This window comes from Pararhodobacter marinus (genome assembly GCF_003122215.1).
Classification (GTDB): domain Bacteria; phylum Pseudomonadota; class Alphaproteobacteria; order Rhodobacterales; family Rhodobacteraceae; genus Pararhodobacter; species Pararhodobacter marinus.
In genome coordinates this window covers 1-51165 of sequence record NZ_QEYD01000017.1, presented here as the reverse complement: position 1 = coordinate 51165, position 51165 = coordinate 1, and the positions used below count along the sequence as shown (strand labels likewise).

The following is a 51165-nucleotide window of genomic DNA, read 5'->3' as shown; positions in this document are numbered from 1 at the left end:
ATCGCCTGCTGCCAGAGCGTGAAATCCTCGATATCGTCAGCGTCCGGGCGCTCGCGCTCGAGGTAATATTCGTCGCGGTAGCAGAAGATGATGCAGTCCGCGTCCTGCTCGAGCTGGCCGCTTTCGCGAAGGTCGGAAAGCTGGGGGCGCTTGTCTTCCCGGCTCTCGAGCGATCGAGACAACTGGGACAGCGCGATGACAGGGACATTCAGTTGACCCGCAAGGGCCTTCAGCGCGATGCTGATCTCGGTGATCTGCTCGTAGCGCGTGCTGGCCTTGGACCTGAGAAGCTGGGCATAATCGACCACCAACAGGCGGAGATTGTCGCCCATCATCCGCTTTGCCTGCTTCGCTCCGGCATAGAGCGCGCCAAGGTCGGAATGCTGGCGCGACAGGAACATGATCGGCAGATCGGCAACCGGGGTCGCGACCTTGCGCAGGGTGTCGACCTGATGCTCCGCCATTTCACCGCGGCGCATGCTCGAGTAGTTCACCCCGTTCCCGGCATTGGCCGTGGCCTCGGACAGCGCCCGCACGGCCATGGCTTCGGGGTTCATCTCGAGCGAGGCGATGCAGACGCCGTGACCGGCCCGGGCAACGTGCAGAGCGGCTTGCAGTGCGACGGCAGTTTTCCCCATCGACGGGCGGCCGCCAATCAGCGTCAATTCGCCGGGATAGAAGCCGGAAATCAACGTGTCGAGCGCGCCGATTCCCGACTTCACCGACCCGTCATCCTCACCGGCATAGGCGGCGCTGATCTGCTCCATGGCCTTCATGGTGGCGGACATCATCGAGACAGGGCCATTCTCGCCGACGGCAGGCTGGATGACCGCCAGAGCGGCCTCCAGCTGCGCCGCGACGGTGGCCGCGCTGCTTTCGACCATCGCCGCCCTCGCCTCGCTCAGCGCCGCCACGATGCGCCGCTTGTCGCGAAGGTCCGCCAGCTGGTCGATGTATGCCTTCGCAGCCGTGCGGCCCGCTGCGGCGCCAGCAAGGCGGGCGAGGTATCGCGAGCCGCCAAGCTCGGAAAGATGCTCTGCCAGCTGCGGCGCCAGCGTGACCGGCGATGCGAGTTCGCCTCGAGCGTCCTTGGCCCGTGCTGCCTCGAAAATGGCGGCGTGAACGGGGTCCGCGAAAAGGTCAGCCCCGCCCCGCGCCATGATGGACGGGATCAGATCCTGCCGGCACAGCATCGCGCCGAGGATCTGCTGTTCCGCCGGAACCGAGTGCGGGATCTGTTCTTCCTGCCGGAACTGCACGATTTGCGTCACTTTGTGCCTCCACGAGCCTGCGGGCGATCTGTCCGATGGATTGCCAGGTCACTGCATCCCCAGCGCGGCTTTGTAGAGGTCAACGACGGCCTCTTCCTCGGCCAGTTCGTCGGCGCGCTTCTTCCGGTCAGCGATGACCCGGCGCAGGGCCTTGACCGAGTAGCCCCGGCCCTTCGCTTCGGCCATCACTTCCTTCTGCTGGTCCGCGATGTCCTTTTTCTCGGCTTCGAGATGCTCGTAGCGCTCGACAAAAGCGCGCAGCTCGTCGGCGGTCACGTCATAGGCGGTTTCGGCGGGCATGGGGTCAGTCCTTCTGTTCGGTCATGGGCTCGACCCAGACCTGCGTGCATGCGGCGATCCCCCAGAGCTTCGCGACGTGAAGGTCCGCGACCTGGCTGTCATCGGCCCAGGCAATGCGGTTGAGGCCGTCCTTGATGGCCTTGGCCACGTTGTCCAAGTCGGGCTTCTGGGTGTGGGGGCGGTGAAGATGGGTGGCGCGCTTTTTCTTCGACCAGCTTGCGGCAGGCTCGAAGACGGCGATAATGCGCAGGCGCACCGGACCGGTGATGGGGCGGGCGAACAGCGGCGCGGCAATCGTGCCTACGCTGCGTTCAAAGGATACGGTTTCCTTGGGCGTGTACATGCGGGCGAAGCCGCCTCGGGCCGTGGCGCGGGCGCGCTGCTTGCCGAAGGGCTTGCCGGGAATGGTGAACTGCACGCTGGTCATAGCGTCAGGCTCCCCTGCTCAAGCACGCCATGGTCGCCTGTCTCAGCTTGTGCAGGTCCGTGTAGCTCTTGGTCTGGGCGTAGCGGGCTGCGAGGGCTTCCCGGGTTTCGAGCTTTCCGACTGTCGATCCAGCCTTGCCAGCGGGTTTCGACTTCGGCGCGATGCTCAGCGCAGGCCCATGCTGTGAAGGTGCTTCTGCGGTCTGCTGAGTGCCCCGGCTCGCGAAAGCCGAACGCGCCAAAGCGCTCGCAGCCTTCATGGGCGCAGACATGAACGACATGGACATGCCGGTCAGTCCTTCCAGCGATAGGTCTGTGCGGTTTCCGCGCCAAAGAGGCCATCCGGGATAGGTTCGAGGTTGTCGGTGAGCTTGAGGAATTGAGTCCGCGTGATAGACTTCCCGGCGGCGATAAGCTGGAACCGTTGGCGGTCGTCCGACTTCATCGGGTCAGGGTTGGTGACGAAGATCCGGTCGCCGCCCTTCAGAGCGTCAACGGCTTTCGCGTAGCTAAGCGGCATCGAGTTTCTCCGGGAAAAGCGCCGGGACCGCGCTGGCCCCGACGAGTGGACAAAGGGACAGACCGCCGTCGTTGCGCCAGTCCTGTTTCACCATCATGGTGGTTTGCCTGCGCCCGTCATGGGTCGCAGATCCGGCAACAGCGCCGGATGGAAAGAGCGCAGCACCGGCGCCGGGTGTGGCGCACTGGTAGCGCCGACCAATCAAACCGCCCGCGCCGACCAGTCCAGATGCGGTGGGGGGTTGATGGGGTGCCGCGCTCGGAAGGACAGCCCGCATATCGCGAGACCACGGCTGTGCACGGCCATGGCGAAGCTGCCCTTCGGAAAGCGGCGGAACTAGCCGGGGCGATGCGGTGCCCCGGCGCTGAATAACTATCCGCTCATACGCGGCCCCATACCGATCCCCAGAACCGGCGGTTGCGGCGAATGCCGGGGTGATCCATGCGGACCCCGCATCACGCGCGCCGGGCATGGGGGCCAGCGCACGGGGCGAAATTCGGGCGGTGGCATCGGCCACCAGAGAAAGGCTGCGATCAGAAGCATGGGGCTGGTCCTTGCTGGCTGCGCTCGTGCCAGCGCCCGAAAGGCGCTCGCAGGAAAGCGGCTGGGGAAAAGCTGAGGCGACCTGAGCCGCCCCAGAGTTGAACAGGGAGGATTGCGCGAAACCGCCCTCGCGCCGGGCATCCGAGGCTTCCCAACCCGTGGATTCACTCGTAGTCGTAGCAAAGCGCGATGGGGCCGAAGCACCACCACACGCCGACGACGCGCCCGTCATCTTCGAGCGCATCCTGTTTCCCGAGACGCCACGCGCGCGGGTTGAGGCTGAAGGCAATTCCCCACATGCAGAGGCCCTTTCGTGTAAAGCCGGGGCTTCAACGGCAGCGCCGCCCCGGATAGCGCACCACGAGCGCCCGTCGCGGGGACAACGCTCTGCCGTCGAATGGGGGGTCAGGCGTGCCCGAGCTTGCGCGCACGGCGCACAGCCCGGCGCTTGGCCGAGACGCGCTTTTGCTGCGCGACGGTCATCGATCGACCGGACCGCTTGCGCGCGGGCGCGGTCGGTTCGTGCTGCGGTCCGGATGGCGACCAGAGAATAGCCTGTTCCGGAGCCATGGCCTGAGCCGGGCCGAAGATGTACGAAAGCAATGCCGCGTAGTGCTTGAACATGTGGAGCCTCGTTGTTGAAGATGGCGCCAGCCCGGCTCCCCCTTTGGGGCGCTGCCGATGCCGGGCTGGCGTGGCCGTGCGCAGCGGCTGGACGGTTGCGCGCGGTATGGGTGGAATAGGCGCTCATGCCGCGTCTACCTCCCGAAACTCGATGTCGGTGGTGATCTTGCGGTAATGTGTGGTCCATCCGCGCGAGCCGGAAATGGCCCGGCAGGTTTGCCAGCTTTCGCCCGTCGCCTCGGCCATGTCGTGAAGCGTGCAATCGCCACCCGTGCGCTGGATCAGCGCCCAGATCTGATATGCGATGCGCTCTGCTTTGATGGATCGGGCGGTCATTGGGTGTCACCTTTCGACTCGACTCCACCGGGCCGTGCATCGCAGGATTGACCCGGTTCTGTGCCAGTGGGGGAGTTGCCATGACCGACGACGACGCGATCACCATCGCCATCAACGATGTGAGCTATCCGATCCTTTGCGGCTTCTGCGAGGCGCCGATAGCCCGCCGGGCTGAACCCGATGCGGATCGCGAGGAGGTCGGATGCGTTCTCTGCGGGAACTGGGCGAATGCTCAAGAGGCCGGCCAGCTCGCCGTCGAGTTCGCCAAGGCAGACGCCCAGCTGCAGCTCAATCGCCTCGCGCGAGACGCCACGAAGAGCAGCAGCCTCCTGACATTCAGCGGCGATACTGAGCATGATCGCGCGCACCGATTCATCGTTCACTTCAATATCTGAGACCCAAGCGTCTCTTTGGCGGGCGGTCATCGGCGCACCCCACCACGGAACGGAATGGTGGTCTGCGCAGGGCCTTCGGCCCGCAACAAGAGCGAGGCACGGAACTGCATCGAGACCGCGACCAGCTGGTCGATCTCGCGGATCTGCTTGCGGGCCTCGTGAGGCGTGTAATCGTTGGGGTCGCACGACGCGGCCGAGTGCGCCTGCGCATGCATCGTCAGGACGTCGGAAAACTCCTGCGTGATCCGGTGCACATCGGCAGCCAGCGCACCCTCTTCGATGATCGGCTGGAAGACACCGCCCGCGAGTGCGGCGAAATACTGAGCGATCGGCGCCGCGGCTTCCGGCTTCACGCGCCCCAGCCGGTCGAGATAGTTCACGCCGAGCCCTCCCGGGCGAACGTCCTGGATCTCGGTCCCGTAGGACACCGAGGACCCGGCGATGCCGAGATCCCCGGCGATCTTCTTTTGGTCGCCATAGGCGTCATAGCAGGCCTGAACAGCCTCTTGGATGGTTCCGGGGGTCGTGGCGCGGGTCATGGGGAGGGTCCTGTGAATTGCGCAGTGCTGGTTTCGCGTGACGGGCGCAGTCCTCGCGCCCATGCTTCACAGGCGAAAGGAGTTTGATATGAGGTTACGAGGCGGCGCGGATCGGGGGGTTGTCCCGCATGTAAGCGCGGATCCGGTCAGCGGTTTCGAGCCGGGGGCTGGCCTTGCCGTCTTTCCAGTCCTGCCACTGACGCCAGCTCGCGTTGATCGCCTCGCGGAGGAATGCCTGCGGGGTGATCTGGCGTTCAGCGCAGTGGCGCTCGATTTCTGAGATGAGCTGTTCCATGCAGAGCATGATGGGGGAACTCCCCCACTTTGGCAAGGGGAACTTCCCCATCGCGCGCAAAATTCGCGCGGGGTACTTTCCCCATATGACCGAACAGCACCGCGATGCCTTCGTGCGAGGCCTCAAAATCATCATGGATGCCGAGCAGTGGAAAATGAAACCGCTGTCCCTTGCTGCTGGCATGGGTGAATCGGGCGTGCGCGACCTGTTCAGGCACGAGTCGTCGCCGAAGGTTGCGAATGCAGTTGCGTTGGCAAAAGCGGTTGGTCGATCAGTCGATGAGATCGTTCAGATTGGCATCGAGGGGGTGATCGAGGCAGTTGCCGGTTCCGTGGCGGTCGCCGGGCGAGTTGGTGCGGGGGCCCAGGTAGATCTGGTAGACGCTTACGAGAAGGGTGACGGCCTATTCCGCGTGGCCGTTCCCGAAGGGGTCAGCCCGCGTGGGATTGTCGCGGTGGAGGTCGAGGGGGACAGCATGTCTCCGATCTACCAACCCGGCGAAATCCTCTTCTACAGCCGCGAAGCACTGGGCGTGCCATCCGAGGCGATCGGCCGGATCTGCGTTTGCGAGGATGAGGCCGGGAAGGCTTGGGTGAAGATCGTTCGCGTTGGCCGCGAGGAGGGCACCTTCAGCCTTATTTCACTGAACCCGGAAGCAGAGAATATGCACGGGGTCCGCCTCAGATGGGCCGCGCCGGTGCGCATCAATTTGCCGCCCGAGTACGTCAGGCGGATCGACTGATCGCCCGCGTCTACCGGACGATGCTGGATATGTGAGGGGGGGATGGTTGAGTTTTTCGAATGGGTTGGAGCCCCATCAGCATACAATTGGATTACGCTGGTCGGCTCTGTCGCCGCACTTCTCACGGCGATGTTCACCGGATATACCGCCTTAACAAACTGGCTGGACAGGCGCCAGAAGCTGACCGTCGAGTGGGAGCTTGAGATACATCATGGGTGCTTTCGCGTCATTTGCCACGTCTTAAATCAAACGAGCAAGACGATGATCGCCGACAGGGTTCGCGTCCGTGGTCCAATTCAACGTGTCGAGCGCTGGTTTGACGGGAGACCAGATACCAAGCACGAAAGCTGGGGCGCAGACACAGCGCCCCTCCAGGGGGTTATAGAGCCAATGAAGAGCGGAACCCTTGCGCTCGTTGTCTACCCAGACGCATCGGCGCTGCGCCGAGAAGCATCATCTTGGGGATCTTCGCTGAGGCTATGGCTGGCTAAGGTGTTCTGGCGATCCTTGGAGTGGCGGCTTTCTTCCGGTCCCAAGTTTTCAATCCGGCTCACGCTAACCCGGAGGGATGCGCCAATGCGGCCCATCCGCCGAACGCACGAGCTCAGAATCCACGCCGCAACCGCAATAAGAATGGCTGAAACCATAGAAGACAGCGCTGCCAAAACATAAGGCTCAGTCATACCACCCCCGCCTTGCTCGCCCCGCCCCGTGCGGGGCTTTTTCATGCGCGCCACCACGGCGCCGGTAGGGGCAAGATAGCAGCCCACAGTAACTGCGCAAAGACGAATATGGGGGAGTTCCCCCATTTCTGATTGACATGGGGAAGTTCCCCCATCATAGTCTCCCCATCACCCGCCGAAGACGCCACCGGCTGATCGCGGAACATGGGAGAGACCAGATGAACGCACCCGCCCGCTTCCCCGCCACGCATGCCGCCGTCGCCGCGATGGTGGCCGAGGCCTCGCTGTACCCGCTTGCTGCGCTCCGGACGCCCGCCCCTGACGGGACGACCCTGGCCAGCCACACCGACGCCGTGAACCGCAACGCGCTGGCCATCGCCCTGCATATCGCCATGGACGCAGCGCACGCAGCCCGGAACACGGCGGTCGAGAACCTGCTGAATGAACTGGCGCGGGGCGAGGGCTTGGCCATGTCGCTGGCCGTCACCCACCGCACCGAAGACCGCAACCAGCTGGACGACACCGCCATGGATTTCATGGCCTGCGCGGAAAGCCTCGTCGAAGAGTGGAACGCCGCATGACCCGCGCCATTCGCCACGGCATCGCCGCCCTTCTGTCGCCTGAGACCCGCGCCACCGTCGTCGCTCGCATGGTCGCCGGACAATCCGCCGTCATTGACCGCACCGGCATGGAGCCGTGGCAGCCCGACCACGACCCGCGCCCGAGCGCCATCGTCAAGGAGCGCGAGCCGGTGTTTCGCAGCACCCGCACCGGCCCCGCGCTCTATGGCCCTTCCGTGTCCCTGCCCCGGGTCGCGGCGATGATCCGCATGATGGGCGGGAATGACCCGGCGAAGGTCCGGTCCTTCGGGGATCTGGCCACGCAGGTTGCCGTGAACGGGTGCCGTGAATGACCACCTTCCGCCGCATCCTCAGCGGCTTCACCACCGGCCTCGCCACCGTCGCTGTCTTCGGCGGGATGCTCGTCCTCGCCAACGCCCTGCCCCGCGCTCTGGCTCAGGCCGAGCATGACGCCGCCAACATGGAGTATCCACAATGAACGCCGTGACCGAAACGAAGGCTGACCACGCCAGCATCGCTGCTGCCCTCGCCGCCGCGCAAGCAGAAATGGGCAAAGCGCTGAAGCAGGCGAACAATCCGCATTTCCGCAGCAAGTATGCGGACCTCGGGAACGTGATGGAAGCATGCCTTCCGGCCCTGAACCGGCATGGCATTGCCCTTATTCAGCCCGCCGGGGCCGAGGGCGACGAACGCTTTGTCGAAACGGTTCTGATCCACGTCAGCGGCGAACGGCTGACCTGCCGCGTCCCGCTGATCGTCTCGAAGAATGACATGCAGGGCTATGGCTCCGCCGTCACCTATGCACGGCGCTACGGCCTCATGTGCATGGCGGGGATCGCGCCGGAAGATGATGACGGCAATGCAGCCGCCAATGCTGCGCCGAAGCGTGACGAGCGGCGCGCTTCGACACGGGAGAACGATGGCTTCGATCCGGTCGCGGCTGCCGTTGCTGCCCTCTCTGGGGCCGAGACGCTGGAGCAGCTGGCCGAACGTTGGCGCGCGATTGGTGGCGACATGCAGCGGGTTCAGGCCTGCGCCGACGCCAAAGAGCGCCGCAAGGCCGCCCTGTCCCAGACCGCCATCGAAGATGACGAAATCCCCTACTGAGGAGCAAGCCCATGTTCGTTTCCGTAAAGTTCCAGCCGACCGACATTCGCACCTACACCTACACCTATGACGGCGATGAAGCGCTTACCCCCGGTCAGCGCGTTCTGGTCGATGCTCGCGAAGGGCGGAAAGCCGTCACCGTTCATGCCGTCGATGTCGAAGAACCGGATTTCGCCTGCAAGCCGATCCTCGGCCCCGCCCCGCTGGACGGCGCGGACCTTGCCGACTGGAAGACAGCGAACGAGGGCATGATCGCTGTCGCTGATCACTTCTCCAGAAGCCGGCACGGCATCGGCGGGAACAACCCGCCCGACCCCATCGACGAAATCAACGCCGCTCACGAAGCCATCCGCGAGGAGGCCGAGAACTGGCTCGACGGATCTCCCGTCGAGAGCGAAGACCAGATGAAGGCCGTCGACGAGCTGCGCAAAGGCGCCCGCGAGTGGCGCATGGCGCTGGAGGCGGGCGAAAAGTCCGCCGCCGCGCCGCTGCACGATGCCTGGAAGGCCGAGAAAGCCCGGTGGGCGCCGACCATCGAGGACGCCAAGCGTATCGAGAAAGGCCTCGTCGCCCTCGTGGACAGCTTCAAGCGCGCTCTGGCCGCGCAGAAGGCCGAGGCAGAGCGCAAGGCCCGCGAGGAAGCCGAAGCCAAGATGCGCGCCGCGCAGGAAGCCGCCCGCGCCGCCGATGCCGCGAACATCGAGGCGCAGCGTGAAGCCGACCGCCTGCAAGCCGAGGCCGAGGCCGCGCAAAAGGCCGCCGCCCGCGCCAGCAAGGACACTGTGAAGGGCCTGCGCACCGTCACTCTGTACGAGATCGAAGACCACCGCGCCGCCCTTCACTGGATCGCCCAGAATGACCGGGCCGCGATGACCGCCTTCATCGAGGAATACGTGCGCACCCACCACAAGGACCGCGCCATCGCCGGGGTGAAGGTCTGGAAGGGAAAGGTTGCCGCATGACCGCCGCCCTTGAAGCCCGCGCCCTGACCGCTCTCCGCACCGCCCGAGACCTCGGGGGTTATGACGACGAGGCCCGGGCTTGCGCCTTTGCCGAGGGCTGGATTCACGCGAAGGTCGCGGCAGACCCGGCGGTTGTTTTCAGGGCCGTGGCGAAGGTCTGGGCGCGTGACTTCCAAATCGCGGGGCCGGTATGAGCGACTACCGCGCCCGCGTCATCGGCCCCGCCACGGTTCGCATCCTCGCGAACAACCTGCCGGATCTGGCAGAGGGCGAGACCGTCTTTGTCAGCATCGAGAGGGTGCGCAGCGAGAACAGCCACAAGCACCAGTTCGCGTGGGTCAAGGACGCGTGGGCAAGCCTGCCGGAAGCCGAAGCCTTCCAGCCGTGGGCTGAGACCCCGGAGACGCTTCGGAAACACGCGCTGATCGCGACCGGGTTCCACCGGCTCTACACGCTCGATTGCGGTTCGAACGCCGCCGCGCAGCGCGTCAGGGCCGAGCTGATCCGGGCCGAGACCAAGGCCGAAGGCTACGCGGTCGGGCAGGTAATCGGCCCCGTGGTGCGCATCTGGACGCCGGAAAGCCAGTCGTATCGGGCCATGGGCAAGGCCCGGTTCCAAGAGAGCAAGGAAGCCATTCTGGGCTGGATCGCCGCGAAGATCGGCGTGGCGCCCGAGGAACTGAAAAGGAACGCAGCATGAGCCTGATTGACGACATCAAAGCGGATCGTGATCGCAGAATTCTACCCGGCCAGTGGCGCGTTCTGGAGGGAACGCGCAACCTGCAAATTTTCAGCGAGCGCCACTGGATTGCGATCATCAAATGCGAGTCATGCCCGGCCTTTGAAGAAAGCACAGCCCGCCGCATCGCCCGGGTTCCCGACCTTGAGGCCGCGCTGTTGGCGGCTGGGGAATTGGCAGAAATGCTGGACAACGCATCCAGCCCGTGGGTCTGGGGGAGTGGTCAGGATATCGACTGGCGTCACAAGCGCGATGCCGCCCTCGCCGCCTTCCGCCGTGCCATCGGAGAGGCGGGATGAGCACCGACATGCAACAAGTCAGGGAAGCGGTGGACGAACTGGAGCGTGCCGTTCAGGTCTTCACGGAAAAATGCATCGAGGCGGGCGCATATCTTCCCGGTATTGCGACGAGGCTCCGCATCTACGCCGACGAGATGGCCGACCGCTACCCGGACCACACCAACGGGGGGCTGGACACATGAGCCGCCGCCGGTCCGAGTTTCCGGGCAAGATCCGCGCTGCCGCTTTCGAGCGCGCCAAGGGCTGCTGCGAAGAGTGCGGCGTCTCCATCCGCCCCGGCAACGGCCCCGAGTACGATCACCGCATTCCCGACGCCCTCGGGGGAGAGCCGACGCTCGATAACTGCGCCGTTCTCTGCCGCTCTTGTCATGGGGCGAAGACGGCGAAAGAGGACGTGCCCCGCATTGCCAAGGCCAAGCGCGTACAGCGCGGGCACATCAACGCCAAACCGAAGCCCACCCGGCCCATCCCCGGAAGCCGCAACCATCACCTGAAACGCAAAGTCGGCGGCGGCACCGTGCCCCGCTGGAAGGACTAGGCCGATGAGATCCAACCTTACCGAGATCGACGTTGAAGTGACCCACCGCACCGAGAAAGCCGTGCTGGTCCACACTGGGGACAAAGAGAAGTCCGTCTGGCTTCCGCTTTCGCAGGTCGAGCTGCACGACACCGGCATCCCCGGCATCGAGGCCGTGGTGCTGCCGGAATGGCTGGCAACTGAGAAGGGGCTGATCTGATGAAGCTGAAAGCCGAAGTCGGGCACTGGTCCAGCGTTGTCGGAAACAGCGTCCACCTGATCGCCCCGGATGGCCGCATGGTCGGGCAGATCGCCTTCCTGTGCCACGACGACACCCTGCGCAACAGGGAGGTGCAGGCCAATCTCGCCAGCGTCATCTGCGATGCGATCAACGCCCGTGACAAGGAGAAGAGCAATGACCTTTCGTGAGAAGCTGGCCGACTTTATCTCGGGCGGGGCGCTGAGCAACGCCGTGGCCCACGCGAGAATGTTCGCTGACATGGTGGGCGAGGCATACGGGCAAGGGCTGGACGCTTGCGCCAAGGCAAACGCCGAACGTGACGGCGCAGAACACGCCTTCGACATCGCCACATCCCAGCGCGACCACTACAAGGCAGCCCTCACCCGCATCGCCGCCATGGGAACACCCGGCATGGCGAGCATCGGCAAGCGCATGGCGAAGGAAGCGCGGGAAGCGCTGGGGGTGGAGCATGTTTGACCACCTGAAAACCCGCCTCCGGGCCAGCACCGACCCCCTCGCCACCGCCGCCCGGCACGCCATCGAAGACCTGACCGACGCCCCGCTCGACTTCACCCCCGACGAGCGCAAGGTGGAACTTGACGAGGAAATCGACGCGGCCCCGTCAAACGAGCGGCTTCTGCGCGATCTTCGCGACGACATCCGGGCGATGGAGCGGGCTATCCGGACGCTAAACGCTGGCTTGAAGCGGGCGCAGGAGGAAGTCGCGGCGGCTAAGGCGGATGCGGCCAAAGTTCTGGCGAGCGGGTTCAGCCTGATCGCCATCGTCGAGGGCGTGAAGGGGGCCATTGAGCACGGCACTTGGCGTGCAGAGAATACCGGGGGACGCCTGAAAGATACCCCAGAATGGGTTGCATTCTATGTGGCCCACCGCGCCCGGAAGGAGGGGAAGGCAAATGACTGACGAGCATACGCACTACAAGCTTCTCAATGAAGCGGCTTACATGGTCAACAATCCGTCCGCGTGGGACAGCTACGACGAGGGCGCATCCGAGATGATCCGTGCGCTGGTGGAACATGCAGGCGTCCTTGGCACGGAGAAGCACGGAGACGCCGAGGCTATCGGGTCTGCGCTGGCCCGCGCCACCGCCGCCGAGGCCCAGCTTGCCGCCGCTATGGAAGGGGCGGTGAGGGTGAAGCCCGGTGTTGCTGAGCGTGCTGTCTGGTCCGCAATGATATGGGCTGCTGAAAACAGCGCGGGCTGGCAGGACGTGCAAGAGTACACGGACGGCGGGAACAGCTTTGCCGAGGGTGAAGCGCGCGCAACCGTTCGTCGCATCATCGCCGCCCTCGAACCCAACCCCGCCGCGCAGGCCGAGCGTGACGCGCTGATCGCGGCGACGTTGGGGAGGGCCGACAAGGCGGTCCGTGAGGCGCTTGAGGCCGAGGAAGACAAAGGGAACTGTTGTGGTGCAGCGATCTCGGCAGCACAGCGCGCCATCCGCGCCCTCGCCACCCAGCCCCAGACCGGCGCCCTCGCAGCCCGTGACCGCGTCAAGGTGGTCGAGGGGATGCGGGAAGCCGCAGGCCTGTTCCAGGGCAGCGACCTTTGGGAAGAGGCAGGAGTGCGCCAGTGGATCCTCGCCGCCGCCGATGCAAAGGAGGCCGTGAAGCCAGCCGACGAGCGGGGGAAAGGGTGATGGCGAGAAAATCACCGGACGAAATGGCAACTGTTCTCGCGCAAGCTTTCGCCAACTTCACGATGCTGGCAGAGCATTCGCTATTACCGACGCAGACGAAGATGGCGACAAGACTCGCTGGCAACTGCCTGTGGGCCTTGGGTGTCGAAGAGTACGGTGGTTTCCACGCGATAGAGCCGGAACCGATCGGTGAGATCATTGATGGGCAGGTTGCCCTGCGCGCTATCGGGGAGGCGGAGGGATGACCGACCGCGAGGAGCAGCTCGACGCCCTGACCCACCATTTGGCGGCGGCTGAGAAGATCATCAACGGCCTCGGTTGGCGGGACAAGAAGTCCCGCATCGGGCAGTTGCAGGATATGACATCGAAGGCCCTAGAGGACTTGCGCAAAGAGTGGCGGAGGCAAAACCCATGACCGAGCGCGCGCGGTTCACACAGGCCGAGCTGACACGCGCGATCCTGGCGGCCGAGAAGGTCGGGAAGGTTGCGGTGCAGACCCCTGTCGGAATTGCATTTGTCGATCCGGCGATCATCTCGCACACTCCAGTCGAAGAGTCGGCGGTGGATGCGTGGTTCCGGGAACATGACAATGATCAGCGTTAAAGGGGTCCACCGGGTCCGGCGTAAGCTCGCGGACGGGACGATCCGCGTCTATCACTATGCCTCGCGCGGGCGCGGGGCGGTGCCGTTCTGGAACAGCGCCATGGCCTTTGACGAAGGCTCGCCCGAATACCTGGCCGCGCTGTCGGCAAGCCGTCCGGTCGCGGAACAGGCGCGCGGGCTGTTCCGCGAGATCATCATCGAGTTCACCCGGTCTCAGGATTTCGCCCGCCTGGCACAGCGCACGCAATCCGACATGAAGACCAGCTTCTACCACCCGAAGACCGGGATCGACGCGAAGTTCGGCGGCGGACCCCGCGCTGTCTTCGACGACCCGCGCATCCGGGGGATTGCCCTGAAATGGCGCGACGGCATCGGCGGCAAGGTCGGGGATGATCGCATCCGGCACCTGCAGCGCCTGGTCGGATGGGCGGTCGATCGCACGATGCTGCGGCACAATCACCTGCAGAAGATCCGCAGCCTCTACAGCTCGAACCGAGCCGATATGTTCTGGACGGATGACGACATCGCCGCTTTCGAGAAGGGCGCCCCCGCCCATGTCAGCCGGATCCTGATCGCCGCCACCGAAACCGGCCTCAGACCTGGCGACCTGGCCGGGCTCTGCCGCGCGCATATCCACCCGACGCCGAAGGGCCAGCGGATCGTGATCTGGACGGCCAAGCGCAAGCGGTTGGCCTCGATCCCGGTGACACCCCGGATGGCGCGGCTGATCGCAGAGACGCCGCCGGGGCAGACGCATTTCATCGTCAACAAGGGCGGCGAGCCGTACCAGCACGAGAACTATCTGGGGGATGCGGTCAGCCAGTGGCGCGACAAGCTGAAGATCCGCGCCGGCCTGCGCCTCTACGATGCGCGCGGGACCGCTGCAACGCGGCTGCTCATGGCCGATGCCAGCCTGAAGGAAATCGCGACGGCGATGGGCTGGTCGATCAAACACGCGTCCGAGGTGATCGAGCGCTACACCGCCCTGTCGCCAGAAATGTCGGACGGTCTGGCCGAGAAACTGACTCGCGCCGGGAAGCAAACGTGAACGTCTTTGTAAACCGACGTGTAAAACGCGGCGCCCTGAAACGGGCTAAGTGCTGGTCGGGGCGATAGGATTCGAACCTACGACCTACGGTACCCAAAACCGTCGCGCTACCAAGCTGCGCCACGCCCCGACAGGCGCGTCATAGACCACCGCAAGACGACAAGGAAGAGCGAAACGTCACCCTCTCCATCGCAGGAAAAGGGCGACGCCTCGGGGATTATTCGTCGCAGGGCCAGGCCGCGCCGTCGGCCGCAATCGCCGGATGGCGCAGCTCGGCGCCGTCCTCGATCCCGAGGCGGCTGGCCATCCCGCCATTGATCTCGAGCACGTATTGGATATCCGTGCCGCCATCGATCGGCGTGCGGTCCATCGGCACGGCGTTTTCGTGCACATGGCGAACCACGCCCGACGCGTCGATGAACAACATGTCCAGCGGGATGAGGGTGTTCTCCATCCAGAACACCGCGCGTTGCGGGCGCTCGAACACGAACAGCATGCCGGCGAAGCGCCCCATGCTTTCGCGATGCATCAGGCCCTGCGCGCGTTCGCCGTCGTCATCGGCGATCTCGACCGAGAAGGCGGCGGTGCCGAAATCCCCGCGCAGTTGAACCTGGCCCGGACGGCATTCGGCAAAAGCGGGAACCGCCATCGCCAGAGTGATCCCCAGTGCCAGCGCGGCGCGCGTTCCCGTTCTTCCCTGCCCCGTTCGTCCCAGCATCGCGTTCATCCCTTCTTGTGCAGCGCGGTCTCCCACGACGCGATAGACACGGCCATCCGGCCCCGTTCGCCATCGACGATCCGCAAACCGACCGCTTCGCCCGGTTGTAACTCGGCAAAGCCGGACTTGCGCAGCACTTCCATGTGAATGAACACGTCTTCGGTCCGGCCGAAGACATTGGCGAAGCCGAATCCCTTCACCTTGTCGAACCACTTGATGCGCGCGGGTTCCAGCGGCACGTCCGGATCGACCGGGGCCACGGTTTCGGCATCTTGCGTGGCATCCTCGGGCGGCGTGATCTCGAAGACCTCGACGGCCTGCAGGCCCCGCTGCGTCTGCTGCACGGTCACTTCGATTCCGGCGCGATCACAGACCGAGCTCTGACCGAAATTCCGCAGCGCGTTCACATGCAGCAGGATATCCGGCCCGCCACTATCCGCCACGATGAACCCGAAGCCTTTTCCGGGATCGAACCATTTAACGCTTCCGCGAACACGCGGAAGTCCTCGTTCAACCTCAACCATTCCGTTAGTCCCAACCATACAATCACCAACCAGCGGTCAGCATTCACGCAAAATGCGCCGAACACAAGGCATGGACGTTTCACGAAGCGTGAATTTCACGGGTTGAGACGCCGGCTGAGCCAAGGTCCGCCGACGCTGGCGCGTGTGAAGCGGAAGCGATCGTGCAACCGGAAGGCACCATCGGCCCAGAACTCGATTTCGACCGGAGCGATCCGGAACCCGCCCCAGAAATCCGGGCGCGGCGGATTTGTTCCGTGGCGCAGGCTCATCTTCGCGACCTCGGCCATCAGCGCGCCCCGCGACGCAAGCGGCTGAGACTGCCGCGAGGCCCAGGCACCAAGCCGCGACTGCAAAGACCGACTTTGGTAGTAAGCATCTGCTTTTTCGCCATTTTCCCGCGTCACAAGACCCCGGACGCGGATCTGCCGGCGCAGGGATTTCCAATGCATCACGAAAGCAGCCTTGCCCGCCTGCTCGATCTCGCGCGCCTTCACGCTTTCGTAATTGGTATAGAAGACGAAGGCCCCCTGCCCCGCGCCCGCGCTTTCGATGTCCTTGAGCAGAACCATCCGCACGTTCGGCAGACCCTCCGAATCAACCGTAGAGAGAGCAATCGCGTTGGGGTCGTTCGGCTCGGTGGCCTCGGCCTCGGCCAGCCAGCGTTTCGCAATCAGAAACGGATCTTCGCCGGAAAAGATACCGCCGCGCGCGGCATCGGAGCCCGCCGGATCGTCGGCTCCGGGCCCTTCCGGGCGGTCGTTCTGGGTGGCGTCGCTCATGGCTCAGGCTCCGGCTTTGTCTTGCAACCGCGCCGACACTCGCAGTTTTCCATATCCACTGGCAAGAGCGCGAACCCTTGATGCGCCAAGACCTTCGGCCTATAGCTGCACCTTACGTAAGTTCAGGATCCGGAGACCGCGATGTCAGCAGGGCTAATGGCGGGCAAGAAGGGCCTTATTATGGGCCTCGCCAACGACAAATCCATTGCCTGGGGGATCGCCCAGGCGCTGGCCTCGCAGGGTGCGGAACTCGCCTTCAGTTATCAGGGCGAAGCGCTGAAGAAGCGCGTTGTGCCGCTGGCCGAACAACTGGGCGTGCCGCGTCTTTTCGAATGCGACGTCTCGCAGATGGAGTCGGTCGACGCGATGTTCGACGCGCTGAAAGACGTCTGGAGCGAGATCGACTTCGTGGTCCATGCCATCGGCTTTTCCGACAAGAACGAGCTGCGCGGCCGCTACGTCGACACGTCGCACGCGAACTTCCTGAAGACGATGGACATTTCCGTCTACTCCTTCACCGCCGTCGCCAAGCGCGCGGCCGCGATGATGCCCGAGGGCGGCTCGATCCTGACGCTGACCTATTACGGCGCCGAACAGGTCATGCCGCATTACAACGTGATGGGCGTGGCCAAGGCGGCGCTGGAAGCCTCGGTCATGTATATCGCCGAGGATCTGGGCCGCGACGGCATCCGCTGCAACGCGATCTCGGCCGGGCCGATCAAGACGCTGGCCGCCTCGGGCATCGGCGATTTCCGCTACATCATGAAGTGGAACGAGCTGAACGCGCCCCTGCGCCGCAACGTGACGCAGGAAGAGGTCGGCAAGGCCGCGCTTTACCTGCTGTCCGATCTGGGCTCGGGGACGACGGGCGAGGTGCTGCATGTCGATGCGGGGTATCACGTCGTCGGCATGAAGGCCGTCGATGCGCCCGATATCGACGCGGGCAAGAAGCCCGAATAACGGGCGCTCCGCGATGACCGGCGCCCAGCTTCTCACCTTCGTCCTGACCCTCGGCGCCGCCTTCGCGGTGCCGGGACCCGCCATGCTTCTGGCCATGCGCAACACGCTGACCGGCGGGCTGGGCGCGGGCATCGCCACCGGCGCCGGGCTGGGACTGATCGCCGCGTGCTGGACGCTGGCCGCCCTGACGGGGCTCAGCGCGCTCTTCGCGCTGGCGCCCTGGGCCTTCGGGGCGATGAAACTGGCGGGCGCGCTGTACCTGATCTGGATCGCCTTCCATCTCTGGCGGGACGCCGGCGCCCCCCTGGGCGAGGGCCGCGCCGGGCGCCGTCGCTGGGGCCGGGCGTTCGTGTCGGGAATGCTGGTCAATCTGGGCAATCCGAAATCGGTCCTGTTCGCGGGCGCCGTCCTGGTGGTGATCTTCCCCGCCGGTCTGGGCCTGCGCGACGGCGCGATGGTGATCGCCGCGCATTTCCTGCTGGAACTTCTGGGTTATGCCCTGATCGCCCTGACCCTCTCGCATCCCGCCGCGCGCGCGGGCTATCTGCGCGCCAAGCTCTGGATCGACCGCATTGCCGGCGTGGTTCTGGGCGCCCTGGGCCTGCGCCTGCTGCTATCCCGCTGAAGGAGACATCGATGAACGACCGCCTGCCGCATGAAAAAGGCTTCCATGTCAGCTGGGACCAGCTCCATCGCGACGCCCGCGCGCTGGCCTGGCGCCTGCAGGGCCGCGGCCCCGAAGACGGCAACTGGCGCGCCGTCGTCGCCATCACCCGTGGCGGCATGGCCCCCGCGATGATCGTCTCGCGCGAGCTCGACATCCGCACGGTCGATACGATCAGCGTGAAGTCCTATCATTCCGGCGGCGGCAAGGAAGACATGCGCCGCGAAGCGCAGGTCATCAAGTCGCCCGATGCTGAGATGATGGGCGACGGCGAAGGCATCCTGATCGTCGACGATCTGGTGGATACCGGCAAGACGCTGGAACTGGTGCGCAAGCTTTACCCGAAGGCGCATTTCGCCTGCGTCTATGCCAAGCCCGAGGGCGAGAAGCAGACCGACACCTTCATCACAGGCGTGAGCCAGGACACGTGGATCTTCTTCCCGTGGGACATGGCGCTGCAATATGTCGAGCCCTATCGCGGCCGCGACTGAGCATCCCCTGCCCCATCGTCTGAGACCCCGGCCCCGCGCCGGGGTTTTTCGTTGCGCGGCGGGCGCTTGAGCGCGAGGATGCAGGCCGGAGGTGCCCGCATGACATTCCCCATCCTGACCTTCCACGGCGCCGCCCGCGCGGTGACCGGCTCGTGCTTCCGGCTGGAAACGGCGACCGGCACGCTGCTGATCGATTGCGGGATGGTGCAGGGTTCGAAGACCGAGAAAGAGCTGAATTACCGCCCCTTCCCCTTCGACGCGACGAAGATCGACGCCGTGCTGCTGACGCACGCCCATATCGACCATTCCGGGCTGCTGCCGAAGCTGGTGCGCGCGGGCTTCGCCGGGCCGATCCACGCCACCCGTGCCAGCGCCGATCTGTGCAGCGTCATGCTGCCCGATGCCGCCCATATTCAGGCGCTCGAAGTGAAGCAGTTGAACCGCCGCCGCGCCCGCTGGAACCGCGAGACGGTGACACCGATCTATGACGGCGAGGATGTCGAGCGCACGCTGGCGCAGTTTCGCGGCGCCGATTACGGCGACTGGATCCCCGTCCTGCCCGGCACCCGCGCGCGGTTCTGGAACGCGGGGCACATGCTGGGCTCGGCCTCGGTCGAGATCGAGGTGATGATCCCCGGCCACCGCGACCCGATGCGGCTGTTGTTCTCGGGCGATATCGGCCCGGCCTTCAAGCTTCTGCATCCCGATCCCGAGGGGCCGTCGGGGCTGGATTACGTGATCTGCGAAAGCACCTATGGCGATACCGACCGGCTGTCGGCCTCTGACGAGGTCCGCCGCGCGCTTCTGGGCGAAGAGATCCGCGCGGCGATGCGCCCCGATGGCGTGCTGCTGATCCCCTCTTTCGCGGTCGAACGCGCGCAGGAGCTTATCGCCGACCTGGCACGGCTGTTCGAGGACGGCACGTTGCCCGAAGTCCCGGTCTATCTGGACAGTCCGCTGGCCGCGCGCGCGACCGAGATCTTCGACCGCCACCACGGGCTTCTGGATCATGGCCGCGCGCTGAGCCGCGCGGTGCACGCGCCCTGGCTGCATGTCACGCAGGATGTCGAAGACTCAAAACGCCTCGACGATGTCGAAGGGTTTCACATCGTCATTGCCGCCTCGGGCATGTGCGAGGCGGGGCGCATCCGCCACCGGCTGAAACGCTGGCTGTGGTCCGAGGCCGCAACGGTGATGATGGCGGGCTATCAGGCGCAGGGCACGCTGGGACGCATCCTGCTCGACGGCGCGACACGCGTGCGCATCCATGGCGAACCGATTGAGGTCCGGGCGCGGATCCGGTCGATGGATCTCTATTCCGGCCATGCCGACGGGCCGGAACTGCAGGCCTGGATCGCCGCAAGGGGACCGATCCGGCAGGCGCTGTTCCTGACCCATGGCGAGCCCCCGGCGATGGAGGCGCTGGCACGGGCCGAAACCGACGCGCTGTCGCCCCTGCCTGTTCTGCGGCCGGTGCTGGACGAAGGCTTCACCCTGACGCCGGCCGGGCCTCAATCCCTGCCCGACAACCCGCGCCGCCCCCCGCCCCGGCTGCGCCCCGACGCGGTGGCGCGCCTTGATTGGCATAACGACGTGTCGACCCTGTTCCTCGACCTGAACGAGGCCCTGACCGGCGCCGGCGACGAAAAACGCCGCGCCGTGCTGATCCGACGGCTGCGTGCAGCGCTCGAAGACTGGCAAGACAGCCACCCGGACTGAAACCGCGCGCCCGTGGCGAAACGCGGCCAAGGGGGGCTGTCTGCCCCCCTTGGATCCCCCCGAGGATATTTAGGGAACAAAGACGGGGCCTTCAGCTTTTGTTAACCCTGCGCGTCTTTGTTCTGAAAATATCCTCGGGGGTGAATTGGCCGCAGGCCAAGAGGGGGCAGACAGCCCCCTCGCGCCGCCCGAAACCTAAATCGTCGGCAGGTTGTAATCCTTGAACTCTTCGCGCAGCTTGTTCTTCTGCATCTTGCCGGTCGCCCCCAGCGGGATCTGGTCGACGAAGACCACGTCGTCGGGCGTCCAGAACTTGGCGATCTTGCCCTCGAGATAGCCGAGGATATCGTCCTTCGTCACCTCGGCGCCGGGTTTCTTCATCACCACCAGAAGCGGGCGCTCGTCCCATTTCGGATGATAGGCGGCGATGCAGGCGGCCATGGCGACGCCGGGATGGCCCATCGCGATGTTTTCCAGATCGATGGACGAGATCCACTCCCCGCCCGACTTGATCACGTCCTTGGTGCGGTCGGTGATCTGCATGAAGCCGTCGGGGTCGATGACCGAGACGTCGCCCGTGGGGAACCAGCCGAGCCCCGCCTTGTCGAAGCGCAGGATATCGTCGCCATGGCGGTTGTAATAGCTGTCGACGATCCACGGCCCGCGTACCAGAAGCTCGCCCGAGGTCTTGCCGTCCCAGGGCAGTTCCTCGCCATCGGGGCCGACGATCTTCATGTCGACGCCGAAGATCGCCCGGCCCTGTTTCGACAGCACGGCGAAACGGGCGTCGCCGTCCAGATCCTCCTGCCCGCCTTTCAGCGTGCAGACCGTGCCCAGGGGCGACATCTCGGTCATGCCCCAGGCATGGAGAACCTGCACGCCATATGTCTCGTCGAAAGCGCGCAGCATGGCGGGCGGACAGGCCGAACCGCCGATGACCGTGCGTTTCATCGTCGAGAAGCGCGCGCCCTCGGCCTCGACATGCGCCAGAAGCCCCTGCCAGACGGTCGGCACGCCAGCCGAGACGGTGACGCCCTCGGCCTCGAACAGGTCATAGAGCGATTTCCCGTCCATGCCCGGCCCCGGGAAGACCAGCTTCGCCCCCGCCATCGCCGCCGAATAGGGCAGGCCCCAGGCGTTGACGTGGAACATCGGCACCACCGGCAGGACCGCGTCGCGCGACGACAGGTTCAGCGCGTCGGGCGCGACCGCCGCATAGGCATGCAGCACTGTCGAGCGGTGGGAATAGAGCACCCCCTTTGGGTTGCCCGTGGTCCCCGACGTGTAGCACAACGACGAGGCCTGATTTTCGTCGAATTGCGGCCAGTCATAGGTGTCCGATGCGCTTTCGATCAGCTCTTCATAGCATTGAAGGTTGGGGATCTTCGTCTCGGCCGGCATATGCGCGCGGTCGGACATCAGGATGAAATGCTTGACCGATTCGTAGCGATGCGCCGTCGCCTCGATCAGCGGCAGGAATTGCAGGTCGAAGAACATCGCCTGGTCGCCCGCATTGTCGGCGATCCAGACCAGCTGATCGGGATGCAGCCGTGGGTTGAGCGTGTGCAGCACCATGCCCGCGCCCGAGGCCCCGTAATAGAGTTCGAGATGGCGGTCGGTATTCCAGGCCAGCGTGCCGACGCGCTGCGTGGCCTTTAGTCCCATTCCTTCGAGCGCATTGGCAAGCTGGCGCGAACGCTTGGAGACGCCCTTCCAGGTCGTGCGGTGGATATCGCCCTCGGGGCGGCGCGTGACGATCTCGCGGTTGCCGTGGTGGCGTTCGGCATGCACCAGCAGGCTGGAAATCAGCAGCGGCTGGCTCATCATCTGACCAAGCATAGAGGGTCCTCCCTTTGTCTGCTCTATGCCTAACCCCTGCTTCGGGGCGGTCAAGAGACCAGCGGCAGGACGCCACGTCGCAGCAGGATCTGCCGCGCGGGGCGTCTGGGGAACTGCGGGAATGCCGGTCCGCGCGTTTCCGCGCAGGGGTTTCTTCATCCTCGTCGGCCTCGGGCGCAGGGCCGCCCGAAACGGCGAAGAATGGCGTTTCCGAGACGGGACGAGAGGATGCTTGACTCGCCAAGAGCGGAAATCCACATTTCAGTTATGGATAATCCGGAAGGCAGCGATCCGCCATCCGGGCGCTGTTGTCCCGCCCTCCGGGCCCGTGCGCTGACGCTGGAACCGCCGACGCTGGAACGGGCGGGTCACGGGCAACAGGGGGCCTGAGTTTCGAGCGGGCGGAGAGTTTCGTCCGAAACGCCGCTTGGCCGCAGCGCGGCCTGCGGGCCCGCCCCAGGAGGTAGGAGAACGCTGCGCAATGGCCTCATCCGACGATATCGCCGCCCGGCAACTGACCGCGCGACTGGAGGCCGAACTGGCGCTGGTCACCAAGCCGGATCCTGCCACCGCGTCCTATCCCGAACGCCTTATCCCCCGGCGCCCGACACACCCGCCCGCGATTTCTGGGACGCCTCCAGACCCCGATTGAGGCACGTCGGAAGGCATCCGCCCCAAGTGCCACGGCCAGCCATCCGGCACACGCGGGGTCCGGGACGATACCCCGTTCGCCCGTTCCAACCTGTCCACACTCCCCACGGGTCTCAAGGCCTGCGTTTCTGCCTGCCCCGGCACTTCGCCCACGCCACCCGGAACTTGCACCTTGCAACCTCGGCACCGAAGTGTTGAAAGAAAACGGTTAGGCCGCTTGCTGGAATGGTAGACAGACCGGACTTAAAATCCGTTGCCCGGATGGGCGTGTGGGTTCGAGTCCCACAGCGGCTACCACCCTGCATGAACGCTTAGTGAACTTGCCTTGGTTTCATTGAGCAATTTTCGGCGTGGTACACTTTGCGTCTCAGGCGTGGTACACTTTTGCTATCCGAGCATCGCATCGATGCGGTCGACGACGGTCTCAGCGAGGCCTGCGCGGGCAGCGCTGCGGACGTAAACCTTCGTCTCCGGACTTCCCATTTCATGGCCGAGCAACACGTCGATCTCGGCCGATGTCGCGCCGGATGCGGTCAGCATGGCGGCCACGCCCTTCCTGACGCCGTGCAAGCTGCGACCCTTCAGACCGGCATCGTCGGCCCACTTCCGGAAAGCGTTCCCGAGGCCGGCCGCGCTGTAGGGTGCCCCGTAGCTCGTCAGGATGTACGTCATGTTGCCATGGCCGGCCAGGTCGGCCAGCAGCGCCCGGGACATAGGCATCTCGACGATCTCGTGCGGGGCCTTGTTCTGTTCCCAGCGCAGCCACTTCCTGCCCCCGCGCGTGACCTCGTGCTGTCGCCCGATCTGACACAAGTCCCCGCGCCGGGCCGTCGTGCACGCCGCGAGCATCAGCGTGCGCCTGGCCGTGGTGCCCGGGGCGTGGAAAGCCAGAAACTGCGCAATATCTTCAGCGGTCCAGGGCGCAAATCCCTTGGTCTTGCGGGTCATACGTTTGACACCCCGCGCCGGGTTGTCGCACTGGACGTATTCGCGCTGGATCGCCCAGATATAGAGCCCGGATATTCCCTTGATCAGATTGTCGGCCGCGCCCGGGGTGGCCGCGTATTTGTCCGCGAGTTTGATGACGGCCGAGCGCGGCATCTCTGCACTCTTCGGGCCGTACTCCTCGACGAGCCGCCCTAGATGATGCCGCTTGCCTTTCAGAGTCAGGGGTGACGCCAGCCGCGCGGCAACTTTTCGCTCCAGATCTTCCAGGAAAAGCCCGACCAGCCATTCGACGGATCCCCGCACCGCTTTCATCGGCACCACCGGAACACCATCGATCAACGCGGCGTAGTGTTCATGGAACTCCCGGCTGCCGGGTTCGCCCCGTAGTGTCGTGACCTTGCCGTTGCGCCGGAACCGGTATCGCGTCGCCCCCGATGGCAGGCGTTCAGTCGTCACATATTTCAGGCGCATGTCATCTACCACGGTTCCGGCTCCCTCGGATCGTGCTTTGGTTCGGGGGTACGGTCAACCGGCGCCTCGACGCGGATCGAACCGTCGGGCATGACCTGCATGGCCCCTACCGCGCCCACCTGCTCCTTCCAGGCCGCGAGTGCGCGCTCGATCTGAGCCTTGGTGAGACGCGGCGCGCCCATGTCAGGTGCCCTCCTGTCCATGCGCCAGGTGCAGGCGCGGTGGCTGAGGTTTCAGCGTGACAGGCCGCTGCGCCATCGTCCGTAGGGTGTCGATCGCCTCAAGGCGTTGCTCGACGGCGGCGATGACTGCATCCTGCAGCTCGTAGGTGGTGAAACGGTGATCGCAACTGGCGCAGCGGCGCCGGCGGCGGATGGTCGGGAGATCTCCGAGCACCGTTCCGCGCGAGTCGATCACCGTGGTGGCGCCGTGGCAGCGCGGGCAGGTCAGGCCTTCGGGCATCACCCCCTCCCTGCCCGCTCGTGCTCCGGCGCCGGCCGCCCATGCGGTTCGGGCCATTCGGCCTTGGCTCCGGTGCGGTCGCGGATGATCGCGGTCACCGCGTCCCGCATGAGAGACATGAACAATTCCTTGGCCTGCCAATCCTCGACGATCGCCATCCGGATACGCCCGAGTTCCAAGGCGCCCTCCATGGTTTCGGGCAACGCATAATAGGCAACCCACCAGTCGCCTTCGACGCGCATTGCCAGCCGGCCCACTTGTTGCTTTTCGTCAGTCATCGCCTTCATCCCCCACGCTCGGCCATTGCAGCTGCTCGGGCAGCCAGGCGTCGATCCGGGCGTTCATGTCGCGCGAGAGGCCTAGGGCTTCGCGGAAATCGGCTTCGTTGAACAGGCGCTCCAAGATCTTCGCCTTCTCGCCTTTCTTCTTGCCGTCGAACTCCAGCCCCTCGCGGCGATCTTCGGGGACCAGCTCTGCCCAGAGCCGATCCAGCACCGGCACCGGCAGGCGACCGAGATATCCGGCGGCCGTGGGCGTCCAGATCTGGCGGGGATCGGGCGTCAGCTGCGCTGCGATCCAGGGCGCCATGTCACTGTGCGGCATGAGCAAGCGGCCAAGCGCCCGCGTGAGGACCTCGTTGCGTTGCTTCTTGCCGAGGGCACGGAATTCGGCGAAGCGCTCGGGCGTGGCGCTTTCCACGCTCGCCTCGGGATCCACCAGCGACCCGGGGAGTTCGAAGCCTTCGGGTTTCTCCGGGGCGATCGACGGTCGGTCGACGGAGATCCCCAGCACCCGCTCGTAGGGGCGCACTCCGCCCGACAGCTGCCATGCCAGAATATCAAGCATCAGCTCGGTCTGCGCGGCTGCGCGGCGCTGCAGGGCAGCCAGACGGATCTTCGCGAGGTCCTCGAGCAGGTTGTTCGGCAAGGCCTTCGCCTCGACCTTGACCGCGCCGCCGCCGCTCTCGCCTGCATCCGCAGCGCCGGGGGCATCTTCCCGGCGCCGGTAGGGACCGTGCGTTTCGATTTTGCCGTCCTGGCCCACGTAGAGGAATAGGCCCGATGTGGCGCGATCTTCGTCGGAATAGTCTCCGGCCTCTCGCTCTTCGAGCTCATACATGCGCTCGATCTCGGCTTCGGTAAACTCTTCCTCACCCGCTCGATCCCGCAGCTCGGCCAGTTCGAGCGCGTCGGCCTCGGGCAATTCGATAGGCTGGGGCCAGATCCGCTCCATGTTCCGTTGGGCATCGAAGCGATCTGAACCCTCGATCGCCTCGACCCATTTCCAGCCACGCGCGAGATTGAAATCGACGGCATCGGACAGGCGCCGTTCCACCAGCTCGTCGAGGATCGCCTCATCGAGCAGCTGCACCTGGTCAGTGAAGAGATCTTCCAGCACCGTCCCGCCGGCGGCGCGATAGGCATCGAGGCCCACCAGCTTGGCGCGCGGATCGTGCATCCCGATCGAGGCGCGCGAAAGCCGGCCCCGGATCTCAGCCGCGCCGTTGCCCCACTGCGAGGCCAGCACACGCTGCAGCTCAGCCTCGGCCGCTTCGGGGCTGGTGGCGACGGTGAAGGCGCCGGCCTGGTCGAGGCTGATCTTGCCCTCGCGCAGGGCGCCCAGCACCGGCTGGGGCAGCTGGGCAAGCTTCAGGCGCTGGCGCACATGCCGCTCGCTGACCCCGAAAGAGCGAGCTATGGCGTTTGCGTCATACCCGCTCCCGGCCATGCGGCCATAGGCCCGGACCTCGTCAGCCGGGTGCAGTGCCGCTCTGGCCGTGTTCTCGGCCGAGGCCCAGATCCGCGCGGTACCCTCGTCGGGTGCGAGCTTGACCGGTACGCGCGTCTCGTCGGGCGACCGGCCTTCGCGTGAGGCCAGCAAGATCATCGCCCGCAGGCGCCGCCCGCCGGCAACAATGCCGACTTTTCCGGGCTTGGCCGGGTCGAACCATCCGGCAAGGTTCTGCAGCAAGCCGAGATCGGCGATGCAATCGGCCAGGGTCTCGATCTCGGCCGAGGGCGGCTCGGTCCGGGTGTTGAGCGAATGAACATAGCAATCCGCCAGGGGCGTCAGGACGGTGACGGGGCTGTCGTCGTGGGCTGTGGCTGTCTGGGACATGGAAACCTCGGGGGAATGAAAAGGCCCGGGCGGCGGGACAGTCGCCGCCCGGGCAGGTGCGCGCCGGTGAGGCGTTCAGCGGCGCGGGGCAGGAACCCGGATCAGGCGGCGCGCTGGTCGCGCAGGAAACGCTGTGCGCGACCCTTGTCGAAGGCGGTGCCGAGCTCGATCATGATCTCCGCCGCCCCTGCCCGGTCCTCGGGCGTGGCTTTGGGATCATCGATGCGCGCACGGGCGGCGATCAGCTGGTCGACGCGAGGCATGAGGGCGAAGACGCCATGGGCTTGCGGGCTGCTCATGCGGCGTCCTCCGGGGCCTGGGCTTCGCCGTCGGCGTCTGCGTCACGGTAGAGAGCCGGGTTGTCCGACGGCCCGCGCGGGCGGGCGGTGCGCAGGGCAGCGTCGACCGCTTCGGCCAGCGTGCGTGGCGACGTGATCGTGTCCAGAACGCTGTCGTCGATCAGGACCTGGAACACGTCCTCGGCTTCGACCGCGAAGGCCATGACGTCCAGGCTGTCGAGGTCATGCGCCGCGAGATCAAGATCCGCGGTGACACGGCCCTGCAGGCGCGGGACCTCGCGTTCCACCAGCGCGATGCAGCGGGCAAGGGTGTCGTGGGTCATTGTGCCGCCTCCCGCTTAAGGAGGGGCCCAAGCGCATCATCCTTAGCCTGCGCGCATTTACGGATTTCCCGCGCAGCCTCTTCGAGGCGTGCGGCGGCAGTCCAGAGCGCGCCGTCGTCGAAATAGATCATCGCAACGTCCACGATTTTGGTCACGGCGGCTGGGCTGAGGATCGGGGGGTTCTGCCCGGTCATGCCGCTGCCCTCCGCGTGGTGCGGAAAGTGCAGTTCCGGGCGCGGTATTCGCGCTTGAGCAGGCGCCAGCGGATCCAGCGGGCGCGTTCGTCGCCGGGTCCGAGCCGGTCGATCAGGTTGGTGGTGTCGTGCATCGGCCTCTCCCATCAGGTGATCCGCGATCTGCCGGGTGGCGTCTTCGGCGGGTGATGGGAGAGTGATCGCACAATGCGGACATTCAGTCAACGCATTATGCGGACATATGCGGACACCCCACCGAATCGGACGCTGATCCAGCCAGTAGAGTGCAGACGCGAAAGCCCCGCCATAGGCAGGGCTCTTGTGCTCGGCATGTCAAAACGAACTTAAGAGTAGGCTTTGACCGCCGCTTCGATCGCTTCAACATGCAAGTAGAGATCGGTGGGCACTGTAATCTTAGATTTTGTCTCTGCCTTGTTCGCATCGAAGAACCCGACATTCTTCGTCGTTGCAGAGTTGAAGTAGAGGCGGCAAACCGGCTTCCGGTTATTGTCGTCCATCAGGATCGCGCAGTAGCTCTTGGCGTCCCTAAGGGTAATACGCTCGATCGGTACATGCTTGGCGGCGATGGCGCGAACGATCATGAACGCCTCTCGCTCTTCGTCTGTCGTAACGATACCGTCCTCCGGTTCTGCCGCCGCCATTTCGGGCGCCGCCTGCGCGGCAGCCGGGCTTTCTTGGCGGAAGGTAATGCTCAGCTTGTCTTGGATTCTGTCCCTGATGATTTCATCGAGCGCCGCCTGGATAGCGGGGCGCAGGACTTCGGCCACGTTCTTCGTAATCGAACCTTCATAAATCTGCCGCCCGACGAGGCGCACAAAGTCATCATCGGGCTCTTCGAGCTGTTTTTTCAGGTAAGATGCAGCTTGCTGCGTGTACTTCAGGTTAGAAGCGGCTTCGATAATCGCATCTATCGCGAACTGCCCTTTTTGAAATCGCGCCAGCTCTTCGACCTGGGCCTTGTCGTACTTCTGAAAGTCGAACGTAAAGAACGGCTTCTTGTCCATCTTGTTGGGTTCGTCGGTGTCTGAAAAGAACCACGCTTCTCGACCGTTGGTAAGGATCGCAAGGCGTGCCTCAGTCACCGTAAAGTACCGGAAAAGCTGACTGAACTGCGTGTCGCCAAGCCGCGCGCCGACGGGCTTCGCCTCAACGAGCATCGCGATCTTGCCGTCAATCTTGATAGCAAAATCAACCTTTTCTCCCTTCTTCACCCCGACATCCGCGATGAACTCTGGGACCACCTCATCAAGATTGAATACGTCGAATCCGAGTGCCTGAATGAACGGCAGAATGACAGAGGTTTTCGTCGCCTCTTCCGTCAAGGCCTGCCGCTCCGCGACTTTTGAACGCGAGCTCAGGATCTCAATCTTTTCAGCAAAACCAGTCACTTTACACCTCCTGTGTCTCCCCGACACGGACATGCTATTTCGCGCCTCAGCTGATGAAAAGAAAATTGCTCAACCGGTCGCTCTGTTTCCGGTCAAACCTTTCCGCCTTTCCAGACAACGCGTCCGACCACCTCGATATCGGCCAACGCCTTCTCAACCGACGGGTATACTGTCCGATTGTCAGAGATGATTGTCACAAAGCCCCGCTGAGAAGCACGTCCAATGCGCTTTACCAGCAAGGCATCGCCGCCGTCTTTGATGACGAAAAGCCCATCGTAGGACAGATCGCGCTTGGTGACATCGAGCATCACCACGTCATCCTCTGCCAGCGTCGGGACCATGGAATCGCCTTTAACCGAGATGATCTTCAGATCCTGCGGCTTGGCGCTCGTGAGTTTTGAAAGATAGCCTGGCGGGAATGCGAGCTGCGCAACAGCTTCCTCGTCGTAGACGACGACACCGTGGCCTGCGCTTGCCTGAACATCGTAGATATCAACAAGGTCGACTGGATCCTGCTCAACCTTCCCGGCCGGCAAACCCGTAAGGCGGAAAACGTCCTCTGACGGTATGCCCTCTGGGGCCAGCGCCGCGGCGAGCTCCTTGGCGAAAGCGACCGGCAACGGCCCGCCCTTGTATCGATCGGGACTTTCATAGTGCAGATAGCCCGACGAGGATTTCCCCATCCTCATCGCAAGCTTTCGAACGGACAGCCCGGCCCGCTCCCTAAGTGCCTTAACCTGAACGGTTATGTCGTCTGAACTGTGCATGTCCGCATATTGCATAGACAGCCCGCCCGCGTCCGTCCGCAAACTGCGCTTGAAATGCGTCCGCATTTGTGCGCTATATGCGGACATGGAGCACATATCGAAGATCATCGAGAAGTTTGGCGGGGTTCGTCCGATGGCGGCAGCACTCGGACGGCCAAAGTCGACTGTCCATAGCTGGATGGTCCGAGGTTCTGTTCCTGACGAAGCCAAGACTGAGATCATCGCCAAATCCGACGAACTCGGCCTCGGCGTCCAGCTGTCGGATTTCTACCCGTCGCTGCGCAGCGCTTCCTGAACACATGCATCTTTCCTTTCGCCCGTGAACCATGGGCGCAAGGGCCCCGACCGTCACGCGAAACCCGCACCGCGCAATTCACAGGATCCTCGTCATGACCCGCGCCACGACCCCCGGAACCATCCAAGAGGCTGTTCAGGCCTGCTATGACGCCTATGGTGATCAGAAGAAGATCGCCGGAGATCTCGGCATCGCGGGGTCCTCGGTGTCTTACGGGACGGAGATCCAGGACGTTCGCCCGGGCGGGCTCGGCGTGAACTATCTCGACCGGCTGGGGCGCGTGAAGCCGGAGGCTGCGGCGCCGATCGCCCAGTATTTCGCTGCGCTCGCCGGCGGTGTCTTCCAGCCGATCATCGAACAGGGCGCACTGGCAGCCGATGTGCACCGGATCACGCAGGAATTTTCCGACGTCCTGACACTGCATGCGCAGGCGCACTCGGCCGCATCGTGCGATCCCAACGATTACACGCAGCAAGAGGCCCGCAAGCAGATCCGCGAGATCGACCAGCTGGTCGCGGTCTCAATGCAGTTCCGTGCCTCACTCTTGCTGCGCGCAGAAGGCCCTGCGCAGGCCACCGTTCCGTTTCGCGGCGGCGTTCGCTGATGACCGAAACCTTCCGCCCTATCGGTGAACTGGCTGACGAACAGGTCATGCGCCTCGCGAACCGTTGCGGTCGGTGCGCAGTGCGGATCGTCGTCTGGCTGCGCGCCGATGGGGGCGTGAAGACGCTGGCCGAAATCTGGGAAGAGGTCGCGGCGCCCGTGCCCGAGATCGAGGCGACCCTCGCCCGGCTCGATGCCGCCGGGCTGACCCAGCACCGCGACATGATCATGGATCACGGCACCGAGCTTGTCTGGTGGGCGCCTCGCGTCGTGACAGCCGCCGAAACCCCCGCCCGCCCGGAGGACGTGGAATGCACCCGAGCCTGAAACAGATGACACTGGCCGAAACGCGCGAGCTGCGCGACGCGATGGGCAAGCTGTGCGATGCCGGCGGCGTCCTGGAGCGCGCCGGCATGGAGGTCACCGTGTCGCTGACCGACCGCGACACGACCCTGCGTGTTCCGTCGCTCTGGGGTACACCCGGGCCGGTCGACACCGTTGTCGAGATCGATGACGTGCCGGCGACCGCGACCTATCCAGCGGCGCCGGTGCCTCAGGCTGAGGCCGCAAATGACGAAGACGCCGCGCCGCCTGCCTCGGCCGCGCCTAGCACAGTCTCGGCCGCGCCGCCTGCCTCGGCCGCGCCTAGCACAGTCTCGGCCGCGCCATCGCCCCTGCCCTTTGGCGAGCGCCAGATCGGCAAGGACGGCCTGCTGCGTGGCCCTTGGCTGAAGGAAGAGGAAGACACGATCCGACGCATGCACGCGGCGGGCGACAGCTGGCCCGCGATCGCCGAGGCGCTCGGGCGCCCGGTGCCGGCGGTATCTTATCGTGGCCGCAGCCTTGGGCTGACGAAGCCCAAAGCGCCAGCGCCGAAAGCCATTCGAACCGGGGGCCGTTCCGGCAGCGATGTCGCCCCCGCTCTGTCCCCCGGCAAGACGCCCGCCGACGAGTGCATCGGGTCGCCGCAAGGCGTGTCGGCCGAGGCTGCGCCGGGGGACACCCAATCCAAGACTTCCGGGGTCGCGGAAGCGCCGAAGAGCGCGCCCGCGAATGCAGGCCCCCGGGAGCGCGCGCCGGTCCGGGACGTTCCCTCGGCCCGGACCGGCGAGAAAGCGGCCCCTGCGGCGGTGGTGACTCCTTCCCCCTCGATCCCGCCGCAGGGTGCCGCCCGGAACAAGGGCACGGCCTGCCCGGATGATCTGAGAGGACTGCAGCGCGAAGTCTGGTTTCACCTGGGATCGCTGGCCGCCGATCCGATTTTCGGTACCGACCTTGACCTCGACCTGGTCGAAGGTCTGGCCTCGGGTCAGAAGCTCGGTGAACTGGCGCTGGATCTCGGCGTGGATGCCGCTAAGGCCAAGGCCCGCTTCGAGCTGCTGACCGAAGTCATCCGCGACCAGAAGAACAGGATCACGACTGACGGCCAGCCGGCGCTGCTGGCCGTGCTGCGCCGGCGCGCGCAGATCGAACGTGGGGTGCCTGCGTGACGATCCAGCCTACGATACCGGATCAGCGCCCGCGACTGCCCGATCAGAAGCGGATCGACTGGGCGCCCGTGCTCAATCCTAGGGGGCCGTGGTCGGCGCTTGTTGTTGCGGGATCGTCGCCCGCCCGCGTCAGCCGGAACTGCGCGGGCATCGTCTACATTTCCGCGCCATACCACGCCGAAGCACAGATCCGGGGCGCCTGGCGCGTCGAGCGCTCGGTGCTGATGTCGATCCGGGCCGCGAATGAGGTGGGGCGCCTTGCGGCCTGCGGCTGCACCGCGCTCGCACCCACCGTGCAGATCGCCGAGGCCGCGCATGCAAAGGTGCTGAACGATGACACGCCCGACCCTCTGGACCGGGTCTTCTGGGATGCCTGGTCGCAGCCGATCCTGAACGTCGCAGCGCTGATCGCCATTCCCGACATCCCGGGCTGGGATCGCTGCCCGATGGTCTGGCGCGATCTGCGGTTCGCGCTCGCCCATAACCTGCCGGTTCATATCTATGGCGGGCTGCAGCCGTGACCCGAGACGATCCCCGCCTTGTCGAAGCCCGCGCGCGCTCGATCGAAGAGATCGCCATGGTCCTGTCGATCGACGGGCTCAAGCGCGCGGGGCACGAGCTGATTGGCCCCTGCCCCGAATGCGGCGGCACCGACCGCTTCGCGATCAACGTCTCGAAGGGCGTGTTTCAGTGCCGGCGCTGCGGCAATGCCGGCGACGGCATCCAGCTCGTGCGCTGGCTGCGCGGATGCACTCTGCCCGAGGCGCTGACCTGGCTCTGCGGCGATCGTCAGGAACTCAGCCGCGAAGAGTTGGCCGAGCGCGAACGCCGCGCCATCGAGGGGCGCAGGAAATTCGAGGAAGCCGCGAACCGGCGCCGTGAAGAGGCGATCCGGCAGGCGCGTCGGATCTGGCATGAAGGCCTGCCGGCCGAGGACTCGCCGGTGCGCGACTACCTCGCACTGCGCGGCTTTACCCGGGATCGCTTACCGATCCTGCCACCCTGCCTGCGGTACCATCCGTCCCTGCCCTACATGGTGTCGTCGGGCGGGCAATGGGTCGAGGCGCATCGGGGGCCCGCCATGCTGGCCGCGATCCAGCAACCCGGCGCGACCGGCACGGCTGTGCATCGCACCTGGTTCGATCTGTCGCAGCCGCGCGGGAAGCTTCGTATCGAGCATGACGGTCAGCCCCTGAAGGTGAAGAAAAGCTGGGGTTCGAAAAAGGGCGCGGCCATCAGGCTGCATACGCCCAATGTGCTGCAGGGCACCCTTGTCATGGCCGAAGGCATCGAGACCACGCTGACGGCGATGGTCTCAGGCCTTCATCCGGGCGCCGCGTTCTGGGCGGGCGTCGATCTCGGCAACATCGCCGGCAAGATGCGCCAGGGCAAGGGCCTGCGCTACGCGGGACTGCCCGACATGACCGATGATGCGGCCTTTGTTCCGCCGCCCTGGGTTCGCGAGCTGGTGCTGATCGAAGACGGCGACAGCGATCCCAAGATGACCCGCGCGAAGCTCATGTCCGGCGCCCGCCGCGCCATGGCGAAGATCCCCGGCCTGACGGCCCGGATCGTGCCCTGCCCGCCCGGCCTCGATCTCAACGACGTGCTTTTGGAGGGCGAAGCATGCCCGCCGGCGCAGCCCTGACCATCACGCTCGATCGCGCCGCCGGCGCGGCCGAGCTGCGCAAGGACAGCTGGTCCACGCGCATAGACATCACCGACCTGCCGCGCTGGCGCGATCTCTATCGGCGCCTCTGGGCGCGCGGGTCCAGGACGAAGAACGGGCCGGGCCCATGGGCACGGTTCTACGAGGCCGATCTGCGCGCGCTCGACGCGGCGCTGACCGAGTTGAAGGGAGACATCTGACATGCCGAAGGGAATCGAGGGGGTGCGCGAGCTGATGGCTGGCGCGGTCGAGGTCGACTTGCCCGATGACGTCGTGGTCCCGGATTCCGCAGACGATGGGGCATCGCCGGAAACCCCGGGTTTCGATGACGACCAGGACGCCCCGCCGCCCCGCACCCCGGATGAAAGCGAAGATCTTCCGCCCGCCGCCCGCTGCGTCGATTTTCCCTTGAATGATTACGGCAACGGGGAACGGCTGCTCACGCATTTCGGGCATGACCTGGTCTACGTGCCGAATGCTGGCTTCTTCGTCTGGGATGAGATGCGCTTCATCAAGGATCCGGACGGCGTGGCGGTCCGGCGGCTTGCGCACAAGCTCACTGACCTGATCGGCCAGGAGGTTTGGTTTCTGCCCGTCGATGAAGAGGACGAAGCCGTTCTGCGCGAGGTCGATGAGACCAAGGACGAGGTCACCGAACTCATGGACATGGCGAGCAAGGATCGGGACGCGGTCCAGGAGAAGCGCCTCGCCTTCCTGCTGGCCCTGCGCAAGGAGGCCGACCGGATCCGCGACAAGCGCGCGAAATCCGTTGGCCGTCGCCTCACGCATGCCAAGAACGCCGGCAATTCGAACTCGATCAAGAACCTGCTGACCGAGGCGGCGGCGATCATCGCCCGGCCCCTCGAAGATCTCGATCGGGATCCGCTGACCATCAACACCCGGGGCGGCGTTCTCACGTTCCGGACCGAACCCGGCGAAGACGACGGCGGGATGAACCCGCCCCCGCCTGTGGTGATCGTCGATCGGCAGGATCACGACCGGACGCTGCTGCTGACGAAGGTCATGCCCGTGGCGTTGAACCCGAAGGCCAAATGCCCACAATTCATCGAGTTCATCGAGCGCATCCAGCCGGTCCCGGAGATGCGGCGCTTCCTGCAGCGATGGTTCGGGTATTCGATGACCGGCCTGACCTCGGAACAGAAATTCGCGTTCTTCTACGGCACGGGCGCCAACGGCAAATCGGTGCTGGTCGACCTGATCGCGAAGATCATGGGCGACTATGCGGCCGGCGGCAAGATCGAGACGATCACAGGCAAGAACCGACGGGGCGGCGGCGATGCGACGCCCGACCTCATGCCGATGGTGGGCGCGCGCTTCATGCGGATGTCCGAACCTGACGACGGGCAGAACCTGCAGGAAGGCATGGTGAAGGAACTGACCGGCGGCGAGCCGATCCTGGTGCGCCCGCCCTACGGGGTGAATTTCCTTGAGGTCTATCCGATCTTCAAGCTGACAATCTCGGGCAACCACAAGCCCGAGATCCGCGGCGGCGATGACGGGATCTGGCGCCGGGTGATGCTGGTGCCCTTCGAGGTCCAGATCCCGCCCGACGAACGGGACGCGGGCCTGTCTGACAAGCTCTGGGGAGAGCGCGACGGCATCTTCAACTGGTTGCTCGACGGCCTGCGCGACTACCTGGCGCACGGGCTCCAGGTACCGGAACAGGTCCTCGCGGCCACGGCCGAGTACCGGGAAGACAGCGACCCGCTCGCCACATTCCTGACGACGTGCTGCAGCGTGACCGGCAATCCCGAACACTCGATGCGGTCGAAGGATCTGTCGGACGCCTTCGCGTTCTGGCTCGATGAGGGCGGTCAAGGCGTCTGGACGCCCCGGACGCGGTTCAGGCGGCTGAAGGAAAAGGCGGGCAAGTGGAAGAGCCCGGTGACAGGGCAGACCTTCACTGCCCGCAAATCCTCGGACCCGTTTTACGACGGCATCGTGCTGATCCACCCCTTCAGGGAGCGGTTCGAAGAGCACCAGCTCGACCGACAGCGCGCCGAACTGCGCCGGCAGAACGGTGACCTGCTTTGACGCCCCGCACCCCCTTCTTCGATGTCCCATGGGTCGTCAGGGACGTCCAGAAGCCCCCTGTGGGTCGTCGCCTTCTTCCGAGGGGTTCGGGGGTTCGCGCGGCGTTTCAGGGGCTTATGCGACGGGACGGGTCGTCAGGGACGTTCGGGACGTTGCTGCGCGCGTGTATAGGGAAGCGCGGTTTGAGGGGTTCGGGGGAATGGTGTTTCAGACGTAGTGCGTGCCCTTAGCTCCCATACGACCCTGACGACCCAGATACGCGGTAACTCCCTGTTATCCCCGCATATCCTTTCTCAGGTCTCTCAGCGTCTAACGACCCAGCATTCTTGTCTTACGACCCTGACGACCCATTCAAGACCAACGAGAATCAATCATTAGCTCAGAGCAGAAAGTGAGGCACAAGATATGGGAAAGATGATCAGAAAGAGCGATCTGGACGCGGCGGTAGACCGGCTGATCGGCTATCGGCAAGGCGCGCTCAAGGTGATCGCCCGGGAACGTCAGATCGTCCTCACGCCGGCGAAAGAGAAAGATCGGCTGCAGCTGATGAAGGTCAGGGCCCACGCGCCGAGCAGCTGCGGTCCGGAGATCCCCGTGGCGCCCGCGCGCGGGATCACCCTGCCCTATGCGCCGCAGGCTGTCCGCGCGACCGCCAACGGCTATGAACCCCAACACGTCGGTTTCTCGGGGCGCGATGCAGCGCGGGCCAGCGACGTGTTCGACGTGATGGAACAGCAGGCCCAGCGGCGCGGCGGATCTGCACCCTTCACGCCGTCGCAAGTCGATGCCGGGCGGCGCTATGGCGCGCTGGTCGAGCGGCACAGCTCCGTCGGCCTGAAATGCGTCTCCGTCGAGGCGCAGGACCGGGGCAGCCAAGGGTCCGGAGGCGGCAGCTACATGGACGCCGTGCTGGCCGAGGGTGATGCGATTCGCAGGATGGAGGCCGCCATTGGCACGGGGTACGCACTGGAGGTCACGCGTAACCGGGGCGGCAAGCGGCGCAGCATCACGACCCGCGCGCTGGTCGACATGGTCTGCATCGAAGGGCTGACCCTGACCGAGGTCCTGAAATCGCACGCGTGGTCAGTTTATGGTGACTCGGTCAACCGGGCTCAGGCCGCCCTCGCCAGCTCGCTCGATCAGATGGCGCGCGCCGCCCCAGCGCTCCGCTGAAGAAAGGGGCTTGACGCTTACCTCAACCGGATCGTATCTCTTTGTCATCATCTAAAGCTGCGCCCGCCGGGAACACCCGAGCGGGCGCTTTGCGTTAGGAGGCGGCTCATGTCTTTTGAGATGGCCCTGGACGCATCGGACTTCCTGAAACGCACCGGCGATCTCTTGCAGCGCCAGCTGCCGCAGATCGAGGTCTGGGCTCTGAACTGGACGGCGGACGATGCACTAGACGCGTTGAAGGACAGAATGCAGGTCCAGTTCGACCGCCCGACACGCTGGACGCTCGGAGCATTCCAGGTCTGGCGCGCCACGAAATCCGACCGCACCGCCAAGGTGCAAGAAAAGCCCTCGGTGGGCCGGCGCCATTACCTGAAGGTCCAGAACCAAGGGGGCGGTCGCCCGCAGACAGGCATCGAGAAGCTGATCGATCAGCATGTCGTGTCGGCGCAGATCCTGCGCACGGTAATCCCGGCGACGGATGGGCCGTTCGAAGGCGCCCGCCTCGATGCTTACGGCAACTGGTCGCGCGGGGAACGCAACCAGGTGCTCTCGCAGCTGCAGGCGCAACGCGACGGCGCCGCGAATACCACGCAGCGCTCGGCCCGCCGGGCGCGCAACCGGGCGCGGTACTTCGTCCCGAAGCACGGTCTGGCGCCGGGGGTGTATCGCCGCAACGCTCCGGACGACATCCCGGTGCGGGTGCTGAAATTCTCGGACAAAGTGCCGACCTACACGCCGGTGCTGGAGTTCGAAGGAACCGTCGCCGCGATCTACCGCGATCGGTTGGGCGTCAATCTTCGCCGGGCCTTCGACCGGGCGCTCGCGACCTCGCGGTGACCTCGCCCCGGCCCCCTTCGGGTCCTTCCCGGGCAACCCCTGCACGCGGGTAATTCGCGCCCCGTGGGTGTCGCCGCTCTTAACGATCTGGAAAGCCTTAACTTAACAACGGAAAGGGCCATGGCCAACCTTAACGCAACCGAACTTGCATCCCGGCTCGGGCTCTCGAAGCCTCGCATCAGCCAGTATGTGAGCGAGGGAAAGCTGGAAGGTTGCTACGAGGGAACGGGCCGCGCACGCCGGTTCGACCTGGCCAAGGTGGCCGACGCACTGGGGCGCAAGCTCGACCTCGGCCAGATGACGGGCAACGGGCGCGAGACCCGGCGGACATTGAGGGCCGTCTCCGAAGAAGGAACCAGTGACGAAAAGCCCGACGCGCAGGCGAGCCGCAACCCCACACGGGGCTACGATGGGCCCGTCGGTGACCGCGATCCTGATCGCCTGGAGCTGGCAACGCTCCAGATCAAGGAAGAGCAGGCCCGGAAAGCGCGCCGGGACAATGCGCGCGACGAAGGGCTCTGGCTTCTGGCCGAAGAGGTCCAGCGGCAATCGGGACAGGCGCTCGCGAAGGAAGTGGCCCTGTTCGAGTCGCTGGTCCGGGAAATGGCCCGGGCCGTGGCAGACCAGATGGGCGTCGATTACCGGGAAACCCGCAAGGTCATGATGGATCGCTGGCGCGCCCACCGCACCGCGCGGGCCGAGCAGCTGGACGATCTGGCCGGGACGGCGGGAATGACCGATGCCGAGAAGGCCGAGCAGGTCTGATGGGTTTCCTGTCATCGGCCGAAGCCGCCATCCTCCGCGGGATGGCGCAGGCCATGCAACCGCCGTTGCCACCAGACATCACCCGCTGGTGTACCGACAATATCGAGTTCGATGCGCGCTCGCCGTTTCCCGGCAAGTTCGATATTTCGCTGTTTCCGTTCCTGCGCGAGGTGCACGAGGTTCTGAGCCCGGAGCATCCCTCGCGGGAGGTCACGCTGCGCGGGTCGGCGCAATGGGGCAAGACCGTCTCGGTCCTGATCCCGACACTGGCCGCCTGGCACGAATACGGCCCGCTCGACAGCCTCGTGGTTCACCCGACCAGCTCGGCGGCGACCGAATGGGTCCGCACGAAATGGATGCCGATTCGCCGGCAGGCTCCCAGCCTCGTCGAGATCTTCGGCGAGGGGCGCGGGGACCAGACCGACACGCTGCACAACCAGGAAACCCTGCGCCGCGACGGGACCCTGAAGGTGGTGAGCGCGGGATCGCCCGACGACCTTGCCGGCACGACGCGCCGCCTCGTGCTGATGGACGATGTCGCGAAGTTCGAAATGACGCCGAAGGGCGACCCGGAGAAGCTGGCCGAAAGCCGCGCCTCTGGTTTCGAGGAAGCCAAGATCGTGCGGATCTCGACGCCGCAGATCCAGGGCACCTGCCGCGTGACCCGGGCGTTCAAACGCTCGGACCAGCGACACTACCATGTGCCTTGCCCGCATTGCGGGCACCGCGCGCCCCTGACCTGGGAGAACTTTCGCAAGAACCTCGACCCCGAGCGCCTTGGGGCGGCGTGCTTCAGCTGCGATTCCTGCGGCGCCGTCATCAACCACGCCGACAAGCGCGTGATGGTGGCGGCGGGAGACTGGGTTGCGCACAACCCGCACGGCGATCATCCGGGTTTCCACCTGTGGCGGGCCTATGTCCCGCAGCGGGACTGGGCGTCGATCGCGGTCGAATACGCCCAAGTCATGGGCTGGACCGGGGTGCAGGCCCGGGTCGAGACCGATGAGGAAGCCCGGGACAAGGTCGAGGTCGAGACCGAACAGACCTTCTGGAACGATGTGCTGGGCCTTCCCTACGAGCAGGCGAGCAAGGGGCCGGATTGGGAAAAGCTGCGCGACCGCGTCGAGAATGCGGAGCCCGAGACAGTGCTGCCGCTGGGTCGCGTCCCAGCGTCCGGGGTCCTCTTGACCGCCGGCGTCGATTTCCAGGGGGACCGTATCGAGGTCTCGATCGTCGCCTTCGGTCGGGACCTGCGGCGCTGGGTCGTCGAGCATCGGGTGATCCCACATTACATCGGCGACGAAGAGGGCCGCGCGGCGCTCAACGCGCTGCTGAAATCGACCTGGAGGACGACGCTCGGGCTGGAGCTCCCGCTCGACATGATGGCCGTCGACGAGGGTTCGTTCACGGCGGATGTGCTCGACTGGGCAAAGTCGCACCCCTTTACCCGAGTGATCACGGTGAAGGGGGCAAGCAGCGCGAACGGGCCAGTGCTGCAACCGCAATCCACCCGGAAAGAAAACGGACGGGTCGCGAAACGGCAAAAGCGCCGCTGGGTCGTGAACGTGAGTCAGCTTAAGGCCGATTTCTACGGCTGGCTTGCGAAGGAAGATCCCGAAGGACGCGGATACGTCGCCTTCGCGACCGGGCTGGGCGACGAGTACTTCCGGCAGATCACGTCCGAGGTCCGGGTGCTGAAGCGCGCGTCCTCGGGCGCGATGACGTCGAAATGGGAACTGGTCGAACCGTCCCGGCGCAACGAATGCCTCGACGCCATGAATTATGCCGAGGCCGCCGCCCGCAAAAAGGGTTGGGCCGCGATGACAGATCAACAATGGGGCCAACTGGAATTGGAACGGAGCATTGCGCCGCCTGAGGGGCAGCCGGACCTGTTCGATCTTCCAGCAAGCACAGTCACTGCCGTTACCGCCGACCCGCATGTCCCGCTGTCTGAGCAAGCAATGCCACGTCTGCCCGTCGAAACGACAACGCGTAGCGAAGACGACAAACCAACGAACTCGAAAGATGCCTTCGCGCGTCTGATCAGGAGGTAACATGCCGACCCTTCAAGAGCAGATCGAAGCCGCTGAGCAGCGCCGCCTCGATCTGATTTCCGGCCGCGCGCCCACCGAGATGCGGCAAGGCGATGAATCGCTGAAGTTCCAGCCCGCCGATCTGGCCGCACTCGATCGTCATATCGAGGATCTGAAAGCTCAGGCTGGAACCGGCCGCCGTCGCGCAATCGGAGTCCGCTTCCGGTGAGCGTTACTCCCGTTTTTCGGTCCAACCGGCGAGCGCTGGCCGCCCTGGTCGGGCACGAAGCCTATGACGCTGCTGACGTTATGAGCCAAGAGCTCGGCGCGTGGATGCCGCACCGCGAGCATCCGGATTCCGAGCTCAGCGCCGCCCGCGACCCTGTCACCGCACGGGCTCGGGATCTCGCTCGCAATAACGGCTTTGCCGCCGGCGGCATCCAGCGTGAAACGGACGCCGTTATCGGCGCGCAGTTCCGTCCTTCTGCGCGACCGGACTGGCGCGTATTGGGGATCAGCCGCGAAGAGGCAAGCGAGATCGGCGAACAGATGGATGCCGCATTTCGCACCTGGGCTGACGATCCGCTTCATGGCGCGGATGTCACGCGCACTCAGGGTTGGGGCGGCCTCGTCGGCATGGCCTACCGCACCGGCATGATCGACGGCGATGCCTTGTCGGTGATTCACTGGCGCGAAGGCGGACCCGGACCATTCCGAACCTGTCTCAGGATCGTAGACCCGGATCTGCTGTCCAATCCGCAGAACGCGCCCGACACGCCGCTGATGCGCCAAGGCGTCGAGCTCGACGCATGGGGAGCTCCTGTCGCGTATCACTTTCGACGGCAGCACGAACTGGCAATGTTCGGCTGGGGCCAGAACCAAGTTTGGGACCGCTGGGAAAGGGAACTGCCCTGGTACCGACCGCAGGTCGCACATTTCTTCGAGCGTCACCGCGACGGCCAGACGCGGGGCATCAGTCGCCTCGCTCCAGTGATGGACGCGATGAAAATGCAGGATAAGCACGCGCGCGTCGAGCTCCAGGCGGCAGTGCTGAGCGCTATCCTCGGCCTGTTCATTTCTTCTCCGCTGTCACCCGAGGCTGTCCAGGAACTGATTTCCGACGGTCAGTTCACCGAACTCGACGACGCTCGCCAATCGCTGATGAAGGAACGCGGCCTTACCTTTGGCGGGGTCCGCCTGCCCGTCCTCGCGCCCGGCGACAGCATCGAGAGCGTGAACGTCACCCGTCCTGCCGGACAATATGCGATGTTCGAAACCGCCGTTCTTCGCCGCATCGCGACCGGGCTAGGAATGTCCTACGAGCAGCTCGCGATGGACTGGAGCCAAGTCAACTATTCTTCGGCTCGAGCCGCTCTTGTGGAGATCTGGCGCGGGTTCATGTCCAGGCGTCAGGAGTTCGCGTCTCGCTTCTGCCAGCCGATCCGGCTTGCTGTGATGGAGGACGCAATAGACCTCGGGTTGGTCCGCCTCCCGTCTGGAGCGCCCACGCTCTACGAAGCCCCAGGTGCCTGGATGAGAGCCAAATGGATTGGCCCGGGGCGCGGTTTCGTCGACCCTGTCAAGGAAGCTCAGGCTTCTGCAATCCGTGTCGCGCTCGGATTGTCGACGATGGAAGACGAGGCGGCCGAGCTGTCGGGCGCGGATTACAGCGACAATCTCGGGCAGATCGCGCGGGAAATCGAGCAGATGCCAGCCGGCGTCATGCATCCCGCGCAGGAGAAATTCGCGACGATCATGGGTGTCACCGGACCGGACATGCGACCGGCTGCGGACGAATAACCAAAGGAATACGAATATGGATACGTCCCCCGCTCCCGCGCTGGCGCGCCTTGCGCCGGGCGCGTTGCTCGGTCATCTACCCGCCGCACAAGGCGATTTCCTCGCTTGGGCAGAAGAGCGCGCCGCGAAGGTCTTGGCGGCGCGGGGCAACACCCAACTTGCAGGTCCTCGCTGGATCTGGACCGCGATGGCCGAAGCCGAAAAGGGAGTGCCGCCCTATGCCATCGTGGACGGGGTTGCGCTCATCGGGATCAGAGGCCTGATCGTCCCCGAACTTGAAATCATCAACTGGTCTTGGGCTACCGGCTGCGCGGAACTCTGCTGGCAGGTCGAGCACGCAGCCGAGAATAGCACGGTTAGCGGGATCGCCCTGCTTGTCGACAGTCCCGGTGGCTACGTCTCCGGCGTTGACGAAGCGCATGGTGCGATCATGGCGGCGCGAGAGACAAAGCCCGTGATCTCAGCCGTGCAAGATATGGCTTACTCGGCGGGTTACTGGCTCGCGAGCGCCGCGGATCAGATCAGCGCCCCGCGCATGGGGGGCGTGGGGCATATCGGCACGATCGCCACTCACTTCGACATTTCCGAAATGCTGAAGATGCAGGGGATCACCGCTACCGTGATGCAGGCCGGAGCGCTCAAAGCCGATGGCCACCCTTACCTGCCATTGTCGGATACCGCCCGGAAGGACATCGAGGCCCGGCTGCAAGCCATTCGAGCGGTCTTTGCAGACAGCGTGGCCGCAGGGCGGCGGGGCGCAATCAGCGCTGCCGACATCCTGGCGACCGAGGCGCGCGCTTTCGATGGTCCGAAAGGCGTCGCGGATGCCCTCGGCGCAGGCCTGATCGACGCAATTCTGCCGGCGCAAGAGGCTCTAGGCCTGTTCGCCACCCACCTGGCCGGGGCTACCGGCTGACACAAAGGAGAAGACGATGACCAAATTCAGCTTCGCCAACTTGCTTGGCGGGGGTCAGCGGTCGCGCGCCGCGACCGAAGACGACGAGCAGGAAAAGGCCGAGGAAACCGAAGAGGAATCCGAAACCGAGAACGAAGAGGATCAGGCCGAAGGCGAGGACGGAGATGACGCGGCTGAATCCGATCAGGACGAAGCGCGGCGTGCCATTCTTGCCGAGCGCGGCCGTATTGCGACGATCCTTTCGTCGGCCACGCCGGAAACGGTTGCGCAAGCCGCCTACTTCGCCACGCAGACCGACATGACGCCGGCCCAGGCGAAGAAAGCACTGGCCGTGGCTCCTCAAGGCTCGGGCGGGCTGGCCGCCAAAATGCGCGGGCGCGGAAGCGCGCCGGCGCCGTCCCCTGCCGCCGGACGGCAGGCAGGGAAACTTCCCCCGGAACTGGCCGCCGCGCAGGCGCGCCGCCTGAACAAGGAAGGCTGATATGCCGCTCAAGGAAACCACGACCTATGATCCGAACGGGCTGATTGTCGGTCCGTACCCGGTCATGACCGATGCGGCCGTCATCGGCACCGCCGCCGACCTGACGCGGGGTGCCGTGTTGGGCCGTATCACGGCTACCGGCAAGTACATCCTCAGTATCGCCGCCGCAGAAGATGGCTCGGAAGAGCCGGCGGCGATCTTGCTGACGGATGCCGCTGCCGCTTCGGCGGATGCCGACGCGCTCATCCTGCACAGTGGCGAGGTTGACGCTGCCAAGCTCAACTTCGGCGCGGGGCACACGGCAGCGACCGTAAAAGCGGCGTTCCTCGCCGCCGGACGGCCGCTGTTCGTTCGCAACGTCAACCCGGCCTGAGGAGATTTCCATGCCCGACACTGCTCCCATCTACTCCTCGCGCCAGCTCGTCGAGGTTGTGCGCCCGCTCGACCGGCCGCAGCAATTCCTGGTGAACCTGTTTTTTCCGGGCGCTCGGCTCTTCGACACCCGGCGCGTGGATTTCCACGTTCTGAACATGGCCCGGGAGGTGGCGAAATACGTCCATCCCGAAAGCGTCGCGGTTCCGCAGGCAGAGCGCGGCTTCAAGATCGACAGCTTCGAGCCCGCTTATCTCAAACCGCTCACGCCGCTGACCCCGTCGAGCATGCTGGATATTCGCCCGGGCGAACGTGTCGGTGGCGAAATGAGCCCGCTTGAGCGGCGTGCGGACCGGATCAGCCAGATCCTCCTGGACCAGGAGGCGCAGGTCATGCGGCGTGTCGAAGCCATGGCCTCGACAATCCTGGCGACGGGTGCGATCACCGTCCAGTCGGACGAGTTCCCCACCTCGACGATCAGCTTCGGTCGGGAAGCGGGACAGACGCTGGCGCTGACCACGACGGCCCGCTGGGGTGAATCCGGGGTCTCCCCCTCGCAGAACCTGCGCACCTGGTCGCAGACCGTGGCGACCAATTCCGGTGCTGTGGTCGACACCTGCGTCATGGGCGGCGAAGCGTTCGAATTGCTTGTGGCCGAACAATCCTTCCGCGACCGGCTCGACAACCGTCGGCAGAACGATGGCGACATCAATCTGTTCCAATCGCCGAAAGGCACCGATGCCTGGGGATCGTATCAGGGCACGGTCGGCAATATCGACTACTTCACTTATTCCCAGCCTTACACCGAGGGCGGGGTGGCGAAGAACATGATGCATCCGCACGGTGTGATCCTGGGCAGTCGGCGCCAGATGCAGGGCGTGGTGGCCTACGGCGCTATCCTCGACGACGAGGCGCTGATCCCCGCGCGCTGGTGGCCCAAGATGTACCGCGTACACAATCCCAGCCGCGTGTTCATCGAATCCGCCTCGGCCCCCCTCCCGGTTCCTTCGCGTGTCAACGCCGCGATGTATGTTCAGGTGCGGTGATGGCCAGGACATCTCATAACAACATGGTGCGGGTGATCGCCCGCACCGCGCTTGTCCTCGATCCCGCAGCGGCGCCGGTGCTTCCTGGGGACATGGCGGAACTCCCGGCACCCGAGGCGGCGAGGCTGATCTACGAGGGGCACGCCATCGAGGATCCGGCGGCTGCAGCCGCCGAAGCAGCGCGCCGAGCGGCGGAAGCCGCTGCAAAGGCCGAGGCAGAGCGGAAGGCGGCGGAAGCTGCTGCAAAGGCGGAAGCGGAGCGCGAAGCCTCTGAAGCCGCCGCAAAGGCCGAGGCAGAGCGGGAGGAGGCGGAAGCCGCTGCAAAGGCGGAAGCGGAGCGCATAGCAGCTGAAGCTACCGCAAAGGCCGAGGCAGAGCGCGAAGAGGCCGAAGCAGCGGCCAAGGTCGAGGCAGAAAAACGCGCCGCCGAGAAAGCCAGAAAATGACCGCTGTCTTCGACGGCATGGCAAGCGCGCTTGCGGATACGTTCGGTGCGCTTGTTCCCTACACGCCAACCGGCGGAGCAACGCGCCCCGTCCAGTCGATCCTGCGGCGCACGCCGGTGCGCGCCATCGGCCCGGACGGTGTCGACGTGCTGGTCACCTCGCCGAGCTGGCGCGTGCGCCGGGACCTCGTGCCCGAGCTCAGGCGCGGGGATCTCGTCGAAGATGCGCAGGGCACGCTGCGCGTCCTCAATGTCTGGCCGCAGGGCTCACCCGCTGCCGACGCGCATCTGATCTGCGAACTCGAAGACACGACCGAGTGAGCGTCAGAGGCCAACCCCTCACAGGAGAGAACTGAATGGCGATCATAGCCGCAACGTCAATGTCGGGCCCGGGCCAGCGTCTTGTCAGCGAAACCACGCTGACCGGCACGGGCGACACTTTCACCTATGTGCAGAACTCGCGCCAGGTTCTGATCCTCCGGAACCCGACCGCCGGCGCGATCTCGCCCGTGATCGATGGCGACGGCGCGGACAGCGTCACGCGTGACGGCGTCGGGACGATCGACATCTCGGGCGGCTACGCGGTCGACGCCATTGCCGCCGGCGCCGTCCGGGCGATCCCGCTCGACACGATCAGCGCCTATCTGCAGGGCGACATCGCGATCACGGGCGGCACCGGTCTGGTCGCCATTCTGCTGAACCGCTGATGAGCATTCAGCGCAAGACCCTGCGCCGCGATCTGATCTCAGCGGTCCGGAGAGCCGCCGACGATTTTCCGCAGCTCGTCGGGCGCCCCCTGATTTCGGCATGGTCTCAGGCGCTTGATCCCACTTCGCTTCCTGTAATCGGCATCGCGGTCCCGACCGAACTGCGCGAGGCGGTCGCCCAGGACAGCGACGGGCAAGAGTTCCGCGCCATCGTCGTCGTGAAGATCGCCTGCCCCGGTGACGACAGTTCCAAGGGCGAAGACACGCTCGACGACGCTGCCGAGGCGCTGATCGGCCCGATCGAAGACGCGCTGATGACCGACACGCGAGACGTGGCCCTGATCTCGTCCGCGATCGACATTTCCGACTCGGGCTCGCCCCGTGTCGGCACTCTGACCCTGACCTTCGGCGCGTCAACCACCCGCGCGCGCAACATCCCCTGAGCGAAAGGACCTGAACGATGCCCGCTCCCGCATATTCGATCACCCCGAAACTGGCGCACGGCGCCACTATCCGGGTTGGTCGTGGCGACACGCCCACCTGGACCCCGATCACCGGCCTGCAGAACGTCGAATGGCCGGATCGCATGCCCAGCGATCTCGACATCACGAACCAGAGCTCCCCCGGCTTGGCAGAAGAAAACGCCCCGGGGCTTCTGCCGGCGACTGACTTCTCGATCGATATGCTGCTGAATGACGGCTCGGCGGGTGACACCGCCCTTACCGCACTCAATGCGCGCGACGGCACCACAGGCATGAAAGAGCTGCACCTGCTCGAAGTGGGTGTCGGCGGCAAGACCATCACCTGCACCGCGTACCTGAAGGATTACAAGCCTGTCGGAAACCTCAAAGGCAATGTCCTGATGCGGGCCACCTGGCGCTGCATGGCGACGGTCGCGAACGCTGCCTGATGACCAATCCTGATCTGGTCGCGGTGCCGCTGCGCGACGGCACCGAACTGCGCCTGGTCGCCGGGGTAAACGCCCTGTGCGAGTGCGAAGCCGAATTGGCCCGCGCGGGCTTCAATCCCACGCAGGAGATGAAGTTTCTCAACGCAGGTATCAGCGGCACCGTGTCGGCGGTCCGGGCGCTCGTCTGGGCTTTCGCCAAGGATCAGCATCCGGGCCTGACGCTTCGCCATGTCGGAGATCTGCTCGGCACCGACGGCGAGGCTCTGCGCAAGGGTCTGGCCGAAGCGCTGAACCGCGGCTCGGCCGAGAAAGAAGACGGCGAGCCCTCGTCGGGAAAGACGACGCCCCCGGCGGACTGAGGGAATGGGCCGAACGCATGGCGGTCGAATGGATCGCTGCGGGGTTCGATCCGGGGGCATTCTGGGCGCAGACACCGCGCGGTGTGCAGCGCGCGCTGCGCGGGGCACAGAAGCGGCGTTTGCGGGCCCTGTCCGACGCCACGACGGCCGCCTGGATCGGTGCGCACGCCAATCACGATGATCTGCGCGATTTCCTGGGCGGCCTTGAAACCGGGCCAAAGGTGCCTCTGCCGCCAGAGGCACAGGGCCGCGCCCTTGAAAGCATGAAGCAAAAGCTGGGGACGATTTCGATGGAAGAATACCGGGCCCGGTTGCGGGGGCACGCATGAGCGGGTTTGTCGGTCGGCTACGCGCGACGCTTGGGCTGGATTCTGCGGAGTTCAGCAACAAGCTTCGAGGCGCGCGTCAGGAATCGCAGGGCTTTGCTGCCTCGATCGCGCAGGGCATGCGCGGGATCACCGGGCCGATCCTGGGTGCCTCGGCGGCGCTCGGCACCCTCACGGCCGGCGCCATCATCGTGCGCAACACCATGCGCGACGTCGCCCAGATCGGTGACGAGGCGCGACGTGCGGGCCTGCCGGTCGAAGAGTTCCAGGAATGGACCTATGTCGCATCGCAGGCGCGGATCCCCGTCGACGCGATGATCGACGGCTTCAAGGAAATGTCGCTGCGCGGTGATGAGTTCGCCGTGACCGGCGGCGGCGCAGCTGCCGAGGCCTTCGAGCGACTGGGTTTCAGCGCCGAAGAGGTAGCCCGGCGGCTGCAAGATCCGTCCGACATGATGCTGGAAATCATTCGCCGCGCGCGCAGCCTCGATCGTGCCGCGCGGATCCGCGTCTTCGACGAGCTCTTGGGCGGTGCCGGCGGTGAGCGCTTCGTTGCGCTGATCGACGAGGGCGCCGGCGCGATCACCGAGACGATGCAGCGTGCCCGCGACCTGGGCCTGGTCCTCGAGCAGAACGTGATCACCCGCGCCACGATCGTGAACGAGAAGTTCAACGAACTGAACGATCGCGCCCGGACGTTTTTCCAGACCATGGCAGTGACGGTCTTCGCGGGTGGCATCGAAACCTCGGTTGACGCGCTGGAAAACATGTTCGGCACGCTTGAGCGCGCCCGCGCAATCCTTGGCGACGATCTCTTCGAGTCGCTGACAGTGTCGCCCGAGGACGTGGACAGGATCGAAGAGGCACGCGACAGCCTAACCGAAATCGCGATCGCCTATGCCGAGGTTCAGAATGCGATCACCGATGCGCGGCCCGAGCTTGACTATTTCCTGACGGCGCTGCGCCAGTCCGGGGAGATCGGCGCGGAACAGGTCCTGCGCAATCTGGTTGCCGAGCTGGACTCGCTTGAGGCTCGGTGGGCTGACCACACCATCAGCGCGGAGGACTTCCGTACCGAAACAGAACGACTCGCGACACGCATCCAAGCGTTGATCGGTGATTTCGAAGACATGGACGGTGTCAGTCTTTCCGGACTGATCGGTCGCATCAACACCTTGACGGGGGCGGTGAGTCGGTTGGGCGAGCGCGCTGCTGAAGCCCGCGATGCGTTGCCTGGCGCCAACCCTGTTCGGCAAGCAGAGAGCTTCTGGGACACGGAAGAGGAACGCTTCAGCCTTAGCCGTTTCGCACCGACGACATCACCACGACCGGAGAGCGCCCCACGCGACATCGACTTCGACCTGCCCCCTGAACCTTCGGGCGGCGGCGGAAGCAGCTCGCCGGAAGGTTATGCGGGGGCCGTGGAAGATATCCGCGCGCGCACCGATGCGCTCTTGGCCGAAGCGGCGGCGCTGGCCGAAGTTGCCGCGACCGGGCAGGACTATGGCAACGCTGCCGAATATGCAGCCGTCCGCGCGGAAATGCTGGCCGAGGCGCAGGCTGAAGGCCGCGAGGTTACGCCCGAGCTGCGTGCCGAGATCGACGCCATGGCGCAAGCCTATGTCGCCGCCGGTCTGCGGGTCGAGGAACTGACGGAAGCCTTGGAGCGTCAGCGCGAGGCCGGAGAACGCGGGGCCTCTGCGCTGACGGATGTGTTCATGGCGGCTATGGACGGGGCGGATGCAGGCCGCGCCGCGATCGCGAGGCTGATCATGGAGCTGGCTCGGATGCAGGCCATGCGCGCGTTTCAGGGGCTGGCGTCCAGCGGAGGGATCTTTGGCAGTCTGTTGCAGGCGCTTGGTCTCGGCCTCGGAAAGAACGCGCGCGGGACGGAGAGCTGGCGCGGCGGTCTGTCGCTGGTGGGCGAGGAAGGCCCCGAGCTGATCAACCTGCCGACAGGCGCGCAGGTGACGCCCGCGCTGGAAACGGCACGATTTGCGCGCGAGGCAGCACAGGGCGGCGGCGCTGGTCGGATGCATGTGTCGATCGGGTTTGACGATACCATCGGGGGCTTCCGGGCCAGCGTTTTGTCCGACACCGGGGCGATGATGGCCCAAGGGTTTCAGCAAATGAACAAGGCGCTTCCGGACCGGGTGCGCGAGATCAACCGTCACCCGAGGCGTCGCTGATGGCCCTGAGTTTTCCCCTCGCTCTGGATGCCTTCTTTGGTGGCCTGCCTGTGCGCACCAGCACGTTCCACCTGCCCGCCACCCTCGCAGTGAGCCGGACGCGCGGCGGCGCGGTCAAGACGGCCCGCGTCGCGGAACGGCTGTGGCAAGGGCAGATCACGCTGCCCCTGATGCGCCACGCCCAGGCGGCGCAGGTCGCGGCCCTGGTCTCGGTTCTGTGCGAGCCTGGGCGCACCTTCCTTGTCCATCCGCGCCCGCTGTTCGCGCCGATCATTGACCCGTCGGGGGCCGCCCTGGACGGCTACGTGCCAACAATCGAGAGCATCGAGGACGGCGGCCGCGAGTTTCGCATCGAGGGCCTGCCGCCCGGATACGTTATTTCAGGCGGCGACTTCCTGTCGTTTGTCTACGGGTCCAACCCGACCCGCTTCGCGCTGCACCAGGCGGTCACGGTGGCGACGGCCGACGGCGCGGGGCTGACGCCCAAGATCGAAGTCACGCCCCCAATTCGGCCGGGCGCTGCGATCGGCGCGGCCGTGACGCTGGTGCGGCCCTTCACCAAAGCAGTTCTGTTCCCGCCGATCGCGCCGATTTCGCAAATCCTGACGACGTCGGGCCTCACCCTCGACTTCGTCCAAACGCTGGGCTGATCCCCGGCACCATCCTTGAAAGGTTCTCTTATGACCAACCACGCCCCCACGGCGCGGCGCTCTTTCGCACCGCTGTTCCCCGGGAACACGAAGCCCGACGATCTCCCCACGGCCATGCTCGAAGGCGCCGCGACCTTCTACGGCGATCCCAAGACCGGCATCGTCCGCATGGTGGTCGCCTCGGGCGGCTCGCGTGTCGAGGCGGTGCTGACGCCCGATCTGGTCGCGATGCTGGCGAACGCCGGTATCGACGCGATGCGCGCGGCTCTCGGCCAGCCG

77 protein-coding genes and 2 tRNA genes (1 of these 79 only partly in view) are annotated in these 51165 nt (G+C 65.3%); 55 read left to right on the top strand and 24 right to left on the bottom strand.

Annotated elements, in window-relative coordinates; translation table 11 throughout:
• The 7 genes from C4N9_RS20815 to C4N9_RS20785 form a co-directional block, all read right to left on the bottom strand.
• Positions 1 to 1271 carry the 5' portion of a DnaB-like helicase C-terminal domain-containing protein gene (locus tag C4N9_RS20815; protein ID WP_109535268.1) on the bottom strand. The gene continues 118 nt to the left of window position 1, outside the view, so 1271 of the gene's 1389 nt are visible here — the first part of the coding sequence; it begins with the start codon at positions 1269 to 1271; its stop codon lies beyond the left edge, outside the window.
• Positions 1272 to 1319: 48 nt separating this feature from the next.
• Complete coding sequence (locus C4N9_RS20810; protein ID WP_109535267.1) at positions 1320 to 1571, bottom strand: DUF2312 domain-containing protein; 252 nt, start codon at positions 1569 to 1571, stop codon at positions 1320 to 1322.
• A 4-nt stretch (positions 1572 to 1575) separates the two neighbouring features.
• Positions 1576 to 1998 carry a RusA family crossover junction endodeoxyribonuclease gene (locus C4N9_RS20805; RefSeq protein ID WP_109535266.1) on the bottom strand — a complete coding sequence of 141 codons (423 nt, stop codon included), beginning with the start codon at positions 1996 to 1998 and terminating at the stop codon, positions 1576 to 1578.
• A 291-nt stretch (positions 1999 to 2289) separates the two neighbouring features.
• Positions 2290 to 2517: a hypothetical protein gene (locus tag C4N9_RS20795; RefSeq protein ID WP_109535264.1), complete on the bottom strand. Its 228-nt coding sequence runs from the start codon at positions 2515 to 2517 to the stop codon at positions 2290 to 2292.
• A gap of 707 nt (positions 2518 to 3224) precedes the next feature.
• Positions 3225 to 3359 carry a hypothetical protein gene (locus tag C4N9_RS22395; protein WP_281260152.1) on the bottom strand — a complete coding sequence of 45 codons (135 nt, stop codon included), beginning with the start codon at positions 3357 to 3359 and terminating at the stop codon, positions 3225 to 3227.
• Between the two features lie 106 nt (positions 3360 to 3465).
• Entirely contained in the window at positions 3466 to 3684 is a 219-nt protein-coding gene (locus C4N9_RS20790; protein ID WP_109535263.1) for a hypothetical protein, read from the bottom strand.
• A 123-nt stretch (positions 3685 to 3807) separates the two neighbouring features.
• Positions 3808 to 4020: a hypothetical protein gene (locus tag C4N9_RS20785; RefSeq protein ID WP_109535262.1), complete on the bottom strand. Its 213-nt coding sequence runs from the start codon at positions 4018 to 4020 to the stop codon at positions 3808 to 3810.
• A gap of 80 nt (positions 4021 to 4100) precedes the next feature.
• Between C4N9_RS20785 and C4N9_RS20780 the strand changes: the two genes are divergently transcribed.
• The gene (locus C4N9_RS20780; protein WP_109535261.1) at positions 4101 to 4415 is read left to right on the top strand and encodes a hypothetical protein; all 315 of its coding nucleotides are present in this window, start codon (positions 4101 to 4103) and stop codon (positions 4413 to 4415) included.
• Positions 4416 to 4441: 26 nt separating this feature from the next.
• Here the strand turns inward: C4N9_RS20780 and C4N9_RS20775 are convergent, their stop codons facing one another.
• Together C4N9_RS20775 and C4N9_RS20770 are read right to left on the bottom strand one after the other, a co-directional pair.
• Entirely contained in the window at positions 4442 to 4954 is a 513-nt protein-coding gene (locus tag C4N9_RS20775) for a hypothetical protein (RefSeq protein WP_109535260.1), read from the bottom strand.
• A 94-nt stretch (positions 4955 to 5048) separates the two neighbouring features.
• Positions 5049 to 5249 carry a hypothetical protein gene (locus C4N9_RS20770; RefSeq protein ID WP_109535259.1) on the bottom strand — a complete coding sequence of 67 codons (201 nt, stop codon included), beginning with the start codon at positions 5247 to 5249 and terminating at the stop codon, positions 5049 to 5051.
• On the opposite strand from C4N9_RS20770, the gene C4N9_RS20765 reads away from it, so the two are divergent.
• From C4N9_RS20765 to C4N9_RS20680, 20 genes are all read left to right on the top strand, one after another.
• Positions 5248 to 5991, top strand: a complete 744-nt coding sequence (locus C4N9_RS20765; RefSeq protein ID WP_109535258.1) for a S24 family peptidase — start codon at positions 5248 to 5250, stop codon at positions 5989 to 5991. The genes C4N9_RS20770 and C4N9_RS20765 overlap by 2 nt on opposite strands.
• Before the next feature lie 901 nt (positions 5992 to 6892).
• Positions 6893 to 7255, top strand: coding sequence for a hypothetical protein (locus tag C4N9_RS20760; RefSeq protein ID WP_109535257.1), 363 nt, complete (start codon positions 6893 to 6895; stop codon positions 7253 to 7255).
• Entirely contained in the window at positions 7252 to 7587 is a 336-nt protein-coding gene (locus C4N9_RS20755) for a hypothetical protein (RefSeq protein WP_109535256.1), read from the top strand. The genes C4N9_RS20760 and C4N9_RS20755 overlap by 4 nt, the downstream gene beginning before the upstream one ends.
• Positions 7584 to 7733: a hypothetical protein gene (locus C4N9_RS22030; protein WP_168192309.1), complete on the top strand. Its 150-nt coding sequence runs from the start codon at positions 7584 to 7586 to the stop codon at positions 7731 to 7733. The genes C4N9_RS20755 and C4N9_RS22030 overlap by 4 nt, the downstream gene beginning before the upstream one ends.
• The gene (locus tag C4N9_RS20750; protein ID WP_109535255.1) at positions 7730 to 8362 is read left to right on the top strand and encodes an ERF family protein; all 633 of its coding nucleotides are present in this window, start codon (positions 7730 to 7732) and stop codon (positions 8360 to 8362) included. Before C4N9_RS22030 ends, C4N9_RS20750 begins: the two co-directional genes overlap by 4 nt.
• A gap of 11 nt (positions 8363 to 8373) precedes the next feature.
• A complete protein-coding gene (locus C4N9_RS20745) occupies positions 8374 to 9324 on the top strand; it encodes a hypothetical protein (RefSeq protein WP_245902651.1) in 951 nt (316 codons plus the stop codon).
• A complete protein-coding gene (locus tag C4N9_RS20740; RefSeq protein ID WP_109535254.1) occupies positions 9321 to 9518 on the top strand; it encodes a hypothetical protein in 198 nt (65 codons plus the stop codon). The genes C4N9_RS20745 and C4N9_RS20740 overlap by 4 nt, the downstream gene beginning before the upstream one ends.
• Positions 9515 to 10024 carry a hypothetical protein gene (locus C4N9_RS20735; protein WP_109535253.1) on the top strand — a complete coding sequence of 170 codons (510 nt, stop codon included), beginning with the start codon at positions 9515 to 9517 and terminating at the stop codon, positions 10022 to 10024. Before C4N9_RS20740 ends, C4N9_RS20735 begins: the two co-directional genes overlap by 4 nt.
• Positions 10021 to 10362: a hypothetical protein gene (locus tag C4N9_RS20730; protein ID WP_109535252.1), complete on the top strand. Its 342-nt coding sequence runs from the start codon at positions 10021 to 10023 to the stop codon at positions 10360 to 10362. The genes C4N9_RS20735 and C4N9_RS20730 overlap by 4 nt, the downstream gene beginning before the upstream one ends.
• The gene (locus tag C4N9_RS20725; RefSeq protein WP_109535251.1) at positions 10359 to 10544 is read left to right on the top strand and encodes a hypothetical protein; all 186 of its coding nucleotides are present in this window, start codon (positions 10359 to 10361) and stop codon (positions 10542 to 10544) included. Before C4N9_RS20730 ends, C4N9_RS20725 begins: the two co-directional genes overlap by 4 nt.
• On the top strand, positions 10541 to 10900 hold the full coding sequence (locus C4N9_RS20720; RefSeq protein ID WP_109535250.1) for an HNH endonuclease: 360 nt from the start codon (positions 10541 to 10543) through the stop codon (positions 10898 to 10900). The genes C4N9_RS20725 and C4N9_RS20720 overlap by 4 nt, the downstream gene beginning before the upstream one ends.
• Before the next feature lie 4 nt (positions 10901 to 10904).
• Positions 10905 to 11099 carry a hypothetical protein gene (locus C4N9_RS20715; RefSeq protein WP_109535249.1) on the top strand — a complete coding sequence of 65 codons (195 nt, stop codon included), beginning with the start codon at positions 10905 to 10907 and terminating at the stop codon, positions 11097 to 11099.
• Positions 11099 to 11308, top strand: a complete 210-nt coding sequence (locus C4N9_RS20710) for a hypothetical protein (RefSeq protein WP_109535248.1) — start codon at positions 11099 to 11101, stop codon at positions 11306 to 11308. Before C4N9_RS20715 ends, C4N9_RS20710 begins: the two co-directional genes overlap by 1 nt.
• Complete coding sequence (locus C4N9_RS20705) at positions 11295 to 11597, top strand: hypothetical protein (protein ID WP_109535247.1); 303 nt, start codon at positions 11295 to 11297, stop codon at positions 11595 to 11597. The genes C4N9_RS20710 and C4N9_RS20705 overlap by 14 nt, the downstream gene beginning before the upstream one ends.
• Entirely contained in the window at positions 11590 to 12042 is a 453-nt protein-coding gene (locus tag C4N9_RS20700) for a hypothetical protein (RefSeq protein ID WP_109535246.1), read from the top strand. The genes C4N9_RS20705 and C4N9_RS20700 overlap by 8 nt, the downstream gene beginning before the upstream one ends.
• On the top strand, positions 12035 to 12778 hold the full coding sequence (locus C4N9_RS20695; protein ID WP_109535245.1) for a hypothetical protein: 744 nt from the start codon (positions 12035 to 12037) through the stop codon (positions 12776 to 12778). The genes C4N9_RS20700 and C4N9_RS20695 overlap by 8 nt, the downstream gene beginning before the upstream one ends.
• Entirely contained in the window at positions 12778 to 13023 is a 246-nt protein-coding gene (locus C4N9_RS20690; RefSeq protein WP_146195199.1) for a hypothetical protein, read from the top strand. Before C4N9_RS20695 ends, C4N9_RS20690 begins: the two co-directional genes overlap by 1 nt.
• Complete coding sequence (locus C4N9_RS22025; RefSeq protein WP_168192308.1) at positions 13020 to 13193, top strand: hypothetical protein; 174 nt, start codon at positions 13020 to 13022, stop codon at positions 13191 to 13193. The genes C4N9_RS20690 and C4N9_RS22025 overlap by 4 nt, the downstream gene beginning before the upstream one ends.
• Positions 13190 to 13381: a hypothetical protein gene (locus C4N9_RS20685; protein WP_109535243.1), complete on the top strand. Its 192-nt coding sequence runs from the start codon at positions 13190 to 13192 to the stop codon at positions 13379 to 13381. Before C4N9_RS22025 ends, C4N9_RS20685 begins: the two co-directional genes overlap by 4 nt.
• Positions 13368 to 14429: a tyrosine-type recombinase/integrase gene (locus C4N9_RS20680; RefSeq protein WP_168192307.1), complete on the top strand. Its 1062-nt coding sequence runs from the start codon at positions 13368 to 13370 to the stop codon at positions 14427 to 14429. Before C4N9_RS20685 ends, C4N9_RS20680 begins: the two co-directional genes overlap by 14 nt.
• A 53-nt stretch (positions 14430 to 14482) precedes the next feature.
• On the opposite strand, the gene C4N9_RS20675 is transcribed toward C4N9_RS20680, so the two are convergent.
• From C4N9_RS20675 to pdxH, 4 genes are all read right to left on the bottom strand, one after another.
• Positions 14483 to 14559, bottom strand: a tRNA-Pro gene (locus C4N9_RS20675).
• 87 nt (positions 14560 to 14646) lie between these two features.
• Entirely contained in the window at positions 14647 to 15147 is a 501-nt protein-coding gene (locus tag C4N9_RS20670; protein ID WP_425440809.1) for a DUF192 domain-containing protein, read from the bottom strand.
• Positions 15148 to 15152: 5 nt separating this feature from the next.
• The gene (locus C4N9_RS20665; RefSeq protein ID WP_109535241.1) at positions 15153 to 15671 is read right to left on the bottom strand and encodes a cold-shock protein; all 519 of its coding nucleotides are present in this window, start codon (positions 15669 to 15671) and stop codon (positions 15153 to 15155) included.
• Between the two features lie 95 nt (positions 15672 to 15766).
• Complete coding sequence (pdxH, locus tag C4N9_RS20660; RefSeq protein WP_109535240.1) at positions 15767 to 16450, bottom strand: pyridoxamine 5'-phosphate oxidase; 684 nt, start codon at positions 16448 to 16450, stop codon at positions 15767 to 15769.
• 141 nt (positions 16451 to 16591) lie between these two features.
• Between pdxH and fabI the strand changes: the two genes are divergently transcribed.
• From fabI to C4N9_RS20640, 4 genes are all read left to right on the top strand, one after another.
• Positions 16592 to 17410 (top strand): enoyl-ACP reductase FabI, encoded by an 819-nt coding sequence (gene fabI, locus C4N9_RS20655; RefSeq protein ID WP_109535239.1) that lies wholly within the window; start codon positions 16592 to 16594, stop codon positions 17408 to 17410.
• Positions 17411 to 17423: 13 nt separating this feature from the next.
• Positions 17424 to 18035 carry a LysE family translocator gene (locus tag C4N9_RS20650; RefSeq protein ID WP_109535238.1) on the top strand — a complete coding sequence of 204 codons (612 nt, stop codon included), beginning with the start codon at positions 17424 to 17426 and terminating at the stop codon, positions 18033 to 18035.
• An 11-nt stretch (positions 18036 to 18046) separates the two neighbouring features.
• A complete protein-coding gene (gene gpt, locus C4N9_RS20645; RefSeq protein ID WP_109535237.1) occupies positions 18047 to 18565 on the top strand; it encodes a xanthine phosphoribosyltransferase in 519 nt (172 codons plus the stop codon).
• 99 nt (positions 18566 to 18664) lie between these two features.
• Positions 18665 to 20284: an MBL fold metallo-hydrolase RNA specificity domain-containing protein gene (locus C4N9_RS20640; RefSeq protein WP_109535236.1), complete on the top strand. Its 1620-nt coding sequence runs from the start codon at positions 18665 to 18667 to the stop codon at positions 20282 to 20284.
• A 195-nt stretch (positions 20285 to 20479) separates the two neighbouring features.
• Here C4N9_RS20640 and C4N9_RS20635 read toward each other — a convergent pair whose 3' ends face one another.
• Positions 20480 to 22123, bottom strand: a complete 1644-nt coding sequence (locus tag C4N9_RS20635; RefSeq protein ID WP_109535235.1) for a 3-(methylthio)propionyl-CoA ligase — start codon at positions 22121 to 22123, stop codon at positions 20480 to 20482.
• Positions 22124 to 22604: 481 nt separating this feature from the next.
• Here C4N9_RS20635 and C4N9_RS22020 point away from each other — a divergent pair, with 481 nt between their 5' ends.
• On the top strand, positions 22605 to 22775 hold the full coding sequence (locus C4N9_RS22020) for a hypothetical protein (RefSeq protein WP_168192306.1): 171 nt from the start codon (positions 22605 to 22607) through the stop codon (positions 22773 to 22775).
• A 210-nt stretch (positions 22776 to 22985) separates the two neighbouring features.
• Positions 22986 to 23071, top strand: a tRNA-Leu gene (locus tag C4N9_RS20630).
• A 90-nt stretch (positions 23072 to 23161) separates the two neighbouring features.
• On the opposite strand, the gene C4N9_RS20625 is transcribed toward C4N9_RS20630, so the two are convergent.
• The 10 genes from C4N9_RS20625 to C4N9_RS20585 all read right to left on the bottom strand — a co-directional run bounded on the left by C4N9_RS20625 (position 23162) and on the right by C4N9_RS20585 (position 29852).
• Positions 23162 to 24205: a site-specific integrase gene (locus C4N9_RS20625; protein WP_146195198.1), complete on the bottom strand. Its 1044-nt coding sequence runs from the start codon at positions 24203 to 24205 to the stop codon at positions 23162 to 23164.
• A 171-nt stretch (positions 24206 to 24376) separates the two neighbouring features.
• Positions 24377 to 24655 carry an NrdR family transcriptional regulator gene (locus tag C4N9_RS20620; RefSeq protein ID WP_109535233.1) on the bottom strand — a complete coding sequence of 93 codons (279 nt, stop codon included), beginning with the start codon at positions 24653 to 24655 and terminating at the stop codon, positions 24377 to 24379.
• Positions 24655 to 24933, bottom strand: coding sequence for a hypothetical protein (locus C4N9_RS20615; RefSeq protein ID WP_109535232.1), 279 nt, complete (start codon positions 24931 to 24933; stop codon positions 24655 to 24657). Before C4N9_RS20615 ends, C4N9_RS20620 begins: the two co-directional genes overlap by 1 nt.
• Entirely contained in the window at positions 24926 to 26773 is a 1848-nt protein-coding gene (locus C4N9_RS20610) for a ParB/RepB/Spo0J family partition protein (protein WP_109535231.1), read from the bottom strand. Before C4N9_RS20610 ends, C4N9_RS20615 begins: the two co-directional genes overlap by 8 nt.
• Before the next feature lie 101 nt (positions 26774 to 26874).
• Entirely contained in the window at positions 26875 to 27072 is a 198-nt protein-coding gene (locus tag C4N9_RS20605; protein ID WP_109535230.1) for a hypothetical protein, read from the bottom strand.
• Positions 27069 to 27395: an acyl carrier protein gene (locus tag C4N9_RS20600; RefSeq protein WP_109535229.1), complete on the bottom strand. Its 327-nt coding sequence runs from the start codon at positions 27393 to 27395 to the stop codon at positions 27069 to 27071. Before C4N9_RS20600 ends, C4N9_RS20605 begins: the two co-directional genes overlap by 4 nt.
• The gene (locus C4N9_RS20595) at positions 27392 to 27589 is read right to left on the bottom strand and encodes a hypothetical protein (protein ID WP_109535228.1); all 198 of its coding nucleotides are present in this window, start codon (positions 27587 to 27589) and stop codon (positions 27392 to 27394) included. The genes C4N9_RS20600 and C4N9_RS20595 overlap by 4 nt, the downstream gene beginning before the upstream one ends.
• A complete protein-coding gene (locus tag C4N9_RS22015; protein WP_168192305.1) occupies positions 27586 to 27723 on the bottom strand; it encodes a hypothetical protein in 138 nt (45 codons plus the stop codon). Before C4N9_RS22015 ends, C4N9_RS20595 begins: the two co-directional genes overlap by 4 nt.
• Before the next feature lie 210 nt (positions 27724 to 27933).
• On the bottom strand, positions 27934 to 28998 hold the full coding sequence (locus C4N9_RS20590; protein ID WP_109535227.1) for a type I restriction endonuclease: 1065 nt from the start codon (positions 28996 to 28998) through the stop codon (positions 27934 to 27936).
• Between the two features lie 92 nt (positions 28999 to 29090).
• Positions 29091 to 29852, bottom strand: a complete 762-nt coding sequence (locus tag C4N9_RS20585; RefSeq protein WP_245902650.1) for a helix-turn-helix domain-containing protein — start codon at positions 29850 to 29852, stop codon at positions 29091 to 29093.
• Here C4N9_RS20585 and C4N9_RS21740 point away from each other — a divergent pair.
• The 28 genes from C4N9_RS21740 to C4N9_RS20450 all read left to right on the top strand — a co-directional run.
• The gene (locus C4N9_RS21740; protein ID WP_146195197.1) at positions 29851 to 30060 is read left to right on the top strand and encodes a carph-isopro domain-containing protein; all 210 of its coding nucleotides are present in this window, start codon (positions 29851 to 29853) and stop codon (positions 30058 to 30060) included. The two genes, C4N9_RS20585 and C4N9_RS21740, sit on opposite strands and share 2 nt — an antisense overlap.
• 94 nt (positions 30061 to 30154) lie before the next feature.
• Complete coding sequence (locus C4N9_RS20580; RefSeq protein ID WP_109535226.1) at positions 30155 to 30664, top strand: hypothetical protein; 510 nt, start codon at positions 30155 to 30157, stop codon at positions 30662 to 30664.
• Positions 30664 to 30990 (top strand): hypothetical protein, encoded by a 327-nt coding sequence (locus C4N9_RS20575; RefSeq protein WP_109535225.1) that lies wholly within the window; start codon positions 30664 to 30666, stop codon positions 30988 to 30990. The genes C4N9_RS20580 and C4N9_RS20575 overlap by 1 nt, the downstream gene beginning before the upstream one ends.
• Entirely contained in the window at positions 30975 to 32153 is a 1179-nt protein-coding gene (locus C4N9_RS20570) for a hypothetical protein (RefSeq protein WP_109535224.1), read from the top strand. Before C4N9_RS20575 ends, C4N9_RS20570 begins: the two co-directional genes overlap by 16 nt.
• Positions 32150 to 32674, top strand: a complete 525-nt coding sequence (locus C4N9_RS20565; protein WP_109535223.1) for a DUF1937 family protein — start codon at positions 32150 to 32152, stop codon at positions 32672 to 32674. The genes C4N9_RS20570 and C4N9_RS20565 overlap by 4 nt, the downstream gene beginning before the upstream one ends.
• Entirely contained in the window at positions 32671 to 33801 is a 1131-nt protein-coding gene (locus tag C4N9_RS20560; RefSeq protein ID WP_109535222.1) for a DUF7146 domain-containing protein, read from the top strand. Before C4N9_RS20565 ends, C4N9_RS20560 begins: the two co-directional genes overlap by 4 nt.
• Entirely contained in the window at positions 33780 to 34022 is a 243-nt protein-coding gene (locus C4N9_RS20555; RefSeq protein ID WP_109535221.1) for a hypothetical protein, read from the top strand. Before C4N9_RS20560 ends, C4N9_RS20555 begins: the two co-directional genes overlap by 22 nt.
• A gap of 1 nt (position 34023) precedes the next feature.
• Complete coding sequence (locus tag C4N9_RS20550) at positions 34024 to 35877, top strand: DNA primase family protein (RefSeq protein WP_109535220.1); 1854 nt, start codon at positions 34024 to 34026, stop codon at positions 35875 to 35877.
• Between the two features lie 414 nt (positions 35878 to 36291).
• Positions 36292 to 37050, top strand: coding sequence for a hypothetical protein (locus C4N9_RS20545; RefSeq protein WP_109535219.1), 759 nt, complete (start codon positions 36292 to 36294; stop codon positions 37048 to 37050).
• A gap of 108 nt (positions 37051 to 37158) precedes the next feature.
• Positions 37159 to 37887 (top strand): hypothetical protein, encoded by a 729-nt coding sequence (locus C4N9_RS20540; protein WP_109535218.1) that lies wholly within the window; start codon positions 37159 to 37161, stop codon positions 37885 to 37887.
• A 120-nt stretch (positions 37888 to 38007) separates the two neighbouring features.
• Positions 38008 to 38652 (top strand): hypothetical protein, encoded by a 645-nt coding sequence (locus C4N9_RS20535; RefSeq protein ID WP_109535217.1) that lies wholly within the window; start codon positions 38008 to 38010, stop codon positions 38650 to 38652.
• On the top strand, positions 38652 to 40706 hold the full coding sequence (locus tag C4N9_RS20530; RefSeq protein ID WP_109535216.1) for a phage terminase large subunit family protein: 2055 nt from the start codon (positions 38652 to 38654) through the stop codon (positions 40704 to 40706). Before C4N9_RS20535 ends, C4N9_RS20530 begins: the two co-directional genes overlap by 1 nt.
• 1 nt (position 40707) lies before the next feature.
• The gene (gene gpW, locus C4N9_RS20525) at positions 40708 to 40914 is read left to right on the top strand and encodes a gpW family head-tail joining protein (RefSeq protein WP_109535215.1); all 207 of its coding nucleotides are present in this window, start codon (positions 40708 to 40710) and stop codon (positions 40912 to 40914) included.
• The gene (locus tag C4N9_RS20520) at positions 40911 to 42485 is read left to right on the top strand and encodes a phage portal protein (RefSeq protein ID WP_146195196.1); all 1575 of its coding nucleotides are present in this window, start codon (positions 40911 to 40913) and stop codon (positions 42483 to 42485) included. The genes gpW and C4N9_RS20520 overlap by 4 nt, the downstream gene beginning before the upstream one ends.
• A gap of 16 nt (positions 42486 to 42501) precedes the next feature.
• Positions 42502 to 43401 (top strand): S49 family peptidase, encoded by a 900-nt coding sequence (locus C4N9_RS20515; protein ID WP_109535213.1) that lies wholly within the window; start codon positions 42502 to 42504, stop codon positions 43399 to 43401.
• A 16-nt stretch (positions 43402 to 43417) separates the two neighbouring features.
• Positions 43418 to 43882 (top strand): hypothetical protein, encoded by a 465-nt coding sequence (locus C4N9_RS20510; protein ID WP_109535212.1) that lies wholly within the window; start codon positions 43418 to 43420, stop codon positions 43880 to 43882.
• A 1-nt stretch (position 43883) separates the two neighbouring features.
• Positions 43884 to 44255, top strand: coding sequence for a head decoration protein (locus C4N9_RS20505; RefSeq protein ID WP_109535211.1), 372 nt, complete (start codon positions 43884 to 43886; stop codon positions 44253 to 44255).
• Between the two features lie 10 nt (positions 44256 to 44265).
• Complete coding sequence (locus tag C4N9_RS20500) at positions 44266 to 45300, top strand: major capsid protein (protein WP_109535210.1); 1035 nt, start codon at positions 44266 to 44268, stop codon at positions 45298 to 45300.
• The gene (locus C4N9_RS22150; protein WP_210404080.1) at positions 45300 to 45746 is read left to right on the top strand and encodes a hypothetical protein; all 447 of its coding nucleotides are present in this window, start codon (positions 45300 to 45302) and stop codon (positions 45744 to 45746) included. Before C4N9_RS20500 ends, C4N9_RS22150 begins: the two co-directional genes overlap by 1 nt.
• Positions 45743 to 46066 (top strand): head-tail joining protein, encoded by a 324-nt coding sequence (locus tag C4N9_RS20490; RefSeq protein ID WP_245902649.1) that lies wholly within the window; start codon positions 45743 to 45745, stop codon positions 46064 to 46066. Before C4N9_RS22150 ends, C4N9_RS20490 begins: the two co-directional genes overlap by 4 nt.
• A 35-nt stretch (positions 46067 to 46101) precedes the next feature.
• Entirely contained in the window at positions 46102 to 46452 is a 351-nt protein-coding gene (locus C4N9_RS20485; protein WP_146195195.1) for a hypothetical protein, read from the top strand.
• Positions 46452 to 46895 carry a hypothetical protein gene (locus C4N9_RS20480; RefSeq protein WP_109535208.1) on the top strand — a complete coding sequence of 148 codons (444 nt, stop codon included), beginning with the start codon at positions 46452 to 46454 and terminating at the stop codon, positions 46893 to 46895. Before C4N9_RS20485 ends, C4N9_RS20480 begins: the two co-directional genes overlap by 1 nt.
• A gap of 17 nt (positions 46896 to 46912) precedes the next feature.
• Entirely contained in the window at positions 46913 to 47362 is a 450-nt protein-coding gene (locus C4N9_RS20475; protein WP_109535207.1) for a hypothetical protein, read from the top strand.
• On the top strand, positions 47362 to 47721 hold the full coding sequence (locus tag C4N9_RS20470) for a hypothetical protein (protein ID WP_109535206.1): 360 nt from the start codon (positions 47362 to 47364) through the stop codon (positions 47719 to 47721). Before C4N9_RS20475 ends, C4N9_RS20470 begins: the two co-directional genes overlap by 1 nt.
• An 83-nt stretch (positions 47722 to 47804) precedes the next feature.
• On the top strand, positions 47805 to 48050 hold the full coding sequence (locus C4N9_RS20465) for a hypothetical protein (RefSeq protein ID WP_146195194.1): 246 nt from the start codon (positions 47805 to 47807) through the stop codon (positions 48048 to 48050).
• The gene (locus C4N9_RS20460; RefSeq protein ID WP_109535204.1) at positions 48047 to 50236 is read left to right on the top strand and encodes a phage tail tape measure protein; all 2190 of its coding nucleotides are present in this window, start codon (positions 48047 to 48049) and stop codon (positions 50234 to 50236) included. Before C4N9_RS20465 ends, C4N9_RS20460 begins: the two co-directional genes overlap by 4 nt.
• Positions 50236 to 50886: a hypothetical protein gene (locus C4N9_RS20455; protein WP_109535203.1), complete on the top strand. Its 651-nt coding sequence runs from the start codon at positions 50236 to 50238 to the stop codon at positions 50884 to 50886. Before C4N9_RS20460 ends, C4N9_RS20455 begins: the two co-directional genes overlap by 1 nt.
• A gap of 30 nt (positions 50887 to 50916) precedes the next feature.
• A partial coding sequence (locus C4N9_RS20450) for a hypothetical protein (RefSeq protein ID WP_146195193.1) occupies positions 50917 to 51165 on the top strand: 249 nt, incomplete at its 3' end.

Bases quoted from the DNA above. Each gene is read 5' to 3' on its own strand.
- C4N9_RS20810 (WP_109535267.1), bottom strand. From the start codon at position 1,571: ATGCCCGCCGAAACCGCCTATGACGTGACCGCCGACGAGCTGCGCGCT.
- C4N9_RS20805 (WP_109535266.1), bottom strand. From the start codon at position 1,998: ATGACCAGCGTGCAGTTCACCATTCCCGGCAAGCCCTTCGGCAAGCAG.
- C4N9_RS20795 (WP_109535264.1), bottom strand. From the start codon at position 2,517: ATGCCGCTTAGCTACGCGAAAGCCGTTGACGCTCTGAAGGGCGGCGAC.
- C4N9_RS22395 (WP_281260152.1), bottom strand. From the start codon at position 3,359: ATGTGGGGAATTGCCTTCAGCCTCAACCCGCGCGCGTGGCGTCTCGGG.
- C4N9_RS20790 (WP_109535263.1), bottom strand. From the start codon at position 3,684: ATGTTCAAGCACTACGCGGCATTGCTTTCGTACATCTTCGGCCCGGCT.
- C4N9_RS20785 (WP_109535262.1), bottom strand. From the start codon at position 4,020: ATGACCGCCCGATCCATCAAAGCAGAGCGCATCGCATATCAGATCTGG.
- C4N9_RS20780 (WP_109535261.1), top strand. From the start codon at position 4,101: ATGACCGACGACGACGCGATCACCATCGCCATCAACGATGTGAGCTAT.
- C4N9_RS20775 (WP_109535260.1), bottom strand. From the start codon at position 4,954: ATGACCCGCGCCACGACCCCCGGAACCATCCAAGAGGCTGTTCAGGCC.
- C4N9_RS20765 (WP_109535258.1), top strand. From the start codon at position 5,248: ATGCAGAGCATGATGGGGGAACTCCCCCACTTTGGCAAGGGGAACTTC.
- C4N9_RS20770 (WP_109535259.1), bottom strand. From the start codon at position 5,249: ATGGAACAGCTCATCTCAGAAATCGAGCGCCACTGCGCTGAACGCCAG.
- C4N9_RS20760 (WP_109535257.1), top strand. From the start codon at position 6,893: ATGAACGCACCCGCCCGCTTCCCCGCCACGCATGCCGCCGTCGCCGCG.
- C4N9_RS20755 (WP_109535256.1), top strand. From the start codon at position 7,252: ATGACCCGCGCCATTCGCCACGGCATCGCCGCCCTTCTGTCGCCTGAG.
- C4N9_RS22030 (WP_168192309.1), top strand. From the start codon at position 7,584: ATGACCACCTTCCGCCGCATCCTCAGCGGCTTCACCACCGGCCTCGCC.
- C4N9_RS20750 (WP_109535255.1), top strand. From the start codon at position 7,730: ATGAACGCCGTGACCGAAACGAAGGCTGACCACGCCAGCATCGCTGCT.
- C4N9_RS20745 (WP_245902651.1), top strand. From the start codon at position 8,374: ATGTTCGTTTCCGTAAAGTTCCAGCCGACCGACATTCGCACCTACACC.
- C4N9_RS20740 (WP_109535254.1), top strand. From the start codon at position 9,321: ATGACCGCCGCCCTTGAAGCCCGCGCCCTGACCGCTCTCCGCACCGCC.
- C4N9_RS20735 (WP_109535253.1), top strand. From the start codon at position 9,515: ATGAGCGACTACCGCGCCCGCGTCATCGGCCCCGCCACGGTTCGCATC.
- C4N9_RS20730 (WP_109535252.1), top strand. From the start codon at position 10,021: ATGAGCCTGATTGACGACATCAAAGCGGATCGTGATCGCAGAATTCTA.
- C4N9_RS20725 (WP_109535251.1), top strand. From the start codon at position 10,359: ATGAGCACCGACATGCAACAAGTCAGGGAAGCGGTGGACGAACTGGAG.
- C4N9_RS20720 (WP_109535250.1), top strand. From the start codon at position 10,541: ATGAGCCGCCGCCGGTCCGAGTTTCCGGGCAAGATCCGCGCTGCCGCT.
- C4N9_RS20715 (WP_109535249.1), top strand. From the start codon at position 10,905: ATGAGATCCAACCTTACCGAGATCGACGTTGAAGTGACCCACCGCACC.
- C4N9_RS20710 (WP_109535248.1), top strand. From the start codon at position 11,099: ATGAAGCTGAAAGCCGAAGTCGGGCACTGGTCCAGCGTTGTCGGAAAC.
- C4N9_RS20705 (WP_109535247.1), top strand. From the start codon at position 11,295: ATGACCTTTCGTGAGAAGCTGGCCGACTTTATCTCGGGCGGGGCGCTG.
- C4N9_RS20700 (WP_109535246.1), top strand. From the start codon at position 11,590: ATGTTTGACCACCTGAAAACCCGCCTCCGGGCCAGCACCGACCCCCTC.
- C4N9_RS20695 (WP_109535245.1), top strand. From the start codon at position 12,035: ATGACTGACGAGCATACGCACTACAAGCTTCTCAATGAAGCGGCTTAC.
- C4N9_RS20690 (WP_146195199.1), top strand. From the start codon at position 12,778: ATGGCGAGAAAATCACCGGACGAAATGGCAACTGTTCTCGCGCAAGCT.
- C4N9_RS22025 (WP_168192308.1), top strand. From the start codon at position 13,020: ATGACCGACCGCGAGGAGCAGCTCGACGCCCTGACCCACCATTTGGCG.
- C4N9_RS20685 (WP_109535243.1), top strand. From the start codon at position 13,190: ATGACCGAGCGCGCGCGGTTCACACAGGCCGAGCTGACACGCGCGATC.
- C4N9_RS20680 (WP_168192307.1), top strand. From the start codon at position 13,368: ATGATCAGCGTTAAAGGGGTCCACCGGGTCCGGCGTAAGCTCGCGGAC.
- C4N9_RS20670 (WP_425440809.1), bottom strand. From the start codon at position 15,147: ATGCTGGGACGAACGGGGCAGGGAAGAACGGGAACGCGCGCCGCGCTG.
- C4N9_RS20665 (WP_109535241.1), bottom strand. From the start codon at position 15,671: ATGGTTGAGGTTGAACGAGGACTTCCGCGTGTTCGCGGAAGCGTTAAA.
- pdxH (WP_109535240.1), bottom strand. From the start codon at position 16,450: ATGAGCGACGCCACCCAGAACGACCGCCCGGAAGGGCCCGGAGCCGAC.
- fabI (WP_109535239.1), top strand. From the start codon at position 16,592: ATGTCAGCAGGGCTAATGGCGGGCAAGAAGGGCCTTATTATGGGCCTC.
- C4N9_RS20650 (WP_109535238.1), top strand. From the start codon at position 17,424: ATGACCGGCGCCCAGCTTCTCACCTTCGTCCTGACCCTCGGCGCCGCC.
- gpt (WP_109535237.1), top strand. From the start codon at position 18,047: ATGAACGACCGCCTGCCGCATGAAAAAGGCTTCCATGTCAGCTGGGAC.
- C4N9_RS20640 (WP_109535236.1), top strand. From the start codon at position 18,665: ATGACATTCCCCATCCTGACCTTCCACGGCGCCGCCCGCGCGGTGACC.
- C4N9_RS20635 (WP_109535235.1), bottom strand. From the start codon at position 22,123: ATGCTTGGTCAGATGATGAGCCAGCCGCTGCTGATTTCCAGCCTGCTG.
- C4N9_RS22020 (WP_168192306.1), top strand. From the start codon at position 22,605: ATGGCCTCATCCGACGATATCGCCGCCCGGCAACTGACCGCGCGACTG.
- C4N9_RS20620 (WP_109535233.1), bottom strand. From the start codon at position 24,655: ATGCCCGAAGGCCTGACCTGCCCGCGCTGCCACGGCGCCACCACGGTG.
- C4N9_RS20615 (WP_109535232.1), bottom strand. From the start codon at position 24,933: ATGACTGACGAAAAGCAACAAGTGGGCCGGCTGGCAATGCGCGTCGAA.
- C4N9_RS20610 (WP_109535231.1), bottom strand. From the start codon at position 26,773: ATGTCCCAGACAGCCACAGCCCACGACGACAGCCCCGTCACCGTCCTG.
- C4N9_RS20605 (WP_109535230.1), bottom strand. From the start codon at position 27,072: ATGAGCAGCCCGCAAGCCCATGGCGTCTTCGCCCTCATGCCTCGCGTC.
- C4N9_RS20600 (WP_109535229.1), bottom strand. From the start codon at position 27,395: ATGACCCACGACACCCTTGCCCGCTGCATCGCGCTGGTGGAACGCGAG.
- C4N9_RS20595 (WP_109535228.1), bottom strand. From the start codon at position 27,589: ATGACCGGGCAGAACCCCCCGATCCTCAGCCCAGCCGCCGTGACCAAA.
- C4N9_RS22015 (WP_168192305.1), bottom strand. From the start codon at position 27,723: ATGCACGACACCACCAACCTGATCGACCGGCTCGGACCCGGCGACGAA.
- C4N9_RS21740 (WP_146195197.1), top strand. From the start codon at position 29,851: ATGGAGCACATATCGAAGATCATCGAGAAGTTTGGCGGGGTTCGTCCG.
- C4N9_RS20585 (WP_245902650.1), bottom strand. From the start codon at position 29,852: ATGTCCGCATATAGCGCACAAATGCGGACGCATTTCAAGCGCAGTTTG.
- C4N9_RS20580 (WP_109535226.1), top strand. From the start codon at position 30,155: ATGACCCGCGCCACGACCCCCGGAACCATCCAAGAGGCTGTTCAGGCC.
- C4N9_RS20575 (WP_109535225.1), top strand. From the start codon at position 30,664: ATGACCGAAACCTTCCGCCCTATCGGTGAACTGGCTGACGAACAGGTC.
- C4N9_RS20570 (WP_109535224.1), top strand. From the start codon at position 30,975: ATGCACCCGAGCCTGAAACAGATGACACTGGCCGAAACGCGCGAGCTG.
- C4N9_RS20555 (WP_109535221.1), top strand. From the start codon at position 33,780: ATGCCCGCCGGCGCAGCCCTGACCATCACGCTCGATCGCGCCGCCGGC.
- C4N9_RS20550 (WP_109535220.1), top strand. From the start codon at position 34,024: ATGCCGAAGGGAATCGAGGGGGTGCGCGAGCTGATGGCTGGCGCGGTC.
- C4N9_RS20545 (WP_109535219.1), top strand. From the start codon at position 36,292: ATGATCAGAAAGAGCGATCTGGACGCGGCGGTAGACCGGCTGATCGGC.
- C4N9_RS20540 (WP_109535218.1), top strand. From the start codon at position 37,159: ATGTCTTTTGAGATGGCCCTGGACGCATCGGACTTCCTGAAACGCACC.
- C4N9_RS20535 (WP_109535217.1), top strand. From the start codon at position 38,008: ATGGCCAACCTTAACGCAACCGAACTTGCATCCCGGCTCGGGCTCTCG.
- C4N9_RS20530 (WP_109535216.1), top strand. From the start codon at position 38,652: ATGGGTTTCCTGTCATCGGCCGAAGCCGCCATCCTCCGCGGGATGGCG.
- gpW (WP_109535215.1), top strand. From the start codon at position 40,708: ATGCCGACCCTTCAAGAGCAGATCGAAGCCGCTGAGCAGCGCCGCCTC.
- C4N9_RS20515 (WP_109535213.1), top strand. From the start codon at position 42,502: ATGGATACGTCCCCCGCTCCCGCGCTGGCGCGCCTTGCGCCGGGCGCG.
- C4N9_RS20510 (WP_109535212.1), top strand. From the start codon at position 43,418: ATGACCAAATTCAGCTTCGCCAACTTGCTTGGCGGGGGTCAGCGGTCG.
- C4N9_RS20505 (WP_109535211.1), top strand. From the start codon at position 43,884: ATGCCGCTCAAGGAAACCACGACCTATGATCCGAACGGGCTGATTGTC.
- C4N9_RS20500 (WP_109535210.1), top strand. From the start codon at position 44,266: ATGCCCGACACTGCTCCCATCTACTCCTCGCGCCAGCTCGTCGAGGTT.
- C4N9_RS22150 (WP_210404080.1), top strand. From the start codon at position 45,300: ATGGCCAGGACATCTCATAACAACATGGTGCGGGTGATCGCCCGCACC.
- C4N9_RS20490 (WP_245902649.1), top strand. From the start codon at position 45,743: ATGACCGCTGTCTTCGACGGCATGGCAAGCGCGCTTGCGGATACGTTC.
- C4N9_RS20485 (WP_146195195.1), top strand. From the start codon at position 46,102: ATGGCGATCATAGCCGCAACGTCAATGTCGGGCCCGGGCCAGCGTCTT.
- C4N9_RS20480 (WP_109535208.1), top strand. From the start codon at position 46,452: ATGAGCATTCAGCGCAAGACCCTGCGCCGCGATCTGATCTCAGCGGTC.
- C4N9_RS20475 (WP_109535207.1), top strand. From the start codon at position 46,913: ATGCCCGCTCCCGCATATTCGATCACCCCGAAACTGGCGCACGGCGCC.
- C4N9_RS20470 (WP_109535206.1), top strand. From the start codon at position 47,362: ATGACCAATCCTGATCTGGTCGCGGTGCCGCTGCGCGACGGCACCGAA.
- C4N9_RS20460 (WP_109535204.1), top strand. From the start codon at position 48,047: ATGAGCGGGTTTGTCGGTCGGCTACGCGCGACGCTTGGGCTGGATTCT.
- C4N9_RS20455 (WP_109535203.1), top strand. From the start codon at position 50,236: ATGGCCCTGAGTTTTCCCCTCGCTCTGGATGCCTTCTTTGGTGGCCTG.